The organism is Serratia sp. AR11 (assembly GCF_056376275.1).
This window is the reverse complement of the sequence record NZ_CM150739.1, coordinates 5397451-5455121: the sequence shown is the minus strand read 5'-3', so window position 1 is coordinate 5455121 and position 57671 is coordinate 5397451. Positions and strand designations below refer to the sequence as shown.

46 protein-coding genes, 1 tRNA gene and 3 rRNA genes (2 of these 50 only partly in view) are annotated in these 57671 nt (G+C 54.0%); 28 read left to right on the top strand and 22 right to left on the bottom strand.

The features are described 5' to 3' along the window. Window positions 1-499, bottom strand: partial view of an ATPase RavA gene (ravA, locus tag ACSOSI_RS25715; protein ID WP_476706354.1) — the 5' portion only. The gene continues 1010 nt to the left of window position 1, outside the view; the window shows 499 of its 1509 coding nt (coding positions 1-499); its start codon is at window positions 497-499; its stop codon lies beyond the left edge, outside the window. A gap of 283 nt (window positions 500-782) precedes the next feature. Here ravA and kup point away from each other — a divergent pair, with 283 nt between their 5' ends. The 7 genes from kup to rbsR all read left to right on the top strand — a co-directional run bounded on the left by kup (window position 783) and on the right by rbsR (window position 8659). Beyond that, window positions 783-2651 (top strand): low affinity potassium transporter Kup, encoded by a 1869-nt coding sequence (gene kup, locus ACSOSI_RS25710; protein ID WP_012147570.1) that lies wholly within the window; start codon window positions 783-785, stop codon window positions 2649-2651. A gap of 190 nt (window positions 2652-2841) precedes the next feature. Next, on the top strand, window positions 2842-3261 hold the full coding sequence (gene rbsD, locus ACSOSI_RS25705; protein WP_012147569.1) for a D-ribose pyranase: 420 nt from the start codon (window positions 2842-2844) through the stop codon (window positions 3259-3261). A gap of 7 nt (window positions 3262-3268) precedes the next feature. Next, entirely contained in the window at window positions 3269-4774 is a 1506-nt protein-coding gene (gene rbsA / locus ACSOSI_RS25700; protein WP_112362308.1) for a ribose ABC transporter ATP-binding protein RbsA, read from the top strand. Window positions 4775-4780: 6 nt separating this feature from the next. After that, window positions 4781-5746 (top strand): ribose ABC transporter permease, encoded by a 966-nt coding sequence (gene rbsC / locus ACSOSI_RS25695; RefSeq protein ID WP_012147567.1) that lies wholly within the window; start codon window positions 4781-4783, stop codon window positions 5744-5746. A 24-nt stretch (window positions 5747-5770) separates the two neighbouring features. Next, window positions 5771-6658: a ribose ABC transporter substrate-binding protein RbsB gene (gene rbsB / locus ACSOSI_RS25690; protein ID WP_041419089.1), complete on the top strand. Its 888-nt coding sequence runs from the start codon at window positions 5771-5773 to the stop codon at window positions 6656-6658. 67 nt (window positions 6659-6725) lie between these two features. Continuing rightward, window positions 6726-7652: a ribokinase gene (gene rbsK, locus ACSOSI_RS25685; protein ID WP_261409516.1), complete on the top strand. Its 927-nt coding sequence runs from the start codon at window positions 6726-6728 to the stop codon at window positions 7650-7652. Between the two features lie 5 nt (window positions 7653-7657). Beyond that, a complete protein-coding gene (gene rbsR / locus ACSOSI_RS25680; protein ID WP_012147564.1) occupies window positions 7658-8659 on the top strand; it encodes a ribose operon transcriptional repressor RbsR in 1002 nt (333 codons plus the stop codon). Here rbsR and mdtD read toward each other — a convergent pair. Together mdtD and ACSOSI_RS25670 are read right to left on the bottom strand one after the other, a co-directional pair. After that, window positions 8656-10071: a multidrug transporter subunit MdtD gene (gene mdtD, locus ACSOSI_RS25675; protein WP_012147563.1), complete on the bottom strand. Its 1416-nt coding sequence runs from the start codon at window positions 10069-10071 to the stop codon at window positions 8656-8658. The two genes, rbsR and mdtD, sit on opposite strands and share 4 nt — an antisense overlap. A 63-nt stretch (window positions 10072-10134) precedes the next feature. Then, complete coding sequence (locus ACSOSI_RS25670) at window positions 10135-10824, bottom strand: FadR/GntR family transcriptional regulator (RefSeq protein WP_476706353.1); 690 nt, start codon at window positions 10822-10824, stop codon at window positions 10135-10137. A 524-nt stretch (window positions 10825-11348) separates the two neighbouring features. Here ACSOSI_RS25670 and ACSOSI_RS25665 point away from each other — a divergent pair. From ACSOSI_RS25665 to rrf, 4 genes are all read left to right on the top strand, one after another. Further along, a 16S ribosomal RNA gene (locus ACSOSI_RS25665) occupies window positions 11349-12891 on the top strand. 143 nt (window positions 12892-13034) lie between these two features. Beyond that, a tRNA-Glu gene (locus ACSOSI_RS25660) sits at window positions 13035-13110 on the top strand. A gap of 250 nt (window positions 13111-13360) precedes the next feature. Beyond that, window positions 13361-16269, top strand: a 23S ribosomal RNA gene (locus ACSOSI_RS25655). A gap of 99 nt (window positions 16270-16368) precedes the next feature. Further along, window positions 16369-16484, top strand: a 5S ribosomal RNA gene (rrf, locus tag ACSOSI_RS25650). The 16S, 23S and 5S rRNA genes sit together here with 1 tRNA gene alongside, the layout of an rRNA operon. Window positions 16485-16554: 70 nt before the next feature. Here the strand turns inward: rrf and mobB are convergent. Together mobB and mobA are read right to left on the bottom strand one after the other, a co-directional pair. Beyond that, on the bottom strand, window positions 16555-17073 hold the full coding sequence (gene mobB, locus ACSOSI_RS25645; RefSeq protein ID WP_476706352.1) for a molybdopterin-guanine dinucleotide biosynthesis protein MobB: 519 nt from the start codon (window positions 17071-17073) through the stop codon (window positions 16555-16557). Then, entirely contained in the window at window positions 17066-17659 is a 594-nt protein-coding gene (gene mobA / locus ACSOSI_RS25640) for a molybdenum cofactor guanylyltransferase MobA (protein WP_476706351.1), read from the bottom strand. Before mobA ends, mobB begins: the two co-directional genes overlap by 8 nt. Window positions 17660-17811: 152 nt before the next feature. Between mobA and ACSOSI_RS25635 the strand changes: the two genes are divergently transcribed. The 3 genes from ACSOSI_RS25635 to dsbA all read left to right on the top strand — a co-directional run bounded on the left by ACSOSI_RS25635 (window position 17812) and on the right by dsbA (window position 19825). Continuing rightward, window positions 17812-18081: a YihD family protein gene (locus tag ACSOSI_RS25635; protein ID WP_012147559.1), complete on the top strand. Its 270-nt coding sequence runs from the start codon at window positions 17812-17814 to the stop codon at window positions 18079-18081. 104 nt (window positions 18082-18185) lie between these two features. Further along, window positions 18186-19172, top strand: coding sequence for a serine/threonine protein kinase (locus ACSOSI_RS25630; RefSeq protein WP_476706350.1), 987 nt, complete (start codon window positions 18186-18188; stop codon window positions 19170-19172). A gap of 29 nt (window positions 19173-19201) precedes the next feature. Further along, window positions 19202-19825, top strand: coding sequence for a thiol:disulfide interchange protein DsbA (gene dsbA / locus ACSOSI_RS25625; RefSeq protein WP_112363675.1), 624 nt, complete (start codon window positions 19202-19204; stop codon window positions 19823-19825). Between the two features lie 44 nt (window positions 19826-19869). On the opposite strand, the gene ACSOSI_RS25620 is transcribed toward dsbA, so the two are convergent. Beyond that, complete coding sequence (locus ACSOSI_RS25620) at window positions 19870-20760, bottom strand: acyltransferase (protein WP_012147556.1); 891 nt, start codon at window positions 20758-20760, stop codon at window positions 19870-19872. A gap of 504 nt (window positions 20761-21264) precedes the next feature. On the opposite strand from ACSOSI_RS25620, the gene polA reads away from it, so the two are divergent. Together polA and spfP are read left to right on the top strand one after the other, a co-directional pair. Further along, window positions 21265-24069 carry a DNA polymerase I gene (gene polA, locus ACSOSI_RS25615; protein ID WP_476706349.1) on the top strand — a complete coding sequence of 935 codons (2805 nt, stop codon included), beginning with the start codon at window positions 21265-21267 and terminating at the stop codon, window positions 24067-24069. Window positions 24070-24275: 206 nt separating this feature from the next. Continuing rightward, complete coding sequence (gene spfP, locus ACSOSI_RS25610) at window positions 24276-24323, top strand: small protein SpfP (protein ID WP_071892919.1); 48 nt, start codon at window positions 24276-24278, stop codon at window positions 24321-24323. 279 nt (window positions 24324-24602) lie between these two features. Here the strand turns inward: spfP and yihA are convergent, their stop codons facing one another. Next, entirely contained in the window at window positions 24603-25253 is a 651-nt protein-coding gene (yihA, locus tag ACSOSI_RS25605) for a ribosome biogenesis GTP-binding protein YihA/YsxC (protein ID WP_012147554.1), read from the bottom strand. Between the two features lie 748 nt (window positions 25254-26001). On the opposite strand from yihA, the gene yihI reads away from it, so the two are divergent. Together yihI and hemN are read left to right on the top strand one after the other, a co-directional pair. Beyond that, window positions 26002-26556, top strand: a complete 555-nt coding sequence (gene yihI, locus ACSOSI_RS25600; protein WP_476706348.1) for a Der GTPase-activating protein YihI — start codon at window positions 26002-26004, stop codon at window positions 26554-26556. 182 nt (window positions 26557-26738) lie between these two features. Beyond that, window positions 26739-28112, top strand: a complete 1374-nt coding sequence (gene hemN, locus ACSOSI_RS25595; protein WP_476706347.1) for an oxygen-independent coproporphyrinogen III oxidase — start codon at window positions 26739-26741, stop codon at window positions 28110-28112. A gap of 35 nt (window positions 28113-28147) precedes the next feature. Here the strand turns inward: hemN and ACSOSI_RS25590 are convergent, their stop codons facing one another. The 4 genes from ACSOSI_RS25590 to glnA all read right to left on the bottom strand — a co-directional run bounded on the left by ACSOSI_RS25590 (window position 28148) and on the right by glnA (window position 32448). Next, entirely contained in the window at window positions 28148-28270 is a 123-nt protein-coding gene (locus tag ACSOSI_RS25590) for a YshB family small membrane protein (RefSeq protein ID WP_017894468.1), read from the bottom strand. 113 nt (window positions 28271-28383) lie between these two features. Then, window positions 28384-29796 (bottom strand): nitrogen regulation protein NR(I), encoded by a 1413-nt coding sequence (gene glnG / locus ACSOSI_RS25585; RefSeq protein ID WP_012147551.1) that lies wholly within the window; start codon window positions 29794-29796, stop codon window positions 28384-28386. Between the two features lie 8 nt (window positions 29797-29804). Next, entirely contained in the window at window positions 29805-30854 is a 1050-nt protein-coding gene (gene glnL / locus ACSOSI_RS25580; protein ID WP_012147550.1) for a nitrogen regulation protein NR(II), read from the bottom strand. Between the two features lie 184 nt (window positions 30855-31038). Beyond that, window positions 31039-32448: a glutamate--ammonia ligase gene (gene glnA / locus ACSOSI_RS25575; protein ID WP_012147549.1), complete on the bottom strand. Its 1410-nt coding sequence runs from the start codon at window positions 32446-32448 to the stop codon at window positions 31039-31041. Window positions 32449-32818: 370 nt separating this feature from the next. Here glnA and typA point away from each other — a divergent pair, with 370 nt between their 5' ends. The 5 genes from typA to fabY all read left to right on the top strand — a co-directional run bounded on the left by typA (window position 32819) and on the right by fabY (window position 37739). Beyond that, window positions 32819-34642, top strand: a complete 1824-nt coding sequence (typA, locus tag ACSOSI_RS25570; protein ID WP_012147548.1) for a ribosome-dependent GTPase TypA — start codon at window positions 32819-32821, stop codon at window positions 34640-34642. A 164-nt stretch (window positions 34643-34806) separates the two neighbouring features. Beyond that, entirely contained in the window at window positions 34807-35397 is a 591-nt protein-coding gene (gene yihX / locus ACSOSI_RS25565) for a glucose-1-phosphatase (RefSeq protein ID WP_012147547.1), read from the top strand. Window positions 35398-35446: 49 nt separating this feature from the next. After that, window positions 35447-36337 (top strand): virulence factor BrkB family protein, encoded by an 891-nt coding sequence (locus ACSOSI_RS25560; protein ID WP_017894466.1) that lies wholly within the window; start codon window positions 35447-35449, stop codon window positions 36335-36337. Further along, window positions 36334-36771, top strand: a complete 438-nt coding sequence (dtd, locus tag ACSOSI_RS25555) for a D-aminoacyl-tRNA deacylase (RefSeq protein WP_012147545.1) — start codon at window positions 36334-36336, stop codon at window positions 36769-36771. The genes ACSOSI_RS25560 and dtd overlap by 4 nt, the downstream gene beginning before the upstream one ends. Window positions 36772-36794: 23 nt before the next feature. Further along, a complete protein-coding gene (gene fabY, locus ACSOSI_RS25550; RefSeq protein ID WP_017894465.1) occupies window positions 36795-37739 on the top strand; it encodes a fatty acid biosynthesis protein FabY in 945 nt (314 codons plus the stop codon). Window positions 37740-37858: 119 nt separating this feature from the next. Here the strand turns inward: fabY and ACSOSI_RS25545 are convergent, their stop codons facing one another. From ACSOSI_RS25545 to ACSOSI_RS25535, 3 genes are all read right to left on the bottom strand, one after another. Next, a complete protein-coding gene (locus tag ACSOSI_RS25545) occupies window positions 37859-39802 on the bottom strand; it encodes a S8 family peptidase (protein ID WP_476706346.1) in 1944 nt (647 codons plus the stop codon). 365 nt (window positions 39803-40167) lie between these two features. Further along, window positions 40168-41829: an AsmA family protein gene (locus ACSOSI_RS25540; protein WP_476706345.1), complete on the bottom strand. Its 1662-nt coding sequence runs from the start codon at window positions 41827-41829 to the stop codon at window positions 40168-40170. A gap of 130 nt (window positions 41830-41959) precedes the next feature. Beyond that, window positions 41960-43360: a nucleobase:cation symporter-2 family protein gene (locus ACSOSI_RS25535; RefSeq protein WP_476706344.1), complete on the bottom strand. Its 1401-nt coding sequence runs from the start codon at window positions 43358-43360 to the stop codon at window positions 41960-41962. Window positions 43361-43602: 242 nt separating this feature from the next. On the opposite strand from ACSOSI_RS25535, the gene gltS reads away from it, so the two are divergent. Then, the gene (gltS, locus tag ACSOSI_RS25530) at window positions 43603-44814 is read left to right on the top strand and encodes a sodium/glutamate symporter (RefSeq protein ID WP_017894460.1); all 1212 of its coding nucleotides are present in this window, start codon (window positions 43603-43605) and stop codon (window positions 44812-44814) included. A 59-nt stretch (window positions 44815-44873) separates the two neighbouring features. On the opposite strand, the gene recG is transcribed toward gltS, so the two are convergent. Genes recG through gmk form a run of 5 tightly spaced genes read right to left on the bottom strand, consistent with a single transcriptional unit; the run spans window position 44874 to window position 50737 of the window. Continuing rightward, complete coding sequence (gene recG, locus ACSOSI_RS25525; protein ID WP_476706343.1) at window positions 44874-46955, bottom strand: ATP-dependent DNA helicase RecG; 2082 nt, start codon at window positions 46953-46955, stop codon at window positions 44874-44876. Further along, window positions 46952-47647 carry a tRNA (guanosine(18)-2'-O)-methyltransferase TrmH gene (gene trmH / locus ACSOSI_RS25520; protein ID WP_012147538.1) on the bottom strand — a complete coding sequence of 232 codons (696 nt, stop codon included), beginning with the start codon at window positions 47645-47647 and terminating at the stop codon, window positions 46952-46954. The genes recG and trmH overlap by 4 nt, the downstream gene beginning before the upstream one ends. Window positions 47648-47652: 5 nt before the next feature. After that, window positions 47653-49764: a bifunctional GTP diphosphokinase/guanosine-3',5'-bis pyrophosphate 3'-pyrophosphohydrolase gene (spoT, locus tag ACSOSI_RS25515; RefSeq protein WP_012147537.1), complete on the bottom strand. Its 2112-nt coding sequence runs from the start codon at window positions 49762-49764 to the stop codon at window positions 47653-47655. A gap of 19 nt (window positions 49765-49783) precedes the next feature. Continuing rightward, complete coding sequence (gene rpoZ / locus ACSOSI_RS25510; RefSeq protein WP_004953385.1) at window positions 49784-50059, bottom strand: DNA-directed RNA polymerase subunit omega; 276 nt, start codon at window positions 50057-50059, stop codon at window positions 49784-49786. A gap of 54 nt (window positions 50060-50113) precedes the next feature. Continuing rightward, entirely contained in the window at window positions 50114-50737 is a 624-nt protein-coding gene (gene gmk, locus ACSOSI_RS25505; protein WP_012147536.1) for a guanylate kinase, read from the bottom strand. 284 nt (window positions 50738-51021) lie between these two features. Here gmk and ligB point away from each other — a divergent pair, with 284 nt between their 5' ends. After that, window positions 51022-52755, top strand: coding sequence for an NAD-dependent DNA ligase LigB (gene ligB, locus ACSOSI_RS25500; RefSeq protein WP_476706342.1), 1734 nt, complete (start codon window positions 51022-51024; stop codon window positions 52753-52755). Here ligB and ACSOSI_RS25495 read toward each other — a convergent pair. Further along, window positions 52730-53347: a trimeric intracellular cation channel family protein gene (locus tag ACSOSI_RS25495; protein ID WP_017894457.1), complete on the bottom strand. Its 618-nt coding sequence runs from the start codon at window positions 53345-53347 to the stop codon at window positions 52730-52732. The genes ligB and ACSOSI_RS25495 overlap by 26 nt on opposite strands. Before the next feature lie 282 nt (window positions 53348-53629). On the opposite strand from ACSOSI_RS25495, the gene ACSOSI_RS25490 reads away from it, so the two are divergent. Then, window positions 53630-54064 carry a DUF3574 domain-containing protein gene (locus tag ACSOSI_RS25490; RefSeq protein WP_476706341.1) on the top strand — a complete coding sequence of 145 codons (435 nt, stop codon included), beginning with the start codon at window positions 53630-53632 and terminating at the stop codon, window positions 54062-54064. A 37-nt stretch (window positions 54065-54101) separates the two neighbouring features. Here ACSOSI_RS25490 and ACSOSI_RS25485 read toward each other — a convergent pair whose 3' ends face one another. Continuing rightward, complete coding sequence (locus tag ACSOSI_RS25485; protein WP_476706340.1) at window positions 54102-55286, bottom strand: NupC/NupG family nucleoside CNT transporter; 1185 nt, start codon at window positions 55284-55286, stop codon at window positions 54102-54104. Between the two features lie 370 nt (window positions 55287-55656). Between ACSOSI_RS25485 and ACSOSI_RS25480 the strand changes: the two genes are divergently transcribed. Next, entirely contained in the window at window positions 55657-56052 is a 396-nt protein-coding gene (locus ACSOSI_RS25480; protein WP_026142598.1) for a hypothetical protein, read from the top strand. A 47-nt stretch (window positions 56053-56099) separates the two neighbouring features. Here ACSOSI_RS25480 and ACSOSI_RS25475 read toward each other — a convergent pair whose 3' ends face one another. Then, window positions 56100-56963, bottom strand: coding sequence for a YicC/YloC family endoribonuclease (locus tag ACSOSI_RS25475; protein WP_017894448.1), 864 nt, complete (start codon window positions 56961-56963; stop codon window positions 56100-56102). Between the two features lie 126 nt (window positions 56964-57089). On the opposite strand from ACSOSI_RS25475, the gene rph reads away from it, so the two are divergent. After that, window positions 57090-57671, top strand: partial view of a ribonuclease PH gene (rph, locus tag ACSOSI_RS25470; RefSeq protein ID WP_012147518.1) — the 5' portion only. Its footprint extends 135 nt past the window's final position; the window shows 582 of its 717 coding nt (coding positions 1-582); the start codon lies at window positions 57090-57092; its stop codon lies beyond the right edge, outside the window.

Sequence of the window (57671 nt, the reverse complement as noted above, 5' to 3'; positions counted from 1 at the left end):
AGGCTTCCAGACTGTTGTCGGCTTCCGGCAGTTCGTTGGAGGCGGTGACCAGCAGCCGCAGTGGGATGGGTTCTTCGTTATTACCGTTACGGAAGCGGCGTTCGTTAATCGCCGTCAGCAGGGTATTGAGGATCGCCGGGCCGGCCTTCCAGATCTCATCCAGAAACACAATTTCCGCTTCGGGCAGATAGCCGGTGGTCAGACGTTGGTAGCGGCCTTCGTCCTTTAACGCCTGGATCGACAATGGGCCGAACACTTCTTCCGGCGTTGAGAAGCGCGTCATCAGGTATTCAAACGAGCGCGCGCTGCGAAAGGCGAATTTTAGCCGACGGGCAATCAGGCTTTTGGCGATGCCCGGTGGGCCAAGCAGAAACACGCTTTCACCGCTGAGCGCCGCCAGCAAACACAGGCGAATGGCTTCCTGCCGTTCATAAAGACCGCTCTCCAGCGCGCTGCTGAGGCGGGAAATCCGTTCTGCAAGAAGTGATGATGACGCCATATTATTGTCGTGTTGTCCGAGGGTTAGCCAATCTTGGTGGATAATCCGATGATAAACCACCATTATTTTTAATGGTATAGCTTGTTGATTAGTAAAATCTTTCTATTATCAAAAGGGTGGCTGGTTCACATTTTGTTTATTTTTAAGCTCTGATATAAGGATAGGCAAGCAGTATAAATCGTGCATACTGTGCGCCTTTTAGTGGGCGTAACGGATCTTAGAGCCCGTATCTCTGGCTGATGCGGATGCATCGCTAACGGATGTTCTAATAAAGAAACGAATTATGAGCACAGAGCATAAACAGTCCTTATCGGCGGTAACCCTGGCGGCAATTGGGGTGGTTTACGGTGATATCGGCACCAGCCCTCTCTATACTCTCCGAGAGTGTTTCTCCGGCCATTACGGCTTCGATGTTCGTCCAGACGTAGTTTTCGGTTTTCTTTCGCTGATCTTCTGGATGTTAATCATCATTGTTTCCCTCAAGTACCTCACCTACGTCATGCGGGCGGATAACGCCGGTGAAGGGGGGATACTGACGCTGATGTCGCTGGCCGGGCGCCATACTTCGGCGCGGACAACGTCCATATTGGTGATCCTGGGTCTGATTGGCGGCAGCTTCTTCTATGGCGAGGTGGTGATCACCCCGGCGATATCGGTGATGTCGGCGATAGAAGGTTTGGAAATTGCCGCGCCGTCGCTTGATGGCTATATAGTCCCGCTGTCGATTCTGGTATTGACCCTGTTGTTCGCCATCCAAAAGCACGGTACCGGCAGCGTCGGCAAGCTGTTTGCGCCGGTCATGCTGCTGTGGTTTATCGTTCTGGCGGTGCTGGGGGCTCGTAGCATCATGGCCAACCCGGAGGTGCTGCAGGCGCTGAACCCGAAATGGGCGCTGAACTTCTTTATCGAATATAAGAAGGTTTCGTTCTTTGCGCTGGGTGCGGTCGTGCTGTCGATCACCGGCGTTGAGGCGCTGTACGCCGACATGGGTCACTTTGGCAAATTCCCTATTCGTCTGGCCTGGTTCACCGTGGTGCTGCCTTCGCTGGTGCTGAATTATTTCGGCCAGGGTGCCTTGCTGCTGAAAAATCCTGAGGCAATTAAAAACCCGTTCTTCCTGCTGGCACCGGACTGGGCGCTGATCCCGCTGTTGATTCTGGCGACGCTGGCTACGGTTATCGCCTCACAGGCGGTGATCTCCGGCGTGTTCTCGCTGACCCGCCAGGCGGTGCGTCTGGGTTACCTGTCACCGATGCGCATCATCCATACTTCGGAGATGGAATCCGGTCAAATCTACATCCCGGTGATCAACTGGACGCTGTATATCGCGGTCGTGCTGGTAATTATTGGTTTCGAACACTCCAGCAATCTGGCGGCGGCATACGGTATTGCGGTGACCGGCACCATGGTATTGACCAGTATTCTGGTGACCTCGGTGGCGATCAAAAATTGGCACTGGAACCGCTTCTTCGCCGTTGGCATTCTGGTTATCTTGCTGATTATCGATGTGCCGATGTTCTCCGCCAACGCCCTGAAGCTGTTCTCTGGCGGTTGGTTGCCATTATTGCTGGCACTGGTGATGTTCATCATCATGACCACCTGGAAAAGCGAGCGTTTCCGCCTGTTGCGCCGCATGCACGAACACGGCAATTCCCTCGAGGCAATGATTGCCTCGCTGGAAAAATCACCGCCGGTACGGGTGCCCGGAACTGCGGTCTTTATGTCGCGCGCCATCAACGTGATCCCTTTTGCGCTGCTGCATAACCTTAAACACAATAAGGTGCTGCATGAGCGAGTGGTGCTGTTGACGCTACGCACTGAAGATGCTCCTTACGTCCACAACGTGCGGCGGGTGACCATCGAACAACTTTCGCCAACCTTCTGGCGGGTGGTGGCCAGCTACGGCTGGCGTGAAACGCCGAACGTGGAGGAAGTGTTCCACCGCTGTGGGTTGGAAGGGCTGCCGTGTCGGATGACGGAAACCTCGTTCTTTATGTCGCATGAGTCGTTAATCCTGACCAAGCGGCCGTGGTACCTGTTCCTGCGCGGCAAGCTGTTTATCGCACTGAGCCGAAACGCGCTGCGTGCGCCGGACCAGTTTGAGATCCCACCCAATAGGGTGATCGAGCTGGGAACCCAGGTCGAGATTTAACTTCCCCCTCAAGGGCTCAGCAACCGCTGGGCCCTTTCTGTTTATGTTCTCGGTAACTATGTTCTCGGTAACACCAGCGAAACGTTTCGATAGCGATCACATTTCTGCACTGTCCCGGTTGCCTTCTGTTGGCGTTTTTTTAAACTCCAGACACAAGCGAAACGTTTCGCTGGTGGAGTGAGAAGAAAAAATGAAAAAAGGCGTGCTGCTGAATGCTGATGTTTCTGCCGTGGTTTCCCGCCTCGGCCATACCGACCAGATCGTCATCTGTGATGCGGGGTTGCCTATTCCGGCGGCAACGCAGCGTATCGATCTGGCGCTGACCCAGGGTGTACCGACGTTTTTGCAGGTGCTCGGGGTAGTGACGCAGGAAATGCAGGTAGAGAGCGCCATTCTGGCGGAAGAGATAGTTAAACAAAATCCGCAGCTCCATCGTGCGTTGTTGGCTCAACTGACCGAACTTGGCCAACACCAGGGCAATACCATCAGCGTGAGCTATATCAGCCACAGTGCGTTCAAAGCGCAAACTGAACATAGCCGGGCAGTGATCCGCAGCGGGGAATGTTCGCCGTATGCGAATGTCATCCTCTGCGCCGGCGTAACTTTCTGAGGCATTTATGCAACCTTTACTGCAACTGAAAGGGATCGATAAAGCCTTTCCCGGCGTGAAGGCGCTTTCCGGCGCCGCACTCAGCGTTTATCCCGGCAAGGTGATGGCGCTGGTGGGGGAAAACGGTGCCGGGAAATCCACCATGATGAAAGTGCTGACCGGTATTTATAACAAAGACGCCGGCAGTCAGTATTTTCTCGGTAAAGAGGTGGCATTCACTGGGCCAAAGGATTCGCAAGAAGCGGGTATTGGTATTATCCATCAGGAACTGAACCTGATCCCGCAGTTGACGATCGCGGAAAACATCTTCCTCGGCCGCGAATTTGTGAACCGTATTGGCCGCATCGACTGGAAGCGCATGTATGCCGAAGCCGACAAGCTGTTGGCGCGGTTAAACCTGAGTTACAGCAGCCACCGGCTGGTGGGCGAGCTGTCGATCGGCGATCAGCAGATGGTGGAAATCGCCAAGGTGCTGAGCTTCGAATCCAAAGTAATCATTATGGATGAACCGACCGACGCGCTAACCGACACTGAAACCGCCTCTTTATTTAAAGTGATCAACGAACTGAAGGCCGAAGGACGCGGCATTGTTTATATATCGCACCGGCTGAAAGAGATCTTTGAAATTTGCGACGACGTCACGGTGTTTCGTGACGGGCAGTTTATTGCCGAGCGTCCGGTCAGCGAGCTGCAGGAAGATTCGCTGATAGAAATGATGGTCGGCCGCAAGCTGGAAGAACAGTACCCACGCCTGAATCTGCCGCGCGGTGAAAAACGGCTGGAGGTCAGCCAGGTTTCCGGTCCGGGAGTGGATGACGTCAGCTTTACCCTGTACCGGGGCGAAATTCTTGGCGTCGCCGGGCTGATGGGCGCCGGGCGTACCGAACTGATGAAAATTCTCTACGGTGCCGCACCGCGCAAATCCGGTACCGTCAGCCTCGACGGTCGCCCGGTGGTGACCCATTCTCCGCAGGACGGTCTGGCGAACGGCATTGTGTATATCTCAGAGGATCGCAAGCGCGATGGTCTGGTGCTGGGGATGTCGGTGAAGGAAAACATGTCGCTGACCGCACTGCGTTATTTCAGCCGTGCCGGCGGCAGCCTGAAACAGGCAGAAGAGCAACAGGCCGTGGGTGACTTCATCCGTTTGTTCAATATCAAGACGCCGTCGATGGAACAGCCGATTGGCCTGCTCTCCGGTGGTAATCAACAGAAAGTGGCGATCGCCCGTGGCCTGATGACGCGGCCAAAGGTGCTGATCCTCGATGAGCCGACGCGCGGTGTCGACGTCGGTGCAAAAAAAGAAATCTATCAGTTAATCAACCAGTTCAAGCAGGAAGGGCTGAGCATCATTCTGGTGTCTTCGGAAATGCCGGAGGTGCTGGGCATGAGCGACCGCATCCTGGTGATGCACGAAGGACATCTCAGCGGTGAATTCCCGATTGAACAGGCCACCCAGGAAGCGTTGATGGCTGCGGCCGTTGGCAAGCAATACGGCGTAAAGCAGGAGTAATCAGATATGAGTTCCCAGAGTGCGGCAAAACGCTGGTTCAGTAAAGAGTGGCTGTTAGAGCAAAAATCACTGATTGCTCTGCTGGTGCTGATCGCCGTGGTCTCTTCAATGAGCCCGAATTTCTTCACCGTAAACAACCTGTTCAATATTCTGCAGCAAACCTCGGTGAACGCCATTATGGCGGTGGGGATGACCTTGGTGATCCTCACTTCCGGCATCGATCTGTCGGTGGGATCGCTGCTGGCGCTGACCGGTGCGGTGGCGGCGTCGATCGTCGGTTTTGAAGTTAACGCGGTGGTGGCCGTGGCGGCAGCGCTGGCATTGGGGGCGGCAGTCGGCGCCTGTACCGGGGTGATCGTGGCCAAAGGCAAGGTGCAGGCGTTTATTGCCACTCTGGTGATGATGCTGCTGTTGCGCGGCGTCACCATGGTGTACACCAACGGCAGCCCGGTGAATACCGGCTTTACCGACGTGGCCGATACCTTCGGATGGTTCGGCATCGGCCGTCCGCTGGGCGTTCCCACGCCAATCTGGATTATGGCGATCGTGTTTATCGCCGCCTGGTACATGCTGCACCATACTCGTCTGGGCCGTTATATTTATGCCCTGGGCGGTAACGAAGCGGCGACCCGCCTGTCCGGCATCAGCGTCGATAAAGTGAAGATTATCGTTTATTCGCTTTGTGGACTGCTGGCGGCGTTGGCGGGGGTGATCGAAGTGGCACGCCTGTCTTCCGCGCAGCCAACCGCCGGTACCGGGTATGAGTTGGACGCCATTGCCGCGGTGGTGCTGGGTGGTACCAGCCTGGCCGGTGGCAAGGGCCGTATTGTTGGTACGTTGATCGGGGCACTGATCCTTGGCTTCCTGAACAACGGTCTGAATTTACTGGGTGTTTCTTCCTACTACCAAATGATCGTGAAGGCAGTGGTGATACTGCTGGCGGTTCTGGTAGAGAACAAAAGCAACAAATAACCTCCCCCTACAGGAATCACGATGATGAAAATGAAAAAACTGGCAATTCTGGCTTCAGCCTTCGCGCTGAGCGCCTCCCTTAGTGCTAACGCGCTGGCTAAAGACACCATCGCGCTGGTGGTTTCTACCCTGAATAACCCGTTCTTTGTGTCAATGAAAGAGGGCGCACAGCAGGAAGCCAATAAGCTGGGTTACAACCTGGTGGTGCTGGACTCGCAAAATAACCCGGCGAAGGAACTGGCGAACGTACAGGATCTGATGGTGCAGGCGCCCAAGCTGCTGCTGATTAACCCAACCGACTCCGATGCGGTCGGCAACGCTATCAAGATGGCCAACCAGGCCAAGATCCCGGTCATCACCCTGGACCGTGTGGCGAGCAAAGGTGAAGTGGTCAGCCATATCGCTTCTGATAACCGCGTCGGCGGTAAAATGGCCGGTGACTTTATCGCTAAAAAAGTGGGTACGGACGCTAAAGTGATCCAGCTGGAAGGGATCGCCGGTACTTCCGCCGCCCGTGAACGTGGCGAAGGTTTTAAACAGTCGCTGGATCAGAACAAATTCAAACTGCTGGCCAGCCAGCCGGCAGACTTTGACCGTACCAAGGGCCTGAACGTGATGCAGAACCTGCTGACCGCTCATCCGGACGTGCAGGCGGTATTTGCCCAGAATGATGAAATGGCGCTGGGTGCGCTGCGTGCGTTGCAAACCGCCGGTAAAACAGACGTGGTCGTGGTAGGCTTCGACGGCACCGCTGACGGCGTGAAAGCGGTTGAAGGCGGCAAACTGGCTGCGACCGTGGCGCAGCGCCCGGATCAGATCGGCGTAATCGGCGTAGAAACGGCGGATAAAGTGTTGAAAGGCGAAAAAGTGCCGGCCACTATCCCGGTTGATCTGAAACTGGTCACTAAATAACATTCTGTAGCACCAGCGCCATCAAAACGGGGCGTTTATGATGGCGCACAATTCAGGAATCAATGCGATGGCAACAGGTAAGCTGGTGGTTTTGGGCAGTATCAATGCCGACCATATCCTTAATATTGAGCAGTTTCCCCGTCCGGGTGAAACGGTGATCGGGAAGCAGTATAAAGTGGCGTTTGGCGGCAAAGGCGCCAACCAGGCGGTGGCGGCAGGGCGCAGCGGCGCGGATATCGCTTTTATCGCCTGCGTGGGCGCTGATGACATCGGCGAACGCATTCGTCAGCAACTGGCTACCGATCGCATTGATACCCAACCGATAGAGGCGATTGCCGAAAACACGACCGGCGTAGCGCTGATTTTTGTTAATGCTGAAGGCGAGAACGTGATCGGCATTGATGCCGGCGCCAATGCGGCAGTGACTCCTGACTATCTGGCTCGCTACCAGCAAAAAGTGATCGATGCCGACGCGTTGTTGATGCAGCTCGAGTCTCCGCTGGAGACGGTTATCGCCGCCGCCGGCCTGGCGAAACAGCATCAGACTCAGGTGATCCTCAATCCTGCGCCGGCACGTGAACTGCCGGACGAATTATTGGCAATGATCGATATGATTACGCCAAACGAAACCGAAGCCCAGCGCCTGACCGGTATTGCGGTCAATAATGATGATGATGCCGCGCGTGCCGCACAGGCTTTGCATGATAAAGGCATTGCCACTGTGATCATCACCCTCGGCAGCCGTGGCGTTTGGCTGAGTGAAAACGGCAAGGGTAAGCTGGTGCCCGGCTTCAGGGTTAAAGCCGTAGACACCATCGCCGCCGGTGATACCTTCAACGGGGCGCTGGTCACGGCGCTGCTGGAAGGCAAAACCATGGCGGATGCGGTACGCTTTGCCCATGCGGCGGCGGCCATTGCGGTGACCCGTCCAGGTGCTCAGCCTTCCGTACCCTGGCGCGAAGAGATCGACACCTTCTTGCAGCAGCAGGAGTAATCCCCTTGGCCACCATGAAAGACGTCGCCCGCCTGGCGGGCGTTTCAACCTCGACGGTCTCGCACGTCATTAATGACAATCGCTTTGTCAGCGACAGCGTGCGGGCCAAAGTCATGGCGGCCGTTGAACAACTGAACTATGCGCCTTCTGCGCTGGCGCGCAGCCTCAAACTAAACCAGACGCGTACCATCGGTATGCTGGTTACCTCCAGCAATAACCCGTTTTATGCCGAAGTCGTGCGCGGCGTTGAGCGCAGTTGCTATGAGCGTGGCTACAGTCTGATCCTGTGCAATACCGAAGAAGATGCCGCACGCATGAATCGCAACATGGAGACGCTGTTGCAAAAACGCGTCGATGGCTTGCTATTAATGTGCACCGAAAATCATCGGCCATCGCAGGACGCGCTGAGTCGTTATCCTTCGTTGCCGATCGTCATGATGGATTGGGCGCCGTTCGAAGGGGCCAACGATATCATTCAGGACAACTCGCTGCTGGGCGGTGAGATGGCGACCGATCACCTGATCGCCCGTGGGTATCGCAAGATTGCCTGCATCGCCGGCCCACAGGATAAAACTACCGCGCGCCATCGGCTGGAAGGCTACCGTCGCGCCATGCAACGCGCCGGATTGGCAGTCTTGCCGGGGTACGAAGTGCACTGCGATTTTGAGTTTGAAGGCGGCGTGGATGCCATGAAGCAACTGCTGGCGCTGGCTGAACCCCCGCATGCGGTATTCGCCGGTAACGATGCGGTAGCCGTAGGTGCCTATCAGGCGCTGTATCAGGCCGGATTGTCGGTGCCGCAAGACATGGCGGTGATGGGCTACGATGATATAGAGCTGGCCAAATATCTGGCCCCACCGTTAAGTACTATTCACCAACCGAAAGATTCACTGGGGGAGTTGGCGATTGATACGCTGATTAACCGCCTGCAGAACCCGGACCGCGAAGCCCAGGTTCTGGTGTTGACCCCTGAGCTGGTGGAGCGTGCTTCGGTCGGTTACCGTTAACCCGCGGTTTTAACCGGTTTCTTCGGGTCCTGGCCGCTGATCAGGTTACGGCCGTCCTTTCTTCTCAGTAACATAAACACAAACGCCGAGGCCACGGTGACAATCCCCATGGTAATAAAGGTGTAGTGGAAGTGATCGACCATGGTCCCCAGCGACATGGTTTGATAGAAACGCAATACTGCCGCGCTGATCGCCACCCCGAAGCTGATGGAAAGCTGTTGAGTTACTGCCAGCACGCTATTGCCGGAGCTGGCGTTGGCGTCATTCAAATCTGCCAGGCTGATGGTATTCATGGCGGTGAATTGCGTAGACATCGCCATCCCCAGCACGAACAACGGCAGGATCATCAACCACAGCGGCATTCCTGGGCTTTGCAGCGCAAACTGGGCAATCAGCACGCCAATAATGACGGTGATGCCGACCAGCGTTTTACGATAACCGAACCAGCGCAGCACCTGAGTGACGGTGGATTTCGCCATCAATGATCCGACCGCGGTCGGCGCCATCATGCAACCGGCAATAATCGCCGAGTAACCGAAACCCACCTGCAACATCAGTGGCATCAGGAAGGGTACACAGCCGGTGCCCAGCCGTGAGGCGACGTTACCGGCAATCCCCACCGAGAAGGTTCGGGTCTGGAACAGGTCCAGGCCAATCAACGGTTGAGGATGCCTGCGGGCATGGGCGATATAGCCGAACAGCATCACCACGCCGCTGAGCAGAATGCCCAATGAGATATAGCTGGCCAGCACCTGCTCACCAAACAGTTCCAGCCCGGTAGAAACCAACACCAGGCTCAGGCCAAACAGCATAAAGCCAATGAAGTCGAAGCGGCGCTTGGGGGTGGTAAAGTCCGGCATATATTTACGCGCATAGAAGATGCCGAGCAGGCCAATCGGGATATTGATAAGGAAAATCCAGTGCCAGGTGGCGTAGGTCACCAGCCAACCGCCCAGCATCGGCCCCATGATCGGCCCAACCAGCCCCGGCATGGTCACGAAGTTCAGCACCGGTAACAGCTCGCTGCGTGGGTAGGCGCGCAGCAGAGCCAGGCGCGCCACCGGCATCATCATCGCACCGCCGACACCCTGAATGACTCGTGAAGTTACCAACAGGCTTAACGTCGGAGAAAGCGCACACAGCAGCGAACCGAGAGTAAACAGAGAAACGGCGATGATAAACACCCGGCGGGTACCGAAGCGATCCGCCAGCCAGCCGCTGACCGGGATCAGCATCGCTACCGTCAGGGTATAGCTGATAACCGCCGACTGCATCGCCAACGGCGAGCGCTCAAGACTTTGGGCTATCGCCGGCAACGCCGTATTGAGGATGGTGGCATCCAGTGCCTGCATAAAGAACGCCATGGCGGCGATCCAGGGTAGTCCTGCCATACTGCGCGCGGATTTAGTCATTGTGAGTTCCGGTTAACTGTCGTCTTCGTCCCTTTCATCTTCTTCTATATATAAGTAGGGGCGTTAGTCTTTCTCTCTGAGCAAAACCTGGCAGGCGGTTAATGCCTCCGCGCTGTCACCGGCGAGTATCGCATCGACGATGGCCTGGTGGTGCTGGAGCTTAATTACTTCGTTGCCGGTGATGGCGCGGAAGTAACTTTGATATACCGAACTGAACAGATTGGCAAATGAGGTCAGAAATGGGTTGCCGCTGGCTTCATAGATGAGCTGGTGGAATTGGGTATCCACCTGGATCCAGTGCTCTCGGTCGAACTGGATATGCAGGGCGCGCATTTCCGCCATCAGTTCGGCCAGTCGTGCGGTTTGCTGATGGCTGGCATTGGCCGCCGCCAGTGAGCAGGCCTGAGGTTCCAGAGAGGTGCGCAATATAAGGAAGTGCTGCATGACCTGATCGAAGTTTTCCTTGGTCATCCACCAGGTCAGCAAATCCTGATCGAGAAAGTTCCACTGGCTTTGCGGCATCACCCGGGTCCCAATGCGTGGTCGGGGCAATAACATGCCTTTGGCTGCCAGCATCTTCACCGCTTCGCGTACCGCCGTGCGGCTAACGCCGAATTGTTCGCCCAGTTCCATCTCTCCGGGCAGGATGCTGCCGGCCTGATAATAGCCTGCCAGAATTTGTTGGCCGAGTTTTTCTGCAAGTAGATAAGAAAGATTGCGTTGGGCGGCCTGTTGTTGAGCATTAAATTGCATGGCTGCGAGTCCTTAACTGACATTGTTACTCTTATTTTACTCTACGGATCGCCAGCTTTTGTGGCTGTTTACCGGAAAAAGTGACGAAAACGCTGACTTGTGCAGCGCTTTGTTGAAATAATCCGCGCTTGAAAAGTTTTTTGCATTTAGGGGTTGCGGCCTTCTGAGAACTCCCTATAATGCGCCTCCACTGACCGGGAACAACGACTCCTCTAACGAGAACCAAGTCGCCCAGTCGGAAAGAGAAAAGCGAAATAAACGCTTGACTCTTCGGGTGAAAAGCGTAATATACGCCACCTCGAGATAGCAAGCTACGGCGGCTAACTCACTGCTCTTTAACAATTTATCAGACAATCTGTGTGGGCACTCCACAAGACGATATCCAGAACCTTCGGGTTCGAAAAAATATCAAGTCTTGAAGAGTGACCAAGCAATAAGTTGTTTTGTTGGCTTGTCCAACTGAATGACTATTACGAAAGTTAATTTTCGAGCATCGCTTCACGAGTTGAAGCAAATCAAGCTTTTAATTGAAGAGTTTGATCATGGCTCAGATTGAACGCTGGCGGCAGGCCTAACACATGCAAGTCGAGCGGTAGCACAAGAGAGCTTGCTCTCTGGGTGACGAGCGGCGGACGGGTGAGTAATGTCTGGGAAACTGCCTGATGGAGGGGGATAACTACTGGAAACGGTAGCTAATACCGCATAACGTCTTCGGACCAAAGTGGGGGACCTTCGGGCCTCACGCCATCAGATGTGCCCAGATGGGATTAGCTAGTAGGTGGGGTAATGGCTCACCTAGGCGACGATCCCTAGCTGGTCTGAGAGGATGACCAGCCACACTGGAACTGAGACACGGTCCAGACTCCTACGGGAGGCAGCAGTGGGGAATATTGCACAATGGGCGCAAGCCTGATGCAGCCATGCCGCGTGTGTGAAGAAGGCCTTCGGGTTGTAAAGCACTTTCAGCGAGGAGGAAGGGTAGTGTGTTAATAGCACATTGCATTGACGTTACTCGCAGAAGAAGCACCGGCTAACTCCGTGCCAGCAGCCGCGGTAATACGGAGGGTGCAAGCGTTAATCGGAATTACTGGGCGTAAAGCGCACGCAGGCGGTTTGTTAAGTCAGATGTGAAATCCCCGCGCTTAACGTGGGAACTGCATTTGAAACTGGCAAGCTAGAGTCTTGTAGAGGGGGGTAGAATTCCAGGTGTAGCGGTGAAATGCGTAGAGATCTGGAGGAATACCGGTGGCGAAGGCGGCCCCCTGGACAAAGACTGACGCTCAGGTGCGAAAGCGTGGGGAGCAAACAGGATTAGATACCCTGGTAGTCCACGCTGTAAACGATGTCGACTTGGAGGTTGTGCCCTTGAGGCGTGGCTTCCGGAGCTAACGCGTTAAGTCGACCGCCTGGGGAGTACGGCCGCAAGGTTAAAACTCAAATGAATTGACGGGGGCCCGCACAAGCGGTGGAGCATGTGGTTTAATTCGATGCAACGCGAAGAACCTTACCTACTCTTGACATCCAGAGAATTTGCTAGAGATAGCTTAGTGCCTTCGGGAACTCTGAGACAGGTGCTGCATGGCTGTCGTCAGCTCGTGTTGTGAAATGTTGGGTTAAGTCCCGCAACGAGCGCAACCCTTATCCTTTGTTGCCAGCACGTAATGGTGGGAACTCAAAGGAGACTGCCGGTGATAAACCGGAGGAAGGTGGGGATGACGTCAAGTCATCATGGCCCTTACGAGTAGGGCTACACACGTGCTACAATGGCGTATACAAAGAGAAGCGAACTCGCGAGAGCCAGCGGACCTCATAAAGTACGTCGTAGTCCGGATCGGAGTCTGCAACTCGACTCCGTGAAGTCGGAATCGCTAGTAATCGTAGATCAGAATGCTACGGTGAATACGTTCCCGGGCCTTGTACACACCGCCCGTCACACCATGGGAGTGGGTTGCAAAAGAAGTAGGTAGCTTAACCTTCGGGAGGGCGCTTACCACTTTGTGATTCATGACTGGGGTGAAGTCGTAACAAGGTAACCGTAGGGGAACCTGCGGTTGGATCACCTCCTTACCTAATGATATTGATTGCGTGAAGTGCTCACACAGATTGTCTGATAGAAAAGTAATGAGCAAAAGCGCTACCTGTTGATGTAATGAGTCTCTGACTCATGCTGATACGAACCGATTAAGACGAGAGTCTGATCGGAATTTCGTGTCCCCATCGTCTAGAGGCCTAGGACACTGCCCTTTCACGGCTGTAACAGGGGTTCGAATCCCCTTGGGGACGCCATTCCGATAATGAGTGAAAGACATTATCACCGGTGCTTGCTGCGCCGAAAATATCTTAAAGATGACTTTAACGAGTCGTGTTTAAGATATTGCTCTTTAACAATCTGGAACAAGCTGAAAATTGAAACATGACAGCTGAAACTTACTCCTCCGTAGAAGTATTGGAGTAAGGATTAACCTGTCATAGAGTCTCTCAAATGTAGCAGCGCAATTGTGTCTATTTGTTTACAAGAGACGCTTTTGGGTTGTGAGGTTAAGTGACTAAGCGTACACGGTGGATGCCTAGGCAGTCAGAGGCGATGAAGGGCGTGTTAATCTGCGATAAGCGTCGGTAAGGTGATATAAACCGTTATAACCGGCGATACCCGAATGGGGAAACCCAGTGCAATTCGTTGCACTATCATACGATGAATACATAGTCGTATGAGGCGAACCGGGGGAACTGAAACATCTAAGTACCCCGAGGAAAAGAAATCAACCGAGATTCCCCCAGTAGCGGCGAGCGAACGGGGAGGAGCCCAGAACCTGAATCAGTTCTTGTGTTAGTGGAAGCGTCTGGAAAGTCGCACAGTAAAGGGTGATAGTCCCGTACACTAAAATGCATTAATTGTGAGTTCGATGAGTAGGGCGGGACACGTGACATCCTGTCTGAATATGGGGGGACCATCCTCCAAGGCTAAATACTCCTGACTGACCGATAGTGAACCAGTACCGTGAGGGAAAGGCGAAAAGAACCCCGGCGAGGGGAGTGAAATAGAACCTGAAACCGTGTACGTACAAGCAGTGGGAGCCTACTAGTTGGGTGACTGCGTACCTTTTGTATAATGGGTCAGCGACTTATATTTTGTAGCAAGGTTAACCGTATAGGGGAGCCGTAGGGAAACCGAGTCTTAACTGGGCGAATAGTTGCAAGGTATAGACCCGAAACCCGGTGATCTAGCCATGGGCAGGTTGAAGGTTGGGTAACACTAACTGGAGGACCGAACCGACTAATGTTGAAAAATTAGCGGATGACTTGTGGCTGGGGGTGAAAGGCCAATCAAACCGGGAGATAGCTGGTTCTCCCCGAAAGCTATTTAGGTAGCGCCTCGTGAACTCATCTTCGGGGGTAGAGCACTGTTTCGGCTAGGGGGCCATCCCGGCTTACCAAACCGATGCAAACTCCGAATACCGAAGAATGTTATCACGGGAGACACACGGCGGGTGCTAACGTCCGTCGTGAAGAGGGAAACAACCCAGACCGCCAGCTAAGGTCCCAAAGTCATGGTTAAGTGGGAAACGATGTGGGAAGGCATAGACAGCCAGGATGTTGGCTTAGAAGCAGCCATCATTTAAAGAAAGCGTAATAGCTCACTGGTCGAGTCGGCCTGCGCGGAAGATGTAACGGGGCTAAACCATGCACCGAAGCTGCGGCAGCGACGCTTAGGCGTTGTTGGGTAGGGGAGCGTTCTGTAAGCCGTTGAAGGTGGCCTGTGAGGGTTGCTGGAGGTATCAGAAGTGCGAATGCTGACATAAGTAACGATAAAGCGGGTGAAAAACCCGCTCGCCGGAAGACCAAGGGTTCCTGTCCAACGTTAATCGGGGCAGGGTGAGTCGACCCCTAAGGCGAGGCCGAAAGGCGTAGTCGATGGGAAACAGGTTAATATTCCTGTACTCGGTGTTACTGCGAAGGGGGGACGGAGAAGGCTAGGCTAGCCGGGCGACGGTTGTCCCGGTTTAAGCGTGTAGGGGGAGTGACCTGGTAAATCCGGTTGCTTATTCAACCCTGAGGCGTGATGACGATGCACCACGGTGCAGAAGTAGTTGATGCCAAGCTTCCAGGAAAAGCCTCTAAGCATCAGGTAACACAGAATCGTACCCCAAACCGACACAGGTGGTCAGGTAGAGAATACCAAGGCGCTTGAGAGAACTCGGGTGAAGGAACTAGGCAAAATGGTGCCGTAACTTCGGGAGAAGGCACGCTGGCGCGTAGGTGAAGAGACTTGCTCTCGGAGCCGAAGCCAGTCGCAGATACCAGCTGGCTGCAACTGTTTAATAAAAACACAGCACTGTGCAAACACGAAAGTGGACGTATACGGTGTGACGCCTGCCCGGTGCTGGAAGGTTAATTGATGGGGTCAGCCGCAAGGCGAAGCTCTTGATCGAAGCCCCAGTAAACGGCGGCCGTAACTATAACGGTCCTAAGGTAGCGAAATTCCTTGTCGGGTAAGTTCCGACCTGCACGAATGGCGTAATGATGGCCAGGCTGTCTCCACCCGAGACTCAGTGAAATTGAACTCGCTGTGAAGATGCAGTGTACCCGCGGCAAGACGGAAAGACCCCGTGAACCTTTACTATAGCTTGACACTGAACATTGAGCCTTGATGTGTAGGATAGGTGGGAGGCTTTGAAGCGTGGACGCCAGTCTGCGTGGAGCCAACCTTGAAATACCACCCTTTAATGTTTGATGTTCTAACTCGGCCCCGTGATCCGGGGTGAGGACAGTGTCTGGTGGGTAGTTTGACTGGGGCGGTCTCCTCCCAAAGAGTAACGGAGGAGCACGAAGGTTAGCTAATCACGGTCGGACATCGTGAGGTTAGTGCAAAGGCATAAGCTAGCTTGACTGCGAGAGTGACGGCTCGAGCAGGTACGAAAGTAGGTCTTAGTGATCCGGTGGTTCTGAATGGAAGGGCCATCGCTCAACGGATAAAAGGTACTCCGGGGATAACAGGCTGATACCGCCCAAGAGTTCATATCGACGGCGGTGTTTGGCACCTCGATGTCGGCTCATCACATCCTGGGGCTGAAGTAGGTCCCAAGGGTATGGCTGTTCGCCATTTAAAGTGGTACGCGAGCTGGGTTTAGAACGTCGTGAGACAGTTCGGTCCCTATCTGCCGTGGGCGTTGGAAGATTGAGAGGGGTTGCTCCTAGTACGAGAGGACCGGAGTGAACGCACCACTGGTGTTCGGGTTGTCATGCCAATGGCATTGCCCGGTAGCTAAGTGCGGAAAAGATAAGCGCTGAAAGCATCTAAGCGCGAAACTTGCCTCGAGATGAGTCTTCCCTGGGAACTTGATTCCCCTGAAGGAACGTTTAAGACTAAGACGTTGATAGGCTGGGTGTGTAAGTGCAGCGATGCATTGAGCTAACCAGTACTAATGATCCGTGAGACTTAACCTTACAACACCAAAAGTGTTTTGATTTGAGAGATTTTCAGCGATGTTCCGAGATTGGTTCTGGTGGTTACTGAGGTAACGGCCAAGAATGAAACAGAATTTGCCTGGCGGCAATAGCGCGGTGGTCCCACCTGATCCCATGCCGAACTCAGAAGTGAAACGCCGTAGCGCCGATGGTAGTGTGGGGTCTCCCCATGCGAGAGTAGGACACTGCCAGGCATCAATTAAGCCAAGAGGCCATCCGCAAGGATGGCCTTTTTGCTGTGTGCAAAAGACAAAAAAGACGCAGCTACGCTGCGCCTTTCAGCCATTCGGTGATGAAATCGGCGATGCTCTCCGGTTGGTTGAGATCCAGGGATCTTGTCTTGACCGCTATCGATTTATCGCTGGCAACGGCGATAACGAACTCATCCAACATATCTTCAAGCGGCCTGCCTATCTCTTCACGATAGAGAATGATTTTACTGATGGGCTCATGTTTAAACCCCTCGACTAAAATCATATCCACCTTGCTACGATCAAAACGACTGGCCAGATACTGAAGATCCAAAGGTTGCTGTTCCGGCGTTTCGGTCATTAATGCCCAGCGACGATCGCTGGCGACCAAGGTTTGGTCGGCGCCCGCTTTGCGCAGTTCATAACTGTCTTTGCCTGGTGTATCCACGTCCATATCATGATGCGTATGCTTGATCAGTCCTACGCGGATTTTCCGCTGCTTTAATAAAGGAATTAATTGCTTAAGCAGCGTAGTTTTACCCGTTCCGCTATAGGCGGCAATCGCCAGCAGGGGGGGAAGAGCATTATGCATTGGTGAGTCCTTTTTCCTGCTGCCAGCGCAGGCAGTCTTCCCGGGTATTAAGATTATGGAATGCTGCTTGTTGGCCACTGAACGCTATTTGTCGCGCACCTGCCGCATCCAGGAACAACATCAACTTGCGTTCCCCACGGGCCAGATACTCTTTTAACTGAGGCGCCAGGCTGGTATGCAACAGTGCCAGTGTGGGGTGTGCCCGCTCTCCATCGCTGGCATAGGCGGCCAGAGAGCTGCCTTTCTGTTGCCAGAGTTGATCAACCAGCGTAGCGGGAAAATCGGGGACGTCGCAGGGGACAAAAACGACCCATTCGGTGGCCGCGTGTTTCAATCCGGCCAGCATACCTGCTAGCGGGCCAGAAAAGTCTGGTGTCAGATCGCTGACGATTGGCAGACCGCTTTCACCATAGCGCGCCTGATTACGATTGGCACTGATGGCCATCAGGCTTACCTGCGGGCGTAACCGAGAAAGTACGTACTGATACAGAGGTATGCCGGCAATCTGAATCAGGCCTTTATCTTCCCCGCCCATACGTGTGGCGCGCCCACCGGCTAAAATAATGCCGGTAATCTCCTCATGCATATCCATCATCCCGAATTTATGGCTAACGCCCTGATTGTAGCGCTAAAGAGGGGGCGACATCAGGATTTACCTTTATTGACAAGCTGCTTCTTTCACTGCGTTGTTAAGCCTGTTACTTTGTGTGTTTATTGATTCTATTGGATGATATTGCGATGAAAACGCACCGCGTAAACGAGCTGATTGAGCTGCTACAGCCGGCCTGGCAGGAAGATCCGGATCTTAACCTGATCCCGTTTTTGCAAAAGCTGGCACAGGAAGCCGGTTTTCAGGGCAATCTGGCTGACCTGAGCGATGATATCCTGATCTACCATCTGAAAATGCGTGGTAGCGCCGGCACCGAACAGATCCCTGGCCTGAAAAAGGATTACGAAGAAGACTTCAAAACGGCATTGCTTCGTGCCCGTGGGGTGATCAAGGATTAGCATTCGTGCGCTAAGGTGAACCAGTTACTCGTGAAACCTGCCATTAATGCTACTATTTCTCATTCCCGGCACAGTGATGTCACCAACCGAAACCGAATGTTGTTATGAACAACTCAGCTTTTAATTTTCAGACCCTGTCGCCCGACCTGATTATGGACGCGTTGGAGGGTGTTGGTCTGCGCGTAGATTCCGGGCTGACAGCGCTTAACAGCTATGAGAACCGCGTCTATCAGTTTATGGACGAAGATCGTAAGCGTTACGTGGTGAAGTTTTATCGGCCTGAACGCTGGAGTGCAGAGCAAATTGGTGAAGAACATCAGTTCTCTCATGATCTTGCCCTGGCAGAGATCCCGGCAGTTGCGCCACTGGCCCTGCAGGGCCAAACGCTGCATACACACAGCGGTTTCTTTTTTACTGTTTTTCCCAGCGTTGGCGGGCGGCAGTATGAGATCGATAATCTCGATCAACTGGAGTGGGTGGGGCGTTTCCTGGGGCGTATTCATCAGGTAGGCAGTGAAAGCCTGTTTGTGAAGCGCCCGACAATGGGCATTGAGGAATATCTCACTGCGCCACGTCAGGTATTGGCTAGCTGTGAACTGTTGCCGAAGGCCCAGCGCGAAAATTTCCTGAATGCGACCGACAGGTTGATTGAGGCGATTAAGCAACATTGGCATCTGGACTGGCAGCTGCGACGTTTGCACGGTGATTGCCACCCGGGCAATATCCTGTGGCGTGATGGTCCGCTGTTTGTTGATCTGGATGACGCGCGAAATGGGCCGGCAATACAGGATCTGTGGATGCTGTTGCATGGTGAACGTCGCGATCGCTTGATGCAGTTAGATATTCTGCTGGAAGCTTACTCCGAGTTTGCCGAGTTTGATCAAAGTGAATTAGCGTTGATCGAGCCGCTGCGGGCCATGCGCATGGTGTACTACCTGGCATGGGTTGCTCGCCGTTGGCAAGATCCCGCGTTTCCTAAAAGTTTTCCGTGGATGGCGGAGTCTGATTTTTGGTTATCTCAGACGGCGGCATTCACCGAGCAGGTTAAGCTGTTGCAGGAACCCCCTCTGCAGCTGATGCCAATGTATTGAAGCTTTAACACAATGGAGAGTTTAGTCTTATGAAGAAAATATGGTTGGCACTCGTTGGCATGGTAATGGCATTCAGTGCCTCGGCTGCGCAATTTAGCGATGGTACTCAGTACGTAACCCTGGATAAGCCGGTGACCGGTGAACCTCAGGTACTGGAGTTCTTTTCCTTCTATTGCCCGCACTGCTATCAGTTCGAGCAGGTGTATCACGTTTCCGAAAATGTGAAAAAAGCGCTGCCTGCGGGCACTAAAATGACCAAGTACCACGTTGAATTCCTGGGGCCGTTGGGTAAACAACTGACTCAGGCCTGGGCTGTGGCAATGGCGCTGGGCGTGGAAGATAAAGTTAGCCCGCTGATGTTTGAAGCGGTGCAGAAAACCCAGACCGTGCAAACTCCGGATGATATCCGCAATGTGTTTGTGAAGGCTGGCGTGAGTGCGGCTGATTATGATGGGGCCTTGAACAGCTTCGTGGTTAAATCTCTGGTGGTTCAACAAGAGAAAGCTGCAGAAGATCTGCAACTGCGTGGTGTGCCGGCAGTATTTGTTAACGGCAAATACATGGTTAAAAACGATGGCCTGGATACCAGCTCGATGGATGCTTACGTGAAGCAATTCGCCGAAGTGGTTAAATTCCTCAGCGAGCAGAAGTAACCGAAATTTAAAGTGAAAAGCCGGCTTAGCCGGCTTTTTTTACTTTACGATTGCTTCAACTTATCCAGCAGCCGGTCTTTATCCTGCCACAGTGTATTCAGCCAAAGCTGGAAGCGCCGCTTAAACTGCTTATCGTTAAAGTAATCGCCATGCATGGTTTCATCGACTGGCAGCAGCTCAATTCTTACCACCACGCGTTTCAATCGTCCGCACAGCATATCCAGAAAAGGCCGCTCAGTATTCTCAGGATAAAGCAGGGTGACGTTTAACACTTTATCGAACTGCTTACCTAATGCACTGAGTGTAAAAGCAATGCCGGCGGCTTTTGGGGCCAGTAAATTGCGGTAGGGCGAGTTGGTTTTAATTTTCTTGGCTTCAGTAAAGCGCGAGCCTTCTACAAAATTGACGATGGTGGTTGGGCGCTTACGGAATTTTTCGCAGGAACGGCGCGTGGTTTCGATGTCATTACCGCGTTTTTCTGGGTGTTTAAGCAAATAGGCACGTGAATAACGTTTCATGAATGGCATATCCAGCGCCCAGCAGGCCAGGCCGACAAAGGGCACCCAGGCTAGCTGTTGCTTAAGAAAGTATTTATTCATTGGAATATGGTTACGGAACAACACGCACAGCACCACAATATCCGACCAACTTTCGTGATTGCTGATCAGCAGATACCAGTTTTTTCGTTCCAGCCCTTCCAGCCCTTCAATATCCCAACGCAATTGCCCATTAATGCGTAATAGCAGTGCCAACCCTACGCACCAGCACCACATCATAAAATCGGCAAAGGCTGAGATACGTCGCCAGACGGCAGGAAAGGGCACCAGTAGCTTAATGATACCGGCCAGCGTGATCGGGACTGAACAGAGTACGGTCACCAAAATGGCGAGCAGGGCAGAAAGTATAAAAATAACAGGGGATAACAATCTTGGCATGGTTATGGGCTGACGGTTGTTGGTAACAGCGTTACATGCCGGTATGCATGAACAAAAAAATATTTTAACAGAAACCATAGGGGGAAAGCGCCCGTTAACAGTAACTGTTTTAAAGAGGAGGAAATAGGCATTTGCTGCGTTTTCGTGCAACTTGCTCATCTTGTGCTATGGTAATTGAGGCGCCAAATTTGATAAATAGTGCGATTAAAATTGGGTGCAAGATATATCCACAAATTGTGTAAAAGTCGATAAATACCCTCAATTAAAATAACGCAATTTAACGCAGTGATTTCAATAGGAATTTTATTTGCGCTTATAACGATAAATGCATCGTTATAATTTGCTGTCTTTTCTATGCACAAAGTTATCCACAGGCAGGATCTTGCGGATCGCTTCGCAAGATCGCATGATTTTCATCTTCATTGCACTCTAAGGTTCGTCTCCAGCGGCCAGCTATGGCATGCTTACCGCCATGTCCGATCACGATAAAGATAAAGTAACGCTATGGCTCAAATTGCAGAAAACCCACTAATCCTGGTTGACGGTTCCTCTTACCTCTACCGCGCTTATCACGCCTTCCCTCCGCTGACCAACTCCGCGGGTGAACCGACCGGGGCAATGTACGGCGTGCTGAATATGCTGCGTAGCCTATTGCTGCAGTACCAGCCAAGCCATGTTGCGGTGGTGTTTGATGCCAAAGGAAAAACCTTCCGTGATGAGCTGTTCGCAGAATACAAATCACACCGGCCACCTATGCCGGACGATCTGCGCGCGCAAATCGAGCCGTTGCACAAAATGGTCAAGGCCATGGGCCTGCCGCTGTTGGTCACGCCCGGCGTTGAAGCCGACGACGTCATAGGCACGCTGGCGCTGGAAGCTGAAAAGGCCGGTCATGCGGTGCTGATCAGCACTGGCGATAAAGACATGGCGCAGTTGGTCACGCCGAACGTCACCTTGATCAACACCATGAACAACACCATTCTCGGCCCGCAGGAAGTGTGCGACAAATACGGTATTCCGCCGGAGCTGATTATCGACTTCCTGGCGCTGATGGGGGATGCCTCGGATAACATCCCAGGCGTACCAGGCGTGGGTGAGAAGACCGCGCAGGGGCTGTTACAGGGCCTGGGTGGACTGGATGTGCTCTATGCGAATCTGGACAGTATCGCCACGCTCAGCTTCCGTGGAGCCAAGACCATGGCGGCCAAACTGGAGCAGAACAAAGAGATGGCATACCTCTCTTACAAGCTGGCCACTATCAAAACTGACGTTGAGCTGGATATTACCTGCGCCGATCTCCAGGTGTCTCCGCTGGACGTCGATACGTTGCAACAGTTGTTCAAACAGTATGAATTTAAGCGCTGGCTGGCAGATGTCGAAGCCGGCGTTTGGCTGGAAGGCAAGAAAGGTGCCGGTGTGAAAGCAACCAGCGCGGCGAAATCTTCTGCCAGTGCAGTGGCGGAAACCGGAAAAGCCCCGGCAGAAGCAACGCTATCGCAAGAGGGTTACGTCACCATTCTGGATGAAGACACCTTCACTGAGTGGCTGGGAAAACTGAAAAAAGCCGAAGTGTTCGCGTTTGATACCGAAACCGACGGCCTGGATACTCTGACCGCTAACCTGATCGGTCTGTCATTTGCCATTGCTCCGGGTGAAGCCGCTTATCTGCCGGTGGCACATGACTATCTTGATGCGCCAACGCAGTTGGATCGCGCTCATGTCCTGGCTGCGCTGAAGCCGCTGCTGGAAGACGAGAAAGCGCTGAAGGTCGGGCAAAACCTGAAGTTTGATATGAGCCTGCTGGCGCGTTACGACATTACGCTGCGCGGTATTGCCTTTGATACCATGCTGGAGTCCTATGTGCTGGACAGCGTGGGCGGCCGTCACGATATGGACAGCTTGTCCGATCGTTACCTTGGTCATAAAACCGTGACCTTCGAAGAGATTGCCGGTAAGGGTAAAAAGCAGCTCACCTTCAACCAGATTGCACTGGAGCAGGTAGCACCTTACGCCGCTGAAGATGCGGACGTGACGCTGCAATTACATTTGGCGATGTGGCCGCAATTGAAGGAAAGCGCCGAGCTGTTGACGGTTTTCAATCAGATTGAAATGCCGCTGTTGCCGGTGTTGTCGCATATCGAACGAACCGGGGTGCTGATTGATCAAAGCATTTTGGCCACCCACTCCATTGAATTGACCAAGCGCCTGGCTGAGTTGGAAATTCAGGCCCATGAACTGGCGGAAGAGCCTTTCAACCTGGCGTCGACCAAACAGTTGCAGGCGATCCTGTACGAAAAACAAAAGTTGCCAATACTGAAGAAAACTCCGGGCGGTGCACCTTCGACTAATGAAGAAGTGCTGGCTGAGTTGGCGCTGGATTACCCATTACCGAAGGTAATTCTGGAATACCGTGGCTTGGCGAAGCTGAAAACCACCTATACCGACAAGCTGCCGCTGATGATTAATCCGGTCAGTGGTCGGGTGCATACCTCCTATCACCAGGCGGTGACGGCTACCGGGCGTCTCTCTTCCAGCGATCCCAACCTGCAGAATATTCCGGTGCGTAACGACGAAGGGCGCCGTATCCGTCAGGCATTTATTGCTCCTGAAGGCTACCGCATTGTTGCTGCCGACTATTCACAAATTGAACTGCGTATTATGGCTCACCTATCGCAGGATGAGGGGTTGTTGAAAGCCTTTGCGGCCGGTGAGGATATTCACCGCGCCACGGCGGCCGAGGTGTTTGGCCTGCCGCTCGATAAGGTGACCAACGAGCAGCGCCGTAGCGCCAAGGCGATTAACTTCGGCCTGATTTATGGCATGAGCGCATTTGGTCTGGCGCGCCAGTTAGGGATCCCACGCGGTGAAGCGCAGCGCTACATGGATCTTTACTTCGAACGTTATCCGGGCGTGCTGGAGTATATGGAGCGCACCCGCCAGCAGGCCGCCAGCCAGGGCTACGTCAGCACGCTGGATGGCCGCCGTCTGTATCTGCCGGATGTCAGCTCCAGCAACGGTATGCGTCGCAAGGCGGCCGAGCGAGCGGCGATTAATGCCCCAATGCAGGGGACGGCAGCCGACATCATCAAACGTGCGATGATCGAGGTGGACGCCTGGCTGCAAGCTCAGGAGAAGCCGCTGGTGCGGATGATTATGCAGGTACACGATGAACTGGTGTTCGAGGTACATGAGTCGGTGCTTGAGGAATCCAATCAGCGTATCCGAGAGCTGATGGAAAACAGCATGGCGCTGGCCGTGCCGCTGAAAGTCGACGTTGGCGTGGGTGCCAACTGGGATGAAGCGCACTGATAATGCGGCGGTTCGTCAGCCAGCTTTCAATGGCAGAGCTAACTGGCGATAACCTAAGCAGTTTTTGTAATTAAGCTACAAGATACGGCGATTGTTTCCGCAACCTCGCCGTTATTACGCTCTAAACTGTGTAAGTAAACTACAAAAAATTCTTTTGCACTGCGAAAAAATCATGTAAAGTTACTCGCGTAGGGTACAGAGGTAAGATGTTCTATCTTTCAGACCTTTTACTTCACGTAATCGGATTTGGCTGAATATTTAGCCGCCCCAGTCAGTATTGACTGGGGCGTTTTTTATTGTAAAAACAAAGCCAAGCCATAAGTTTTTCCTATTCTATCCGAAACGCTTTTTCCTCGTTTTATCCCCTGAATTTGCTCATCCGCTGAGTTCTCATCGTTAAATGGTCATAAGAATTTATGATGATTTTCAGTCAAAACTGTAATTAGATAACGAAAAAGGCCTGATTTCGCGGATCGCAGACGTAAAAAAGCCGATGCGTTTCCACATCGGCTACTGCGGCACCTGGGGCGTTGTTATTCGCCGGCGGTGTCGTCATCTTCCGGCAGTACTTCCGGTGGGATCTCGTTAAACCAGGTGTTCAGTTTCTGGCTCAGCTTGTCGACGCCGATTTTTTTCGGTGAGGAGAAGGCTTCAACCTGGATATCGCCCATAAACGGCACTACCGCTTCACGCACCATATTGAGCTGCGCCTTGCGCGCGCCAGATGCCAGCTTGTCCGCTTTGGTCAGCAGGAGCAGGACCGGCGTACCGACTTCGACGGCCCACTGAATCATCTGTTGGTCGAGATCTTTCAACGGATGGCGGATATCCATCAGCACCACCAGGCCTTTCAGGCAGTTACGCATTTGCAGGTATTCACCCAGCGCACGCTGCCATTTGCGTTTCATCTCTTCAGGAACTTCGGCGTAGCCATAACCTGGCAGGTCGACGAGGCGAATGCCTTCTTCCACTTCAAACAGGTTAATCAGCTGGGTACGGCCCGGCGTTTTACTGGTACGCGCCAGACCTTTCTGGTTGGTCAGGGTATTTAACGCGCTGGACTTACCGGCATTAGAGCGACCGGCGAACGCAACTTCAATACCTTCATCCCCCGGAAGATGGCGAATATCGGGCGCACTGGTGACGAAATGGGTCACATGATAATTGTAATTCTTGCTGGTCAAAATTTTTCGTCTCCGCAAGGATGGCTAACTGGTTGGCGATTATAACTGCATCAGCGGTAAAAATGGTGTGTTTCTCTGTTTTTAAGCATCGGGCCAGCAGGGCGTGGCAGTCAGACCTCTGCGAGCTTGTGAGACATTCGCCATTCGAATAGGGGGCAATGTCGCTTTATTCGAAAGCTGTTTTTATTCTTTACCTTTAAAAACAGAATGTTAATTCTCCGATGTATTTTTTGTTATGCCAATTGCCCGGCAGCTACCTTGAGCCTAACTCCTGATAGCGTAAAGTAGGTTGCAGCACAAGGCTGTGCAGGATTAAGGAACATCCGGGAAGGGTGATAAATCTCATGGAGTGCACAGGAAGTGCTGGAGTGCCAGGATGAACCCAGAAGGAATTGACCTATTTGCATCTGAATTTGCGAATAGCACAAGGATGGTGAAGTCACTGCAATTTGGATGCCCGCAGGAAGCGCGCTCAGGAAGAGTGGATGTGCAGGGATTGTGCCAGGGACGATTTTTCTTTCAGGATGAAGGACGTAGTGCGGCAGGGAATGCGTTTATAGCAAAAGGAAAAACCAGGATGTTGAGTGTGCGCACGGAACGCGTAGCAGGAATATCCTTCGAAAGAGGGTGCAAATAGGCGGCAGGTTTAACCTGCCGCCTTTTTTCTTTGTCCGCTTTCTGCTAGATTCCGCCGCAATCGTATAGCATCTATCTCTATACTGAATCTACATACCTAAGAGCATACGCTATGAACCAGCCATCAAAAGCACCTCGCGCCCCACGCAGCAGCGCGGCGACGCCGAAAAACAAAAAGAAAAGCCGCGCGGAGCTCGATCAGGAAGCCCGTGAACACAAGCGTGCGAAAAAACGCCGTGGTCTCGCTTCCGGTTCTCGCACCCAGGTTGAGTCCACCAATCAAAAAAATAAAGCGGCGGCCCAGACCAAAGATCCGCGTATCGGCAGCAAAGTGCCGGTAGCGCTGGTGGTTGAAGATAAGCCAAAAGCCAAACCGCAACCCAAGCCGAAAGCTGAAGCCAAGCCTAAGCCACGTCTGACGCCGGAAGAAGAACTGGCCAAGCTGGAAAACGATGAGCGTCTGGACGCACTGCTGGATCGCATTGATGACGGCGAGACTCTGAGCGACGAAGATCAGAAATATGTTGATCAGACGCTGGATCGTATCGATGCCCTGATGGAGCAATTGGGCATTGAATTGGGTGATGACGACGAAGAAGAAGAAGAAGAGAAGCGGGAAGATATCCTGAAGCTGCTGAAAGGCGGTAACCCGAAAGACGTAATTTAACGCGTCATGTGGCTGATCCTGACAATAGCCCTACTCTTGATGTGTTATCTGCTGTGGTTATTCGGTAAACTATGGCGGCTGTCTAAACGCAAAACGCGTTTTCGCAGCGCTTCCGCGGCCAGACAGCGTAGACAACTGCCCATTTCCCGGCCCGGTAGAAAAAAATATCGGAAGGAGTGAGCATGTCAGAGCAGGCAATTGTCTGGGATCTGGCCCTGATCCAGAAATATAACTATTCAGGGCCGCGTTATACCTCATACCCCACAGCGCTGGAGTTCAACCAGGGCTATGACGAAGCGGCGTTTCAACGCGCTGCTGAGCGCTATCCAGAACGTCCGCTGTCGCTGTATGTGCATATCCCTTTCTGCCACAAACTCTGCTATTTCTGTGGCTGCAATAAACTGGTGACGCGTCAGACGCACAAGGCCGATGAATATCTGGCGGTGCTGGCACAGGAAATCGCCCAGCGCGCGCCTCTGTTTGCCGGGCGTAAAGTTGGTCAGTTGCATTGGGGTGGCGGCACACCGACCTATCTGAGCAAGTCGCAAATCAGCAAGCTGGTGGCAATGCTGCGCCAACACTTTGATTTTCTCCCCGATTTGGAAATGTCGATCGAAGTCGATCCGCGCGAGATTGAGCTGGATGTGCTCGATCATTTACGCAGCGAAGGCTTTAATCGCCTGAGCATGGGGGTGCAGGATTTCAATAAAGAAGTGCAGCGGCTGGTGAACCGTGAGCAGGATGAAACCTTTATCTTCGCTCTGATCGCTCGCGCCAAGGCTTTGGGCTTTAACTCCACCAATATTGATTTGATCTACGGGCTGCCAAAGCAGACGCCGGAGAGCTTTGCTTACACCCTGCAGCGGGTGGCGGAACTCAACCCGGATCGCCTCAGCGTATTTAACTACGCCCACATGCCGAACCTGTTTGCAGCCCAACGCAAAATCAAAGATGCGGATTTGCCGAGCGCGCAGCAGAAACTGGATATCCTGCAGCAGACCATCGCCTCGCTGACCGAGTCCGGCTATCAGTTTATCGGCATGGACCACTTTGCCCGCCCGGATGATGAACTGGCTGTGGCACAGCGCGAAGGGAAACTGCACCGCAACTTCCAGGGGTACACCACTCAGGGTGACAGCGATTTGCTGGGGCTGGGCGTATCCGCCATCAGCATGCTGGGGGACAGCTATGCCCAGAACCAGAAAGAGCTGAAGACCTATTACAGTAGCGTAGAAGAGCAGGGGCATGCCTTGTGGCGCGGCCTGGCGATGACGGAAGACGACTGTCTGCGGCGTGAGGTGATCAAAACGCTGATCTGCAATTTCAAACTGGACTATCTGGCAATAGAGCAACAGTTCGCTATCGACTTCGCCAGCTATTTTGCCGAAGACCTGCAACTGCTGGCACCGTTTGAACGTGATGGGCTGGTGGAGCGTGACGAGCAGGGTATTCGCGTCACACCGCGCGGTCGGTTACTGATCCGCAATATTTGCATGTGTTTTGATATCTACCTGCGACAACAGGCGCGCACTCAGCAATTCTCTCGGGTTATTTGATGAGTAAAACAACGGCCGCTACAGCGGCCGTTGTTTTAACTGAAGAAATTAATCAGTGCGGCGCACAACACCGCAGCAACGGCTGCCTGTGGTGTGTGGCTGGCGGCAGAGCCAAGCTCCGCGCCTTGGGAAATGAATGCGACCAATGAGTCCAGCATCGAGAGCCTCCAGAGTGTGCGCCCCGATCATACTGCCGGCAGAGCGGCTGTAAAGCCTGAAACCGTCGATTTTTTGTGCGCTTGATTATGTTTTTTATAATCAACAACGCAAACTATTCCATTCCCAACTCTTTCAACTTGCGCGTTAACGTATTGCGGCCCCAACCCAGCAAGCGAGCGGCTTCCTGCTTATGCCCCTGGGTATGGCGCAGCGCGGTAGTGAGCAAGGTGCGCTCCATTTCCGGTTGCGCTTCCGACAGCAAGTTTTGATGACCGGAACGCAGTGCCCGGTCGGCCCACTGCGCCAGTAGCGTAGCCCAACTGTCCGGCAAGCTGTGGCCGGCCGTTTCCGGCGCAGCGGTTTCAAACAGCTCACTCGGCAGATCCTGAATCAGCACTTCCTGCCCGGCGGCCATCACGGTTAACCAGCGACAGGTGTTTTCCAACTGACGCACGTTACCTGGCCACGGCAGACGGGTCAGGGCGGTTTCGGTTTCCGGATGCAGATTCTTCGCCTCAACGCCCAGCTCTTTTGCCGCCACTTGCAGGAAGTAGCGCGCCAGACGAGGTATGTCCTCACGACGTTCACGCAACGGTGGCAGATGTACGCGAATGACGTTCAGGCGATGGAACAGATCTTCACGGAATTTACCTTCCTGTACCCGCAGCTCCAGGTTCTGATGGGTGGCGGCGATAATGCGCACGTCCACCTTCACCGGCGCGTATCCACCGACCCGGTAGAATTGACCATCGGCCAGCACCCGCAGTAAACGGGTTTGAACATCCAGCGGCATATCGCCGATTTCATCCAGGAACAGCGTTCCGCCGTCGGCCTGCTCAAAACGGCCCTGACGGATCTGATTGGCGCCGGTAAAAGCCCCTTTCTCGTGGCCGAACAGCTCGGATTCGATCAGGTCTTTAGGGATCGCCGCCATATTCAACGCGATAAACGGAGATTTGGCTCGCGGGCTGTGGCGATGCAGGGCATGGGCCACCAGCTCTTTACCGGTGCCGGATTCGCCGTTGATCAGCACGCTGATCGATGAACGCGACAGACGGCCAATGATGCGGAACACGTCCTGCATCGCCGGGGCTTCGCCGATAATGTCCGCCACCGGGTCGTTGGCCGGCTGGCTGCGTGCCGGTTGTTGCTGTTCCTGATAATGGCTGATGGCGCGCTCTACCAGCGCGACCGCTTCATCGATATCAAAGGGTTTTGGCAGGTAATCGAACGCTCCTTGCTGGTAGGCGCTGACCGCGGCGTCCAAATCCGAATGTGCCGTCATTATGATGACCGGAAGCATGGGGTGACGCTGCTTGATCTGCTTGAGCAACGCCAGACCATCCATACCCGGCATGCGGATGTCAGACAGCAACACGTCAGGAGTTTGCGTGGCCAGGGCTTCCAGTACCGCATTGCCATTTTCAAAGGTCACGCAACTCACACCCGCTCCAGTGAGCGCGCGTTCAAGCACCCAGCGGATGGAGCTATCGTCATCGACGATCCAGACTATCCCTCGTTGCATAGAAAACCTCACTGGCGAATAGGCAGGTAAACCGAGAATTCGGTATGTCCTGGCCAACTGTTAAATTCAATTTTTCCGCAATGCTGATCGATAAGATTACGGGCGATAGATAAACCCAGGCCGGTACCGCCTTCGCGGCCGCTGACCATTGGGTAAAACAGCGTGTCCTGCAACTGCGCCGGTACGCCGGGGCCGTCATCTTCAATATCGATACGTGCCGCTAACCGGTAGCGGGTGCCGTGCAGGGTGATCTGGAATGCGGTTCGGGTGCGCAGCGTAATGGTGCCACCGGCTTCACCCAGCGCCTGCAGTGCATTGCGAGTGATGTTCAGCAACACCTGTTCGATTTGATCCGGGTCGTGCGCCAACTCCGGCAGGCTCGGGTCGTAGTCGCGTACCAGCGTTACGTTATCCGGCTTCTCCAGCGACACCAGTTGGCAGACTCGCTCCGCCACCTGATGAATACTTTGAGTAATGTGCTGGCCTGGCCGTTGCGGGCCCAGCAGGCGATCGACCAGATTGCGCAGGCGGTCGGCCTGTTCAATGATCACCTTGGTGTATTCGGTCAGCGACGGATCGGGCAGAGCCTTGGCCAGCAACTGTGCCGCACCGCGCAGCCCGCCAAGCGGATTTTTAATCTCATGCGCCAGGCCACGAACCAGATCGCGGGCGGCAACTTGCTGGGCGTGCTGCAGCTGTTCCTGGCTCAGGCGACGTTGGTTATCCATCGGCGCCAGTTCTATCAGGATATAACCTTCAGACAGCGTCTGGGCGGTCAGGGAGAGGATATGCGCGCGCCCGTCAACCACCAGGGTCACTTCGCTATCGGTAAAGCCCTGGCCGGCGCGCAGGCTCTCACGCATCAGATCGACATTCAGCGAAAAATAGCCGAGCAGATCGGGTAACGGTGTACCGAAAAGTTTACGGGAACTTTGTGCCAGCAGTTGTTGTGCCGCCGGATTGGCGTAATGAACCGCCAGCGAGTCATCCAACAGCAGGATGCTGTTGATGAGAGAATTGAGGATCTGCCCAGCATCGGGCAGCTTGCCAGTTGCCATATAGCAGACTCCTGCACCTTTTTAGTGCATCTATCCTACTCCATCCGCCCTGCGTGCGGCACGGAATAGTTTTGCAGAAAATACGGTGGAGAAAAAAACCCATCCGAAGATGGGCAGAAAGTTTCCACGGCAACAAAAAAAGACAACTAAATCTGAGCGCCGTCCGCAGACGGCGCGGTAAAACTTAAACGCTGTAGTACAGTTCGAACTCAACCGGGTGTGGCGTCATGCGAACGCGGTCCATTTCTTCTTTACGCAGATCGATGTAAGCGTCGATCGCGTCGTCGGTGAATACGCCACCGCGGGTCAGGAACTCGCGGTCTTCGCTCAGTGCAGCCAGCGCTTCATCCAGAGAGCCTGCAACTTTTGGAATTTCAGCTTCTTCTTCCGGTGGCAGGTCATACAGGTTTTTGTCCATGGCATCGCCAGGGTGGATTTTGTTAATCACACCGTCCAGGCCTGCCATCAGCAGAGCTGCGAAGCACAGGTATGGGTTGGCCGCTGGATCCGGGAAACGGGCTTCGATACGGCGCGCTTTCGGGCTTGCTACCACTGGGATACGGATGGAAGCAGAACGGTTACGGGCTGAGTAAGCCAGCATCACCGGTGCTTCGTAACCTGGGACCAGACGCTTGTAAGAGTTGGTGGTCGGGTTGGCCAGGGCGTTGATCGCTTTGGCGTGCTTGATGATGCCGCCGATGTAGAACAGGGCAGTTTCAGACAGGCCGCCGTATTTGTCGCCGGCGAACAGGTTAGTCCCGTTCTTGGACAGTGACATGTGGCAGTGCATACCGGAGCCGTTATCACCGAACATAGGTTTCGGCATGAAGGTCGCGGTTTTACCAAATGCGTGAGCCACGTTGTGAACCACGTATTTGTAGATTTGGATTTCGTCGGCTTTCTTGGTCATGGTGTTGAAGCGGGTTGCCACTTCGTTCTGACCTGCGGTTGCCACTTCGTGGTGGTGCGCTTCAACCACCAGGCCCATTTCTTCCATGGTCAAACACATGGTAGAACGGATGTCCTGTGACGAGTCGACCGGAGGAACCGGGAAGTAACCGCCTTTGACTGCCGGACGGTGACCTTTGTTGCCGCCATCGTATTTGGTGCCGGAGTTCCATGCGCCTTCGATATCGTCGATAGCTACGTGGGAACCACGGATGCTGCTGCCGAAACGAATATCATCGAACAGGAAGAATTCTGGCTCAGGCCCGAACAGCACGGTGTCCGCGATGCCGGAAGAACGCAGGAAGTCTTCTGCACGCTTGGAGATTGAACGCGGGTCACGGTCGTAGCCCTGCATGGTGCCTGGCTCGAGGATATCGCAGCGAATGATCAGAGTGGATTCTTCGAAGAACGGATCCAATACCGCCGTGCTGGCGTCTGGCATCAGCACCATGTCAGATTCGTTGATGCCCTTCCAACCACCGATCGAGGAGCCGTCAAACATTTTACCTTCTTCGAAGAAGTCGGCATTTACCTGATGAGAAGGGATGGTAACGTGCTGTTCCTTACCCTTGGTGTCAGTGAAACGCAGGTCTACGAATTTCACTTCATGCTCATTCAGCATCGTCAAAACGTGTTCAGCGGACATACTTAACTCTCCCGGATTTGTCATTGTCTTCGTCGTGGAACGAATCTGTGGAACTGGCTTTTTTTGTCTTGAAAAGACTAAAGCGAAAACTGTGCCAACTTTGCGAAAGCGCTTTAATCGCCTTTCTGCGCGGCTTTTGCACAGAATCAGTATGCACCATCAGTGACGGTTTGCACTTAAATGGTGCAATCAATGCGGAGTGGAGCACTGTAATGGTGCAAAAGTGCACCAGATGCTGCTTTTTGCACCGTGAAAGGGATCACATACTGACCTGTACACAGTTGTTTATAAGAGACTGTTGTGATCTTGTTTAGTCCCTCGCTTAATACGTGTACAATAGCGCGCTATTTCTAATGCCTGAGGCAAAGCTGTGATCGAAAATTTGCGTAACATCGCCATTATTGCCCACGTTGACCATGGTAAGACCACCCTGGTTGATAAGCTGCTGCAACAATCCGGTACTTTCGGAGAGCGTGTAGAAGCCACCGAACGCGTAATGGACTCCAACGATTTGGAGAAAGAGCGTGGGATTACCATCCTCGCTAAAAACACCGCCATTAATTGGAAAGACTACCGCATCAACATCGTGGATACCCCAGGACACGCCGACTTCGGCGGTGAGGTTGAGCGTGTGATGTCAATGGTTGACTCGGTGCTGCTGGTTGTGGATGCAATGGATGGCCCAATGCCGCAAACCCGCTTCGTGACCAAAAAAGCGTTTGCTAATGGTCTGAAGCCGATCGTGGTAATCAACAAGGTTGACCGTCCGGGCGCACGTCCTGATTGGGTTGTTGATCAGGTCTTCGACCTGTTCGTTAACCTCGACGCGACCGATGAGCAGCTCGACTTCCCAATCATCTATGCTTCTGCACTGATGGGGATCGCGGGTACTGACCACAACGAGATGGCGGAAGACATGACCCCGCTGTATCAGGCGATCGTAGACCACGTGTCTGCACCGCAGGTTGAGCTCGAAGCACCGTTCCAGATGCAGATCTCTCAGCTGGACTACAACAACTACGTGGGCGTTATCGGCATCGGCCGTATCAAGCGTGGTAAGGTCAAGCCGAACCAACAGATCACTATCATTGATAGCGAAGGCAAAACCCGTAACGGTAAAGTTGCCAAGGTTCTGACCCACATGGGTCTGGAGCGTATCGAAGCGCCTATCGCTGAAGCGGGTGACATCATCGCTATCACCGGTCTGGGCGAGCTGAACATCTCTGACACCATCTGTGATGTGAACGCGGTTGAAGCGCTGCCGGCACTGTCTGTTGATGAACCGACGGTAACCATGTACTTCAACGTCAACACCTCTCCGTTCTGTGGTAAAGAAGGCAAGTACGTGACTTCACGTCAGATCCTCGACCGTCTGAACAAAGAGCTGGTGCACAACGTGGCACTGCGTGTTGAAGAAACCGAAGATGCTGATGCATTCCGCGTATCTGGCCGTGGTGAACTTCACCTGTCGGTTCTGATCGAAAACATGCGTCGTGAAGGTTTCGAGCTGGCGGTTTCCCGTCCTAAAGTTATCAACCGTAAAATCGATGGCCGCATGCAAGAGCCATTCGAAAACGTGACGCTGGATATCGAAGAACAGCACCAGGGTTCAGTCATGCAAGCCATGGGTGAGCGCAAAGGTGACGTTAAGGACATGATCCCAGATGGCAAAGGTCGTATTCGCCTGGATTACCTGATCCCTGCGCGTGGCCTGATCGGTTTCCGTACCGAGTTCATGACCATGACTTCCGGTACCGGTCTGCTGTACTCCACCTTCAGCCACTACGATGACGTGCGCCAGGGTGAAATCGGCCAGCGCCAGAACGGCGTGCTGATCTCTAACGGCCAGGGCAAGGCGGTAGCATTCGCCCTGTTCGGTCTGCAAGATCGCGGCAAGCTGTTCCTGGGTCACGGTGCAGAAGTGTATGAAGGCCAGATCATCGGTATTCACTCACGTTCTAACGACCTGACCGTGAACTGCCTGACCGGTAAGAAGCTGACCAACATGCGTGCTTCCGGTACTGACGAAGCGACTACCCTGGTTCCTGCTATCAAGATGTCCCTGGAGCAAGCTCTGGAATTCATCGATGATGACGAACTGGTAGAAGTTACGCCAACGTCCGTACGTATTCGTAAACGTCACCTGACTGAAAACGATCGTAAGCGTGCAAGCCGCGGTCCTAAAGAAGCTTAATCGCTGATTTAGTCTGCAACACTTAGGGCGCGTCCAGCGCCCTGAGTTTTTTCCTCTGTCTTTTCCCATTTCTGCCGCGTGCTATACGCTTTTCCACCTGCTCTCTATTCAGCCTCTGTTTTTCCCGCTACAGTAAAATCTCACCGGCCCATCAGGAGAGGACTATGCTGTATATCTTTGATTTAGGTAATGTGATCGTCGATATCGATTTCAAACGTGTACTGGGTGTATGGAGCAATTTAAGCGGTACGCCACTGGCGGTCTTGTCCGAACGTTTCACTATGGGCGAGTTGTTCCAACAGCATGAGCGCGGTGAAATCAGCGATGAAGATTTTGCCGGGCAACTGAGTGAAGAGATGGGCATCGCTCTGAGTTTCGAACAGTTCGCTACCGGTTGGCAGGCGGTGTTTGTCGCCCTGCGCCCGGAAGTGATCGACATCATGAAACGTCTGCGTAGCGAAGGTCACCGTGTCGTGGTGCTGTCGAACACCAACCGCCTGCACTGCAACTACTGGCCGCAGCACTACCCGCAAGTGGCGGAAGCCGCCGATCATCTGTACCTGTCTCAGGACATCGGTATGCGCAAACCGGACGCCAACATCTATCAGCATGTTCTTAACGCAGAAAATACCCCGCCGGACCAGGCCGTGTTTTTTGATGATGTGGCGGCCAATGTAGCCGCGGCTGAAGCTCTGGGGATTAAAGGGGTGCACGTGACCGATCCTGACGTGGTGCCGGCTTATTTTGCCCAATGACCGCAAAGGGTTAAGCTTAAGGCGTACAAACTGACATCAAGGAGTGGCTATGTCATTTTTCCGCCGCAAGAAGCTGCCTTCTGCGATCAAACCCGGCGTCACCTTTGGGCGGCTGCTGATCAAACGCGTCGATAGCGATGGCCTGACTATGTTGGCAGGCCATTTGGCTTACGTTTCCCTACTGTCGCTGGTGCCCCTGGTGACCGTGGTGTTCGCGCTGTTTGCTGCGTTCCCGATGTTCTCCGATATCAGCGTTCAGCTGAAAAGCTTTATCTTCTCCAACTTCATGCCGGCCGCCGGCAACGTGATCCAGAGTTATCTGGAGCAGTTTGTCGCCAACTCCAACAAAATGACTGCCGTCGGCACTTGCGGGCTGATTGTCACCGCGCTGTTGTTGATCTCCTCGGTGGATAGCGTGCTCAATACCATCTGGCGCAGCAAAAACAAGCGTCCAATCGTGTTTTCTTTCGCGGTGTACTGGATGGTACTGACCCTGGGGCCGCTGTTGGTCGGTGCCAGCATGGCGATCAGCTCTTATCTGCTGTCGCTCAACTGGTTGGCGCAGAGCGGTGTCAACAGCCTGGTGGATCAGGTACTGCGTATATTTCCGCTGATCCTGTCATGGATATCCTTCTGGCTGCTGTATTGCATTGTGCCGACGGTGCGGGTGCCGCCCAAGGATGCACTGATCGGTGCGCTGGTGGCCGGGGTGCTGTTTGAACTGGGCAAGAAGGGTTTTGCCTTGTACATCACCATGTTCCCGTCTTACCAGCTGATTTACGGCGTGCTGGCGGTGATCCCCATTTTATTCCTCTGGGTCTACTGGAGCTGGTGTATCGTGTTACTCGGCGCGGAAATCACGGTGACCATTGGGGAATACCGCGACTACCGCCAACAGAAGGCGGAACAACAGGATCAGCCACCAGAAGGGCAGTTATGATTGCGTTAATTCAGCGGGTATTAAATGCCAGCGTTACGGTTGAAGGGCAAACGGTAGGCAACATCGGCCCCGGTTTGTTAGTGTTATTGGGCGTGGAACAGGACGATAACGAGCAGAAGGCCGTTCGCCTGTGTGAGCGTGTACTGGGATACCGCATCTTTGGCGATGAGAACGACAAGATGAATCTCAATGTCCAACAGGCAGGGGGCAGCCTGCTGGTGGTCTCGCAGTTCACGCTGGTGGCCGACACGCAAAAGGGGATGCGTCCGAGCTTCTCTCGCGGCGCGGTACCGCAGGAGGCCGACCGGTTGTACCAATATTTTGTTGGCCAGTGCCGCGAGCGCGGCATAGAAACCCAAACCGGTGAGTTTGCGGCCGATATGAAAGTTGCGCTGGTGAACGACGGGCCAGTGACGTTTTGGCTTCAAGTCTAAGTATTCTGAGAGAGAAAGCGTCTATGTATCACCTACGAGTACCGGTAACAGAACAAGAACTGAAGGATTATTACCAGTTCCGCTGGGAAATGCTGCGCAAGCCGCTGCACCAGCCGGTGGGGTCGGAAAAGGATGCCTATGACGCCATGGCGCATCACCAAATGGTGGTGGACGAGGGCGGGAAAATTGTCGCTATTGGGCGGCTGTATATTAATGCGGACAACGAGGCGGCGATTCGTTTTCTGGCGGTAGACCCGACGGTGCAGGACAAGGGCCTGGGTACGCTGGTGGCCATGACCCTGGAGTCCGTGGCACGCCAGGAAAGCGTAAAGCGGGTGGTGTGTAGCGCCCGTGAAGATGCGGTGGATTTCTTTGCCAAACTGGGCTTCGTCAATCAGGGTGAGATCACCGCGCCGCAGACCACGCCGATTCGTCACTTCCTGATGATCAAACCCGTGGCAACGCTGGACGACATTCTGCATCGCCCCGACTGGTGCGGACAGCTGCAGCAGGCCTGGTACGATCATATCCCGCTCAGTGAGAAAATGGGTGTGCGTATCAGCCAATACACGGGTCAACGCTTTGTCACCACCATGCCGGAGATCGGCAACCAGAACCCGCACCATACGCTGTTTGCCGGTAGCCTGTTCTCGCTGGCGACCTTGACCGCCTGGGGATTAATCTGGCTGTTGCTGCGTGAGCGCCATTTGGGCGGCACCATTATTCTGGCGGATGCCCATATCCGTTACAGCAAGCCGATCACCGGTCGGCCGCGGGCGGTGGCGGATCTCAGTTCGTTGAGCGGTGATTTGGCGCGTCTGGCGCGTGGCCGCCGTGCTCGAGTACAAGCGGAAGTCCACCTGTTCGGTGACGACGACAGAGGTGCGGTGTTTGAAGGGACTTATATGGTGCTGCCGGCCGAGCCGGAAGTGCCTCTGGACCAGGGGGGGTCAGAGGCGATAGTTTGATGCCCTGAGTCTTGCCAAGACTGACGGATGAGGATGAGAGTTACCCATTTTGCTATGAGGTCTAGTCCAAAAAGCAAAAGGGTAGCTCCCATGCGTTAGCTCAGCAACGCGACGGCGTGTTAACACCCGGGGTGCATATTATCTGCGCCCTTTATACGCCACACGCCCCATTCACCGGCCGCGCCAGGCACATCGCCCCGGGTCCACCAGCCGTTCTGCCACTCTTTGCCGTCATAGGCCACGGTACTGCAGAGCTTGTCATAGGCCTTGTTACTGTCCCATGGTGCTGCCGATGAGGCATCAGCCAGCGTAAAGCTCAGCGTTTCCTGTTTAATCGTCTCCCCTTTCTCATTACCGGCCTTATATCTTAATGAATACTTACCCGCGGTAACGCCGCTCAGTGGGATTTGCACGATGACGCTGTCGTTTTCAATTTTCTGTTTAACAACGCCTTTTTTATTACCTTGTCGATCCGTGACTTCGGCCTCCAGCGTTATGGTTCCTTCCGCCCGAACGCTAAAGCTCAGGATTGAACGCCCTTGTTGGATGATTTCCGTCCGCAAATTAGAAATGGCCAGGTCTTCATTCAGCGGGGTTTCATCCAGCATTTTTTCCGCCGCTTTCATTAAATCAGGCTGGGTACCAACCGGCTGATGGGTATCCACCAGCGGGGTGCCGGTTTCCGTCAGCAGCTTACGCAGCTGCCTTGGTGTGAGTAACCTGCCGTGTTGTTTCGCTATCCCCGACAGGCTGGCGGCGGCACCGGCGATAATGGGATTTGCCGCTGAAGTGCCTGAGTATGCTTGGGTATATTGCGCATTAGGTTCAGCCCATAGGTTGGCTTTATAGTCTACTGTGGTAGTGGCAATGTCCCAGCAACCCCAGCTTGCGCTATCGATGCGGGAACCATAAGTGCTGAATATGGCCTTTTTGCCATCGACTCCACATACGGCTCCGGCAATAATGGCGCCAGAATCCCTGACGCTACGATCAAATCGCCCCTGGAAAGCCGGGTGATCAAGATTTACGTTACCATTACCAGCGGCCATAATGACGTGAATTCCGCTGTCAGTAGCGGTCTTAATCGCATCAAACCAGGCCTGTTCAATTTCTACCGGCACAAAACAATTCCCAGACCAGCATGTAGAAGTTGGAATAAGAGATGTTACTCTTTGCTGACCAACCTGGACTACATCCCCTGCTTTTAGTAAGTTTATTCCGTTTACAAAATTAGAGACTTGCCAGGCTACATAGGCAAATTGAGCCTGATGGGCAATGCCCAATACGCCAAAGCCGTTGTCTTTTCCGGCCATGATGCCCAGAGACATCGTATCGTGATGACGGGAGGTGGCAACCTCTTTGCCGATTGAGAAAATGGCTCTTGGCAGGTCTATATGATCGTTATTCCAACGCCCTTTTTCGCTGGATATCACCGTGACTCCTTCACCTTTGGCACCAGGAAAAGACTTGTGTGCATTTAACGCATTGACGCCCCCCAGAGCATAACCGGCTCGTGGTTCATCAGGCGCTTTAAGATAATCTTGCATATCGACAAAGGAGGGAACGTGACGGGTGTTGCGCTCGGGTAATGAAGGTTTATTATCGTCTAATGAGAAATGGCGAAGCTCTCCAGATGCGGTGACGTATTCATCCATTGATGCTGGTTTGGCTGCAGGATAAATGACATCGATATCTTTATCATTTTCAAACATTCTTACGATGTTATTAATGTATTCGACATCATGAGTTTTTCCTTCTGGTATTTGCACTGCGTAATACTTGTTTAATCCATTTTTTCTACTGGCCTGGCTAATCGGCGAACCGCGTTGAGTTTCTTTAAATAATTTTTCAAAATTCATCTCCACTCCATCACTGCCGTACAAGGATAAACTTTGCCCACCATTCCTGCTCTGTATATTTTCGCCTATATTCTTCACCCCCTTATCGCTTAACTTCACCACCACCGAGCTATATTCAATATTTTCAGTGGCATAGAAGTCGGCCTTGGCCATGGCATTAACAGAATAGATGGCGAACAGGGTAAGGAGTAATGACTTTCTCATAATGGCCTCTAAATTGGTTTTTTCCGTATTAAAACCCCATTAGAATATCTATTTATAATAAAAACCTTTACCTCATTAAAAATAGATAATCCTTGAGAGGGATAAAATTCAATGAGAGTCAGGTATACGTTGAAAAAACGACCAACAAAATGGTCTGTTTATTAAAAACCATCAAAATTCATTATTTTTAATATAGGGCGGGTAACGGGAGAGCATAAGGTCATGGGCATAACATATATCTAAGAAAAGCCGTTTTAAGAGATATAAGGGGATTTGTGAGGGGCGGGGTTGTTAGTTTATTCGCGGTTCAGGTCATCATAGGGCGGCTTACCACGCTAAATCACGCGGGTAGGCCGCCCTTTGCATTAAGGCAGTTGTTGTTCCAGCGTTTGCCCGCCTTTGCTGGTGGCTTGCAACCGGCCCTGCAATGAAGCCTTAAAGGGTCCATCGCTGTTCAGTAGACCTTTCAACTGTAATTGCAGGTTACCGTCACCTTCCAATGGGACCTGCTGCCATCCCCATTGTTGCAGGGTGTTCACCGGTACCGAACGCCCATTGAGCGACAGCGTAAAGGGTTTACCCGGCAGTTGCTCAATGGTGGCTTTGGCTTCCAGTAATCCCTGCGGCATAAAGGCACTGAGATCGGTGACGTTGATCTGCCCATCATTGGCGTTCAGCGCCAACGATGGGCGGCGAACGTCTATCTTGTTGAAGGTGGCTTCGCTGCCGTTGAGGTTCAGCGTACCGGACCAGATGCCCCATTGGTGGTCGCGTGCCAGCAGCAGGTTACTGCCGTAGCCGTCCAGCGCGGTTACCTGGAACGGGAAGGCCGGATTGATATCGATGATCAGATTGCGGTTGGTGGTCAGCTTGTTGACGTATACCTCCGCCAACCAGTGTGGCAGCGTTTGTAGCCACAGTCCGCGCCAGTCACTGGGCAAGGTATACTCCAGCGCGGCGACCGCCACCTCGTCGAGTTGCAGGCGGTTATTGGCGCGCAGCCAGTTGCCGGAGGTGCGCAACAGCCCACCTTCCCAGCGGGTGGTGAACTGTTGAATGGCAATGCCGGCCGGCGAGAGGCGCATATTCATGATTGGATCAATCAGGTGGAAGCCGCCGTTGATCAAATCGCTGGCGTTGAAGTTCAGTGAACCGTCCGGACTGCTCCAGTCGCCCTGCTGGAAGGTGACGTTTTGCAGCGACAGATCGAGATCGTTGAATGCCCATTCTTTGCCTTCCAGCCGCGCATCGATCAGATCAAAACGTTTGAGTGTGATCGGCGGCAGGGCGGTAAAGCGCTGCCAGAACTGTTCCAGCGTCAGGGGTGTCTGCATACGCACGCCACTCAACCGCAGGCGCTCTACCTGCCAGCTGCCATCGGCGGCGCGGGTGGCTACGCCAGTCAAATCACCTTGCGCCAGGTCGGCACCGAAGTTGCTGAGCAGCAACTGGTTTTGTTTAAGCTCGCCCTGCACCAATACCTGTGAGGCGGGGATGCCGTTTAGCGTCATTGAACCGGCGCTGAACTGGAACTGATTGTTTTCACCCAATGGATGACTGGCTTTAGGTTGCCATGGCGTGATGCCGGCATTGACCTGTTGAGCACTAAGCTGCCAGGTTTCATCGTTGGCTTGCAGCGCCATATTGCTCAGCTGCAGTACATCGGCCCGAATCGGCAATACAGCATTTTGCTGAGGTAGCTTAAGCGTACCCTCTCGTAGCGTTACGCTATGGAAATAACGCGGCTCGGTAAGTTGGCGCAGGCTGAGGCCTAAATCCAGTCGCTTGGCGACCAGCGAGGGTGGCTGATTCTTTGTCGCTAATTGAACGTCTTCCAGGCTGATTTGACCCGGCTGGTCCCACGAGTGCGAGATCTTCGCTACCGACAGGCGATATTCACTGTTATCGCTGACCCAGCGGCTCAAGTAGCCCGCGGCCCAACGGGTTTGCCCAATGACGTACAACAGCGCAATGGCAAGCACTACCAGCAGCAGCAACGTCAGCAACAGTTTCCCGATAAATTTCATCGTCTACATCCGCGTCGGTCAAAAAAGATACCCTGTTTATGCCGCAATTGGCCGGGCATCTCAAGTGCAATGGTCTGATAGGCAATAAAAAAACGGCCGCGAGCGGCCGTTTAACCGTCAGCGTGGCCGATTATGGCTTTTCGTGTTCGTGTGGGAACACCAGGTTCAGCACGATAGCAGTGATACCCCCGGCAGCAATGCCTGAGGAGAGCAGGGTTTTCAGCCAGTCCGGCGCGAACTGCAGGATCAGCGGCTGCTGGGAAACGCCCATACCCACCGCCAGAGACAGCGCCATGATCATGATTGCGCGGCGATTCAGTCGTTCGCGAGACACGATACGCACGCCAGATGCGGCGATGGTGCCGAACATCACCAGGGTTGCACCGCCCAGGACCGGCTCGGGAATATGTTGCACGAAACCGGCCACCGCCGGGAATAGCCCCAGTACGATCAGCATCAGCGCCACCACGAAACCGACATAGCGGCTGGCAACACCGGTCAGTTGGATCACGCCATTGTTCTGACCAAAGCAGGAGTTGGGGAAGGTGTTGAATACTGCCGACAACATCGAGTTCAGGCCGTTAGCCAACACGCCGCCCTTCAGGCGCTTCATATACAGCGGACCGCTGACCGGCTGTTCCGACACGTCCGAGGTGGCGGTGATATCGCCGATGGTTTCCAGTGAGGTGACCATAAAGATCAACATCAGAGGTAACAGCAGGTTCCAGTCAAAGCCCAGACCGTAATAGAGCGGCGTTGGGATGACTATGGCTGCCGTCTCGGGAGCCGGTTGGCTTTGCGGCAACATATCCATGGCCCAGGCCAGCAGATAGCCGACCGCCATGGCAATCACCAGTGAGGCAACGCGCAGGTAGGGGTTGCGCTGACGGTTAAGCAGAATGATGACCAATAATACCGCACCGGCCAGCAGCAGGTTTTTAGGGGCGCCGAAGCTGCCCCCGTTCATCGCGGCATAACCGCCACCGATGGAGGTCAGCCCGACCTGGATCAGTGATAAACCGATAATCATCACCACAATGCCGGAGACCAGCGGGGTGATAATACGGCGTGCCAGGTGAAGGACGCGCGACAACAGGATTTCGGTGCAGGAGGCGACCATTAGCGTGCCAAACAGCGCTGCCATCATGGTGGGAACATCGGCACCGCCGTTTTTCAGCGCCAGACCGCCCATAATCAGCGGCGAGACAAAGTTAAAGCTGGTGCCCTGAATGGACAGCAGGCCAGAACCGACCGGTCCCCAGGTTTTAATTTGCAGGATCGAGGCCAGACCGGAGGCAAACAGCGACATGCTGATAATGTGCTGAGTATCTTGTGCCGGTAACCCTAACGCCTGACAAATCAACAGCGCCGGGGTGATCACCGCAACAAACATTGCCAACAGGTGCTGACCGGCGGCAAACAGCGTTTGCGGCAGAGGTGGGCGGTCTTCCAGGCGATAAATCAGCTCACTGTTACGAGGTGTGGCAGAGGTTTTTTGCGCGGCATCGAGCTCGGCGGATGGCATGGTCATGGTGTGGCATTTCCAGAAACGGCAAAGCAGGCATTTTAATGATTTGACCCACAAAAGCAAACGGTTGCGCGTTAAAGTTATGTTAGCTTTATCGCCGGTTATGTCGCATTTTCGTTCATTTTTTCTTGTGTTATCAGCGTTTTTTACTTCTAATCCCGCACTCATCAAGTTTTAAAAACTAAGCGGTTTTCTATAACTTATTATTTCTTAATTGGATCTTTCCCCTTACATGGAGTACCTGGATGTTTCATCTTGATACTTATGGCACGTTAGTCGCGGCAACATTGGTTTTGCTCCTCGGGGGCAAATGTGTCACCAGCATTCCCCTGTTGAGAAAATACACTATCCCCGCCCCTGTCGCCGGTGGTTTGCTGGTGGCGCTTCTGTTGTTAGCCCTGAAAAAGCTGGTTAACTGGGAAATCAGCTTCGATATGTCGCTAAAAGACCCGTTGATGCTGGCCTTCTTCGCCACCATCGGTCTGAATGCCAACCTGGCGCGATTGCGTGCGGGCGGCAAGGCATTAATGGTGTTCCTGTTTGTGGTGCTGGGCCTGCTGCTGGTGCAGAACGCCATCGGCATCGGCATGGCAAAAATGCTGGGTCTGGATCCGCTGATGGGTCTGATTGCCGGCTCCATCACCTTGTCCGGTGGCCATGGCACCGGGGCGGCCTGGAGCAAGCTGTTTATCGAACGCTACGGGTTTGAAAACGCCACGGAAGTGGCGATGGCCTGTGCCACCTTCGGGCTGGTACTGGGTGGCCTGATCGGCGGCCCGGTTGCGCGTTATCTGGTGAAGCACTCGTCCACGCCGGAAGGCACGCCGGATGACAGCGTCCAGCCAAGCGGTTTTGAAAAGCCGGAGAGCGGTCGTTTGATCACCTCGCTGGTCATGATTGAAACCATCGCCATGATCGCCATCTGTCTGAGTCTGGGGCAGCTTATCGCCGGCCTGTTGAATGGTACGGTGTTTGAACTGCCAAACTTCGTCTGCGTGCTGTTTGTTGGCGTCATCCTCAGCAACACCCTGGCCTTTACCGGCTTTTATACCGTGTTTGAACGCGCGGTATCGGTGCTGGGTAACGTCAGCCTGTCGCTGTTCCTGGCCATGGCATTGATGAGCCTGCGGCTATGGGAGCTGGCTTCGTTGGCGCTGCCGATGTTGGCGATCCTGGCGGTGCAAACGCTGGTGATGGCGCTGTACGCGATTTTCGTCACCTACCGGGTGATGGGCAAAAACTACGATGCGGCGGTTCTGGCTGCTGGCCACTGTGGCTTCGGCATGGGTGCGACGCCAACGGCGATCGCCAATATGCAGGCGATTACCGATCGCTTCGGCCCATCGCACCTGGCGTTTCTGGTGGTGCCGATGGTGGGGGCGTTCTTTATTGATATCGCCAACGCGATTGTGATTAAGCTGTATCTGCTGTTGCCGGTGTTCCCGGCGATAGGTTGATTAGCAGATTGCAATAAACCAGAAGGGCGCCGATTGGCGCCCTTTGTTTTGGCAGGGAATTAGGCGTTTGAGTAACGCGCCTTTTCCGGTAACCAGCGTTCAATCAGGGCGTGGGCATGTTGCGGATATTGCTGATGGATATGACGAGCGACGCGTTGTACTTCCGGGATCATCGCCTGATCGCGTAGTAAATCGGCTACCTTAAACTCGGTGCTGCCGGTTTGGCGTGTGCCAAGCAGCTCCCCGGGGCCACGGATCTCCAGATCCTGCTGGGCAATGACGAAGCCGTCATTGCTGTCACGCAGCACCTGCAGCCGCTTCTGTGCGGTTTTGCTCAGTGGCGTTTTGTACAGCAACACGCAATGTGACGCCACGGCACCACGGCCCACGCGGCCACGCAGCTGATGCAACTGTGCCAACCCTAACCGCTCCGGGTTTTCGATGATCATCAGGCTGGCATTTGGCACGTCGACACCGACCTCGATCACCGTTGTCGCCACCAACAGCTGGAGCTCGCCTTGTTTAAAGGCCTGCATCACCGCCTGCTTCTCTTGCGCTTTCATTCGGCCATGTATCAACGCGACTTTCAGCTCCGGCAGCGCGGTTTTCAGCTCTTCCCAGGTGGCTTCTGCGGCCTGGGCTTCGAGTAGTTCAGACTCTTCGATCAGCGTACAAACCCAATAAGCTTGCCGGCCTTCTTCCAGACAAGCGCTTTTCACCCGCTGGATTATATCGGCGCGCCGGGTATCGGGTATCGCGACGGTAGTGACCGGCGTTCTGCCCGGGGGCAGCTCGTCGATCACCGAGGTGTCGAGATCGGCATAGGCGGTCATTGCCAGCGTGCGTGGGATGGGGGTGGCGGTCATGATCAACTGATGGGCATGGAAGCCTTGCTCCTCCCCCTTTTCCCATAGAGCCAGTCGCTGGTGGACGCCAAAACGGTGCTGTTCGTCGATGATCACCAGTGCCAGGCCGGAAAATTTCACCTGTTCCTGGAAGATGGCGTGCGTGCCGACCACCATCGACACCTGACCACTGGCAATAGCCTCTTGCTGTGCGATACGCGCCTTGCCTTTTTGCTTGCCGGCCAGCCAGCCAACTTCTAATCCCAGCGGTTCAAACCACTGGCGGAAATTGTTGGCATGCTGTTCGGCCAGCAGTTCCGTAGGCGCCATTAATGCCACCTGCTTGCCGTGGGCGATAGCGCGTAGCGCGGCCAGTGCAGCCACCAGCGTTTTACCGGAGCCGACGTCGCCCTGTACCAGGCGCATCATCGGGAAGCCTTTTTGCATATCGGCTTCAATATCTGCCACCACGCGGTCTTGGGCGCCGGTCGGTGTAAAGGGTAACTGGGCGAGAAATTGTGTTTTAAGCCGATCATCCGGCATCAGAGGCAGCGCCTGATAGCTCTGAGCGCGGGCGCGTACCGCCAGCATACTGAGGTTATGCGCCAGCAGCTCTTCCATGATCAGTCGTTTTTGCGCCGGGTGTTTGCCCTGTTCCAAATCAACCAGCTGGATATCCGGCGGCGGGCGGTGCAGGGTATGCAATGCCTGTGGCAGACTCATCAAACCACCGCTCAGTTCCGACGGCAGCAGCTCGGTGATGGCGCAGGTATCCAACAGTTCCAGAGCCTGATCGGTCAGTTTGCGCAGCGTAGCCTGCCGGATACCTTCAGTCGTTGGGTAGACCGGGGTCAGTGATTCTTGCAGCTCAACCTCGCTGCTTTCTCCCTGAATGCGGTATTCCGGGTGAATAATTTCTGCGCCGTGATTGCCGCGTTTGACTTCACCATAGGCGGTTACGCGACGGCCGGTTGCCAGGCTGTTTTTCATCGCCGCATTGAAGTTGAAGAAGCGCATGGTGAGCAGGCCGGTACCGTCACTGATCTGGCAGGTCAGCATACGTCGACGGCCAAAACTGATGTCCGTACGCAGTACTTCACCTTCCACCGTGGCAAAAATGCCCGGCTGCAGGTCGTTTATTGGATAGAGACGGGTGCGGTCTTCGTAGCGCAGTGGCAGGTGCAGCAGCAAATCCTGAATGGTTTCCAGGCCAATTTTAGCCAGTTTCCCCGCCTGGCTGGCACCCACGCCGGAAAGTGTGGTGAGTGGGACAGCATCCAGCAGGCGGCCTTTCATTTGCGTACCGTCGCTTGCATGGCTGCCCACCATTCGGCATCGGCGACCACCTGGCCCTGTTCATCAATGTGCGGACGCGGCAGTCTTTTGCGTTTGGCCACGTTTGCCAGCACCGGATAACCACCTTCAAACAGCAGGCGCTGTTGTTCTTCCTGGTCGAGCATGCTGTGCTCACGGCGATACAGACCGGCATTTTGCCGCTGGCGTTGTGCTTCGTACAGGATCAATGCTGAGGCGACCGACACGTTGAGTGACTGCACCATACCGATCATTGGAATGATGATGTCCTGATCGGCAAGCCGCAGGGCTTCTTCGGTAATACCGGTTTTTTCCTGGCCCAGCAGCACGCAGGTCGGGCGGGTGTAATCCACCTCGCGGAAGTCTACTGCGCGGGCGGAGAGATTGGTTGCCAGGATCTGCATACCCTGATCTTTCAAATGGGTCACGGCGTCGACGATGGTGGGATGGGTTTTGACATTCACCCAACTGTTGCTGCCGGCGGCGGAGGAAACCAGGGTTCGCATGCGTGGGGTTGGCCACACGGCATGCACCTGATGCACGCCGACGGCGTCGGCGGTGCGGATAATGGCGGAGACGTTATGCGGTTTGTGAACCTGTTCCAGGCAGACGGTTAAATCCGGCTGCCGGGTGGCCAGCATTTCACAAATCCGCGCATAGCGTTCAGGGCTCATAAGCGCTAATTTCGGTTACGGTTAACTTTAATCACATCCGGCATGATACGGATTTTACGCATAATATTTGCCAGATGGATGCGATCGCGGGTGGTCAAACGGATAAATGCACTATAAACCCGGCCGTCTTTTTCTTCGGTATTCAGGCTTTGAATATTGGACTCAGCCGCATTGATGGCTGCCGTCAGGTTGGCCAGTGCCCCCTGATGATTAAACATGTCCACTTTGATCTCGGCGATGAATTCCTGCTCGATGTCTTGATCCCACTCTACCGCCATGAACTTTTCAGGTTCTTTCTGGTAGCCGCGGATATTTCGGCAGGACTCATGGTGGATCACCAGGCCTTTGCCTGGGCTGACGTGGGCGATGATCGGATCGCCTGGAATAGGTCGGCAGCATTTAGCGAAGGTGATCAGCACGCCGTCTGAGCCCTTGATCGCCAGATTACGAACCCCAGAGGAGGCCCCCAGATTAGACTGGTCACCCTGCAGGTTTTTCGCTACCACCACGCTCATGGCATTGCCCAAGCCGATTTCAGCCAACAGGTCGTCCAGCGTCGCCAGTTTCATGCGATCCAACTCGTGTTGGATATTTTCTGCCGGAACCTCTGCCAGTTTGCGACTGCCGCCCAATGCATGATTTAACAAGCGGCGGCCGAGGCCGACTGAATCATCGCGTTTGAGGTTTTTCAGCATCTGGCGGATTTTTGCGCGCGCTTTTGAGCTGACGACAAAGTTCAGCCAGGCGGCGTTAGGCCGCGCACCAGGAGCCGTGATGATTTCGACCGTTTGCCCGCTGGTCAAGGACTGTGACAGCGGGTATGGCTGGCGATCAACACGTGCGCCAACGCAGGCATGGCCGATATCGGTGTGCACCGCGTAGGCGAAGTCGACCGGCGTTGCGCCCGCAGGCAATTCAACAATGCGGCCTTCCGGGGTGAAAACGTAAATCTCATCCGGGAACAGATCGGATTTTACGCTCTCGATAAATTCAAACGAACTGCCGGCGCTTTGTTGCAGCTCCAGCAAGCTCTGCATCCAGCGCTGAGCGCGGATTTGTGCGGTGGTGCCGGTTTCGCCCTGTTCTTTTTCTTTATAAGCCCAGTGCGCGGCGACCCCCATTTCGGCCATCTGATCCATATCTTCGGTACGGATCTGCACTTCAACCGGTACGCCATGTGGGCCGATCAGTGAGGTGTGCAGCGATTGATAGCCGTTGGCCTTGGGAATGGCGATATAGTCTTTGACCCTGCCCGGACGCGGTTTGTACAGGCTGTGAGCCTGGCCCAGCACGCGGTAGCAGGTGTCGACTTCCTTCACGATCACCCGGAACGCGTAGATATCCATAATCGAATGGAAACGCTGTTCTTTCAGGTGCATCTTGAGGTAGATGGAATACAGATGTTTTTCCCGTCCGCTGACGCGGCAGGGAATGCCGGCCTCGGTCAGTCGCCCTTCGATCTCGGAGAGAATCTTCTGGATCATCTCTTTACGGTTACCGCGTGCGGCTTTCACCACTTCTTTGATTACGCGATAACGGTTCGGGTACAACGCCTCAAAACCCAGCTCTTCCAGCTCGGTTTTCAGGTGGTGAATACCCAGGCGATGGGCCAGGGGGCTGTAGATTTCCAGGGTTTCACGTGCAATACGCCGCCGTTTGTCAGGACGCAGCGAACCGAGAGTGCGCATGTTGTGCGTACGGTCGGCCAGCTTGATCAGCACGACGCGGATATCCTGCACCATCGCCATGATCATCTTGCGGAAGTTTTCCGCCTGAGCTTCTTTTTTATCCTGGAACTTCAGCTTGTCGAGCTTGGATACGCCTTCAACCAGTTCGGCAACGCTTTTGCCGAATAGCTGTTCCATATCCTGGTAGGTGGCCGGGGTATCTTCGATGACGTCGTGCAGCAGGGCTGCCATCAGCGTCTCATGATCGAGACGCATTTCCGCCAGAATGCAGGCCACGGCAACCGGGTGAGTAATGTAGGGCTCACCGCTGGAGCGTGTCTGTCCCTCGTGAGCATCACGTGCAACGAGGTATGCCTGTTTGAGGCGCTTAATCTGCTCCTCAGGCAGGTAACGTTGAATCAGCAGATTCAGGCTTTCAAACAGGTACAAAGGCAGACTCGCAGTCTAATTAACGACGACCTTCAGCAATGGCGGTAACCGCTTGAATCTCTGCGGCTTCCTGCTCTTGCTGCTCCTGACGATCACGAACATCGAGGATTTGGCTGGTGATCAGGCCTTCTTCGATTTCGCGCAGCGCGATAACGGTGTACTTGTCGTTTTCTTCCGGAACAAGTGCATCTTTACCGCCAGTCTGGATTTGACGTGCCCGACGAGCAGCGACCAACACCAGGTCAAAACGGTTACCAATTTTCTCTACAGCGTCTTGAACAGTTACGCGTGCCATATTTGTGCTACTCCACAGGTGACGAAAAGACTGGGCATAATACTGAAACTGTCTTCAGTCTGCCAATAGTTTGCTGATTAAAGCGTCATGCCGCAGTAATTGGCGGCCTAAACGCAGGCGTTCGGCGCGAATAATGGTTTTCAGATCGGACAGGGCCAGATCGAAATCATCGTTCACGATTAAATAATCATACTCCGCGTAGTGTGCCATTTCGGCCACGGCCTGAGCCATGCGTTTGGCGATCACCTCATCCGAGTCTTGCCCGCGGCCACGCAGGCGACGGCCAAGTTCGTCCTTCGACGGCGGCAAAATAAAGATGCTGCGCGCCTGTGGCATTTTGGCGCGAATTTGCTGTGCGCCCTGCCAGTCGATATCCAGGAAAACGTCTACGCCGGTCGACAACACTTGCTCAATAGCGGCACGTGAGGTCCCGTAATAGTTGCCGAACACTTCCGCGTGCTCAAGAAACGCATCCTGCTCAATCATTTGGCAGAATTCATCTTTTGAGACGAAGAAATAATGATCGCCGTGCTGTTCACCCGGGCGACTGTCGCGCGTGGTGTGCGAAACCGAAACCTGCGTGTCGTACAGCGGTTGCGTCTTTAACAAAGCCTGAATCAGACTTGATTTCCCTGCGCCACTGGGGGCAGAGACAATATAAAGCGTGCCTTGAGCCATGATGATGTTCGTTGATAGCGGTTGATATGCCAATAACAGCGGATGTGTATTTTCTCCGCACAGTATACACGGCTAACGAGCCGGATGCAGCGTTAGCTCGCATTTTGCCCGCCGCTTTGTGCTGAAAAAACCTCAAACTGGCGGGTTTGCGCAGCGTATCGCTAAGTTTTGGCGGTTTTCTGCAACGCGATCTGCTTTTCTGGAGCCGTTTTGCATAACGACTCATTGGCCATTGCCGTGCCTTCACTTCCCGGATTTACTGCCGGTTATCAGGGAGGTGCTCAATGCATAAGGGTGTTATGGGGATCGGGATGATCCTGCTGGGTTGTTTGGCGTTTAGTGGGTCGCTATGGGCGGAGACTTGCCCGACATGGCGACCTGAGCGGCTGCAACTGGAGATAACCACGTTAAAAAACCAGCTTGAGCGCTGGGATGTGGCTTATTACCAACAGGGAAACAGTTTAGTTGAGGATGAAGTGTACGACAGCCTGCGGAAAAAGCTGCGGCTGTGGCTAGGTTGCGCCGGGCTGGCACCGGCAGATGAACCTGTTCCGCTTTTACCGGCGGGTAAGGTGCCGCACCCGGTTGCGCATACCGGATTGCGTAAATTGCCGGATACGGCTGCTGTGGCTCAATGGCTACATGGCCGTAGCGATCTTTGGGTGCAACCCAAGGTGGACGGCGTGGCCATTACGCTGGTTTATCGTGACGGAGAACTGGTGGCGGCCATCAGTCGGGGAAATGGGCTAAAGGGGGAGAATTGGCTGGAAAAAGTACGTGCGATACCGGCAGTACCCGCCAGTATCAAGGGGTCTCCACAGACGCTGACTCTACAAGGTGAGCTGTTCCTGATGGTGAACGGTCATCAACAGAAAATCAGCGGAGGCATCAATGCCCGGGCGAGGGTTGCCGGTGCATTAATGAAAAAGCAGCTTTCGCCGCTATTGCAACAGATTGGCCTGTTTGTCTGGGCTTGGCCGGACGGTCCGCAGGCCATGCCGCAGCGTTTGCAGCAGCTTGCCGCAATGGGATTCCCCCTGGCCCAGGCTTACTCGCAACCGGTGAAATCATTGGCGGAAGTGCAGCAATGGCGGGAGCACTGGTACCAGGCGGCCTTGCCTTTTGTTACCGATGGTGTGGTGATTCATCAGGCGCGTTCACCGCAGGGACGGTATTGGCAAGCGAAGCCCGGCGATTGGGCCGTGGCCTGGAAATATCCGCCTGTGCAGCAGGTTACGCAGGTCAATGGGGTCGATTTCAATGTGGGCCGTACCGGGAAAATTGCCGTGGTACTGAGGCTGGAGCCTGTCAGACTGGACGACAAATGGGTGGCACGGGTTAATCTCGGTTCGCTGTCACGTTGGCGACAGTGGGCGGTTGCGCCGGGAGATCAAGTGTCTATCAGCCTGAAGGGGCACGGTATTCCACATCTGAATGAAGTGGTCTGGCGGGTAAAAGAAAGGTCAGTACCCAGTGCGCCATCCGCAGAAGATTATCATCAGTTGAGTTGCTTTAGCTGGCGGCCGGATTGTCGTCAGCAATTTCTTGCCCGGCTGGCATGGCTAAGTGGCCGACAGGGGTTAAATCTGCACGGCGTCAGTGAATCCACCTGGCAGGCATTAATCGATCAGGGGTTGGTACGGCATCTGTTGGACTGGCTGATGCTGACGCCGGAACAGTTGATGTCTGCCCCTGGTATTGGTGATAAGCGAGGGCAGAGTATTTACCGGCAATTTCAGTTGGCACGGCAGCAGCCATTCGCCCGCTGGTTAATTGCTTTAGGTGCGCCGCTGTCCCCACAGCAAGCGGTGACGTTGAAAAACTGGCATCAGGCCCAGCAATTGCCAACCGAGGCGTGGCGGACAATGGCCGGTATTGGTACCAAAAGGGCGCGGCAGGTTGTCGATTTTCTTCAACACCCGCCACTGCTGGCCCTGGTCAGCACGCTGGCATCCCAGCAAATAACCGGTTTTGCCCCTGAGGCGGATCCTGTTAATGATCCGGGTGCTGGTAATTAAATACCGGCAGGCCCAGACGAAAGCGCAGGGCGAGCAAGCGGGCGCTGAGGCCGACGACCAGCGTGATGATCACCACCATGTTATGCGGCAGGCTGAAGTGTTGCAGGCCGATATACAACCAGGCGGCGCCAAAGGAGATACCGGCATAGATTTCCTTCTGGAAAACCAGCGGAATGCGGTTGCAGAGCATATCGCGCAGTACGCCGCCGAACACGCCAGTGATCACGGCGGCAATCGCAGCGATGATGGCGCCATGGCCCATATCCAGCGCGACCTGCGCACCGATGATTGAAAACACAATCAGGCCAACGGCATCCAATACCAGGAACAGGCGGCGCAGGTGACGCATCAGGGGGGCCAGCCAGGTAGTGACAATCGCCGCAATGGCGACGATAACGATATATTCAGGATGTTTGACCCACCCCAATGGAAAATGCCCGAGCAGCATATCGCGCACTGAACCGCCACCGATCGCGGTGGCCGAAGCGATAATAATTACGCCAAACATATCCATCTGGCGACGGCCTGCGGCCAGTGCGCCGGTCATGGCTTCGGCAGTGATGCCAATGATATAAAGAATGCTCAGTAACATAAGGTATTCACAGGGTGGGCGGGAATGGGTGTAATGGTGGAAGGGTAATCGCCGACGGGATATATCGCTACTGAGTTTTTCTAACCGGTGACGCTTCGGATTACTTTAATTAATCCATTGGTGGTTTTTTTAACTTGTTTATTGCCTTTTCTAGTCTTTTGTTGCTAATCGATGCATTAGAAATTCAGTGTTAGTTTCTATGGCTGACTATATTTATTGCAGTAGGTCTGAGGCGGCTGGTCGACAACGAATAATGGCATTCACTAAGGAACATAAAGATAAATGAAAAATACTCTCCTGCTGGCGACGGCTTTAACCGCTGCCTTGCTGACTAGCGGTTGTGTTGCTCCGGTTCCAAACACCGCGAAGCAAAAGACGGCGACTTGCTCCGTAGGCGATCCCATGACGCAAACCACGCTGTATTTTGGTCTGAATCGCCCGACGGGACCGGTGATTAGCGCAGCAGAATGGCAGAGTTTTGTGGATCGGCAAGTGACGCCGCGCTTTAAAGATGGGCTGTCGGTATTTGATGCCAAAGGGCAGTGGCTGGGTAATGACGGCAAGCTGGCACGTGAGAACAGCAAAGCGCTGATGCTGATCCATGCACCGGGCAAGGAAAGTGAAACCAATATCGAGGCGCTGCGTAGCAGTTATAAGCAACAGTTTGCCCAGGATTCTGTGATGCGGGTTGATGCTCCTGTCTGTGTCGCGTTCTGAGGAAGTCCCGGCCCGCAGGCCGGGATATGAGTTTGGCTTACAGCACCAACCCGGCGATTGCCGCCGACAGCAGGCTAACCAGCGTTGAGCCGTAGACCAGCTTCAGGCCAAAACGAGAAACCACGTTGCCCTGTCGTTCGTTAAGCCCTTTGATTGCCCCGGCCACGATGCCGATAGAGGCAAAGTTGGCGAAGGACACCAGGAATACCGACAGGATGCCCAGGCCGCGTGGTGTTAGCTCCGCCGCGATTTTCTTCAATTCAATCATTGCCACAAATTCATTGGCTACCAGCTTGGTCGCCATAATGCTGCCGGCTCGCAGCGCATCCGGTGCCGGGATGCCGATTAACCAGGCCAACGGATAGAATACGTAGCCCAGGATCTGCTGGAAGCTGATACCGAACACGGCGGAGAACAGGGCGTTTACCGCAGAAATCAGCGCAATAAAGCCGATCAGCATGGCAGCGATAATCATCGCAATTTTGAAGCCCGCCAAAATGTACTCCCCCAGCATTTCAAAGAAGCTCTGATCTTCATGCAGCTTGCTCAGCTTCAGCTCTGGTTCATCGTCCAACTGATAGGGGTTGATGATCGACAAAATGATAAAGGTGCTGAACATATTCAGGATCAACGCAGCGACTACGTATTGCGCATCGATCATCGACATATAGGCGCCAACGATGGACATGGAGACTGTCGACATGGCGGTTGCCGCCATGGTGTACATGCGGCGCGGAGAGATATCACCAATGATGCCCTTGTAGGCGATGAAGTTTTCCGATTGTCCGAGCACCAGCGTGCTGACGGCGTTGAACGACTCCAGCTTGCCCATGCCGTTAACTTTGGAAAGCAGGGTACCGACCACACGGATAACCAGCGGCAGAATGCGGAAATGCTGCAAAATACCGATTAGCGCGGAAATAAAGATAATCGGGCACAAAACCCCAAGGAAGATGAACGCCAACCCGTCTTTGCTCATGCCGCCAAACACAAAGTCGGAGCCTTGCGCAGCGTATGTCAGCAGCGTTTCAAAGAAGCCGGCGACGTGCCTGATGACGCTAAGACCACTTTCTGAATGCAGGAAGAAATAGGCGAGTGCGCCTTCAATGACCAAAAGTTGCATAATATAACGCAGGCGGATTTTTTTGCGGTCGTTGCTGACCAGCAGCGCCAGGGCGATGATCACCACCAGGGCAAAAATAAATTGCAGAATTTGCGGCATAAAGGGTCCGTACGGCTTGCGGGCATGAAAAAACACATTTAGCCACAGCTTGGCCCACCTTTCATTACCTTAGGTGATAATTGGAATAAAATACTATCAGTCAGCGAGATAAGTTACCCATTGGCATCCGTGCCTGCTCGGTCGCAGTTTTTCATAAACCCACGCCGTTCCGTATCCGATGTGATTTTTGCGTTATGGCGCGCAAAGGTTCTCCTCTTCGATGGTTGTTGCATAACGGCTTGGAACCCAATGCGCAGAATGCACAACGGGTTGCGCTAATAGATTGGTTTATTGAGGAGTAACCAGGAAGATACTCTGACATTTTGTCGTAGAAGATCAGTGATTTTTTCTCAGGATGAGGATACAGATGATGAACACCAGCACCTTATTGCGGGCTTTGGCAAATGGCGTTAATCCCGATACCGGCGAGTTATTGAAACCGGCCTCAATGGCCAGTTCGCCGGAAGCGATACGCCTTTTGTTCGCTCTGGCCGAGGAGTTTCAGAGTGAAACTGAACGCCAGAAAAAGACCAAGCTAACGCCGGAGGAACGGCGACAGAAGAATATTTTTGAGGGGCGGCCGGCAAAATCTTATTTCCCGTGGGATGAAGAAGAGAAGCAGCGGTTGCAGGAAAGCCACGCAGCCGGCATGACGCTGGAGATAATGAGCAGCGAATTTGAACGCTCAACCTGGGGCATTGCCGTTCAACTGCAGAAAATGGGATTGATTACCGAAGAGCAGGCTGCTGGTTTACCCAGAGCATAGCCGTAAAAAAGCCCGCTGACGCGGGCTTGAACGAATGCAGGGACATATTACTCGATGTTCTGAATCTGCTCACGCATCTGCTCGATCAACACTTTCAGCTCGATGGCGGAGGTGGTGACTTCGGCATTGATCGACTTGGATGCCAGGGTGTTGGATTCGCGGTTGAACTCCTGCATCATAAAGTCGAGGCGACGGCCCACGGCTTCTTTTTTCTTCAGGATGTTGTGCGTTTCTTTTACGTGCGCTTCCAGGCGATCCAGCTCTTCGGCGACGTCAACACGCTGCGCCATCAACACCAGTTCCTGTTCCAGACGGGTATTTTCAAGCTGTACCTGAGCTTCTTCCAGCTTACTGACCAGACGTTCACGCTGCCATTGCAGAATGTTTGGCATCTGGGCACGTACCTTGATCACTTCGGCACTAACGCCGTCCAGACGCTGTTCAATCAGCGCTTTCAGTGCGGTACCTTCGCTTTCGCGAGCAATAATGAAGTCATCCAGTGCGCCGTCCAGCGCCTGCATGAGCTGTGCGCTGATAGCGTCCAGATCCTGCTCCTGGGCAGACATCACGCCTGGCCAACGCAGTACGTCGATAGGATCAATTTCACCTTCGTCGCTCTGCATTTTTACCCAGTTGGCGGCTTCAACCAGCTGTTTGGCCAGTTTTTCGTTCAGGATCATTGAGCTTTGTGCGCTCGGATCCAGTTCGAAGCGCAGGTTGCACTCCACTTTGCCACGGGTCAGGCGGCCACGAATACGTTCGCGGATCACCGGCTCCAGGCTGCGGAACTGCTCCGGCAGGCGGATGTAGGTTTCTAGATAGCGTTGGTTCACGGAACGCAGCTCCCAAGCTGCGCTGCCCCATTCACCCTTGATTTCACGCCGGGCGTAGGCTGTCATGCTGCGGATCATTGATGCGTACCCGTAATAGGAAAAGATGAAGCGATTATAGCGTTGGAGATGCGGGCAGGATAGGCATTACGTCACTAAGCCCGTATAATGCGCAGCCAATCGTTGATTAGAAGCCGGAGAGAGCCCATGCGTCCTGCAGGCAGAGCACCACAACAAGTTCGCCCACTGACACTGACCCGTCACTACACCAAACATGCAGAAGGCTCAGTGCTGGTTGAGTTTGGCGATACCAAGGTTTTGTGCACCGCCACGGTAGAAGAGGGCGTTCCGCGCTTCCTGAAAGGTCAGGGCCAGGGTTGGATCACCGCTGAATACGGCATGCTGCCGCGTTCTACCCACAGCCGTAACGCCCGCGAAGCCGCAAAAGGCAAGCAGGGTGGCCGTACGCTGGAAATTCAGCGTCTGATCGCCCGTTCACTGCGTGCAGCGGTAGATCTGAAAAAGCTTGGTGAGTTCACCATCACGCTCGACTGTGACGTATTGCAGGCCGATGGTGGCACCCGTACCGCGTCTATTTCCGGTGCCTGTGTTGCGTTGGCCGATGCGTTGAATGCGCTGGTGGCTAACGGCAAGCTGAAAGCCAACCCGATGAAAGGGCTGGTCGCTGCAGTTTCCGTCGGCATTGTTAACGGCGAAGCGCTGTGTGATTTGGAGTACGTCGAAGACTCTGCAGCAGAAACCGATATGAATGTGGTGATGATGGAAGAT

Coding starts and splice junctions, on each gene's coding strand:
- kup (WP_012147570.1), top strand. CDS start 783: ATGAGCACAGAGCATAAACAGTCCTTATCGGCGGTAACCCTGGCGGCA.
- rbsD (WP_012147569.1), top strand. CDS start 2,842: ATGAAAAAAGGCGTGCTGCTGAATGCTGATGTTTCTGCCGTGGTTTCC.
- rbsA (WP_112362308.1), top strand. CDS start 3,269: ATGCAACCTTTACTGCAACTGAAAGGGATCGATAAAGCCTTTCCCGGC.
- rbsC (WP_012147567.1), top strand. CDS start 4,781: ATGAGTTCCCAGAGTGCGGCAAAACGCTGGTTCAGTAAAGAGTGGCTG.
- rbsB (WP_041419089.1), top strand. CDS start 5,771: ATGAAAATGAAAAAACTGGCAATTCTGGCTTCAGCCTTCGCGCTGAGC.
- rbsK (WP_261409516.1), top strand. CDS start 6,726: ATGGCAACAGGTAAGCTGGTGGTTTTGGGCAGTATCAATGCCGACCAT.
- mdtD (WP_012147563.1), bottom strand. CDS start 10,071: ATGACTAAATCCGCGCGCAGTATGGCAGGACTACCCTGGATCGCCGCC.
- ACSOSI_RS25670 (WP_476706353.1), bottom strand. CDS start 10,824: ATGCAATTTAATGCTCAACAACAGGCCGCCCAACGCAATCTTTCTTAT.
- mobB (WP_476706352.1), bottom strand. CDS start 17,073: ATGCATAATGCTCTTCCCCCCCTGCTGGCGATTGCCGCCTATAGCGGA.
- mobA (WP_476706351.1), bottom strand. CDS start 17,659: ATGCATGAGGAGATTACCGGCATTATTTTAGCCGGTGGGCGCGCCACA.
- ACSOSI_RS25635 (WP_012147559.1), top strand. CDS start 17,812: ATGAAAACGCACCGCGTAAACGAGCTGATTGAGCTGCTACAGCCGGCC.
- ACSOSI_RS25630 (WP_476706350.1), top strand. CDS start 18,186: ATGAACAACTCAGCTTTTAATTTTCAGACCCTGTCGCCCGACCTGATT.
- dsbA (WP_112363675.1), top strand. CDS start 19,202: ATGAAGAAAATATGGTTGGCACTCGTTGGCATGGTAATGGCATTCAGT.
- ACSOSI_RS25620 (WP_012147556.1), bottom strand. CDS start 20,760: ATGCCAAGATTGTTATCCCCTGTTATTTTTATACTTTCTGCCCTGCTC.
- polA (WP_476706349.1), top strand. CDS start 21,265: ATGGCTCAAATTGCAGAAAACCCACTAATCCTGGTTGACGGTTCCTCT.
- yihI (WP_476706348.1), top strand. CDS start 26,002: ATGAACCAGCCATCAAAAGCACCTCGCGCCCCACGCAGCAGCGCGGCG.
- hemN (WP_476706347.1), top strand. CDS start 26,739: ATGTCAGAGCAGGCAATTGTCTGGGATCTGGCCCTGATCCAGAAATAT.
- ACSOSI_RS25590 (WP_017894468.1), bottom strand. CDS start 28,270: ATGCTGGACTCATTGGTCGCATTCATTTCCCAAGGCGCGGAGCTTGGC.
- glnG (WP_012147551.1), bottom strand. CDS start 29,796: ATGCAACGAGGGATAGTCTGGATCGTCGATGACGATAGCTCCATCCGC.
- glnL (WP_012147550.1), bottom strand. CDS start 30,854: ATGGCAACTGGCAAGCTGCCCGATGCTGGGCAGATCCTCAATTCTCTC.
- glnA (WP_012147549.1), bottom strand. CDS start 32,448: ATGTCCGCTGAACACGTTTTGACGATGCTGAATGAGCATGAAGTGAAA.
- yihX (WP_012147547.1), top strand. CDS start 34,807: ATGCTGTATATCTTTGATTTAGGTAATGTGATCGTCGATATCGATTTC.
- ACSOSI_RS25560 (WP_017894466.1), top strand. CDS start 35,447: ATGTCATTTTTCCGCCGCAAGAAGCTGCCTTCTGCGATCAAACCCGGC.
- dtd (WP_012147545.1), top strand. CDS start 36,334: ATGATTGCGTTAATTCAGCGGGTATTAAATGCCAGCGTTACGGTTGAA.
- fabY (WP_017894465.1), top strand. CDS start 36,795: ATGTATCACCTACGAGTACCGGTAACAGAACAAGAACTGAAGGATTAT.
- ACSOSI_RS25545 (WP_476706346.1), bottom strand. CDS start 39,802: ATGAGAAAGTCATTACTCCTTACCCTGTTCGCCATCTATTCTGTTAAT.
- ACSOSI_RS25540 (WP_476706345.1), bottom strand. CDS start 41,829: ATGAAATTTATCGGGAAACTGTTGCTGACGTTGCTGCTGCTGGTAGTG.
- ACSOSI_RS25535 (WP_476706344.1), bottom strand. CDS start 43,360: ATGACCATGCCATCCGCCGAGCTCGATGCCGCGCAAAAAACCTCTGCC.
- gltS (WP_017894460.1), top strand. CDS start 43,603: ATGTTTCATCTTGATACTTATGGCACGTTAGTCGCGGCAACATTGGTT.
- recG (WP_476706343.1), bottom strand. CDS start 46,955: ATGAAAGGCCGCCTGCTGGATGCTGTCCCACTCACCACACTTTCCGGC.
- trmH (WP_012147538.1), bottom strand. CDS start 47,647: ATGAGCCCTGAACGCTATGCGCGGATTTGTGAAATGCTGGCCACCCGG.
- rpoZ (WP_004953385.1), bottom strand. CDS start 50,059: ATGGCACGCGTAACTGTTCAAGACGCTGTAGAGAAAATTGGTAACCGT.
- gmk (WP_012147536.1), bottom strand. CDS start 50,737: ATGGCTCAAGGCACGCTTTATATTGTCTCTGCCCCCAGTGGCGCAGGG.
- ligB (WP_476706342.1), top strand. CDS start 51,022: ATGCATAAGGGTGTTATGGGGATCGGGATGATCCTGCTGGGTTGTTTG.
- ACSOSI_RS25495 (WP_017894457.1), bottom strand. CDS start 53,347: ATGTTACTGAGCATTCTTTATATCATTGGCATCACTGCCGAAGCCATG.
- ACSOSI_RS25490 (WP_476706341.1), top strand. CDS start 53,630: ATGAAAAATACTCTCCTGCTGGCGACGGCTTTAACCGCTGCCTTGCTG.
- ACSOSI_RS25485 (WP_476706340.1), bottom strand. CDS start 55,286: ATGCCGCAAATTCTGCAATTTATTTTTGCCCTGGTGGTGATCATCGCC.
- ACSOSI_RS25480 (WP_026142598.1), top strand. CDS start 55,657: ATGAACACCAGCACCTTATTGCGGGCTTTGGCAAATGGCGTTAATCCC.
- ACSOSI_RS25475 (WP_017894448.1), bottom strand. CDS start 56,963: ATGATCCGCAGCATGACAGCCTACGCCCGGCGTGAAATCAAGGGTGAA.